The organism is Undibacterium sp. (genome assembly GCF_030683615.1).
GTDB lineage: Bacteria > Pseudomonadota > Gammaproteobacteria > Burkholderiales > Burkholderiaceae_D > Undibacterium > Undibacterium umbellatum.
The window spans coordinates 230686-284359 of record NZ_JAUXQE010000035.1; the positions used below are offsets into that span (position 1 = coordinate 230686).

Here is a 53674-nt window from a genome sequence, read left to right on the forward strand (position 1 = left end):
TTCCGATCTGGCAATGGTACGCACCCGTGCCGTGCCGCAGGGCGATGGCACGTATAAAGTATTCGGCACCAAGATTTTCATCACCTATGGTGAACACGATATGGCGGAAAATATCGTCCACCTGGTGCTGGCACGCACGCCGGATGCACCAGAGGGCGTCAAAGGTATTTCCCTGTTCATCGTCCCTAAATTCCTGGTGAATGCTGATGGCAGCCTGGGTGCACGTAATGATGCGCATTGCGTATCGATAGAACACAAGCTCGGCATCAAGGCCAGTCCGACTGCGGTATTGCAATTCGGCGACAATGGTGGCGCGATAGGCACACTGGTTGGTGAAGAAAACCGTGGCCTCGAATACATGTTCATCATGATGAATGCAGCCCGCTTTGGCGTAGGCCTGCAAGGCATAGGCGTGGCAGAACGCGCTTACCAAAAGGCAGTGCAATACGCCAAAGACCGTGTGCAATCGCGTGACCTGGCAGGCTCCGCTGGCCCGGTTGCCATCATCAACCACCCTGATGTGCGCCGTATGCTGATGTCTATGCGTGCACAGACTGAAGGTGCCCGAGCACTGGCCTATGTGGCCGCTGGTATTAGCGACTTTGCACATCATCATGCAGATGCCGCAGTGCGCAAGGCCAGCCAGGCCAAATATGAATACCTGGTGCCTATCGTCAAAGGCTGGTCGACAGAAATGTCGCTGGATGTCACCTCTACTGGCGTGCAAGTGCATGGCGGCATGGGCTTCATCGAGGAAACCGGTGCTGCGCAACACTACCGCGATGCCAAGATTCTGACGATCTACGAAGGCACGACAGCTATCCAGGCGAATGACCTGGTCGGCCGCAAAACCTCACGCGATGGTGGTGCCACCGCCAATGCCTTCATCGCTGACATGCGCGCGACAGAAGCACAATTGTTAGCGATCGGTTCTGTCGACATGCTGGCGATACAGCGCCAACTGGCCGCAGGCACTGCCGCGCTGGAAGACGTGGTTGATTATGTTGTCACCAACTTCAAACAAGACATCAAAGGCGTGTTTGCAGGTAGCGTTTTGTATTTGAAACTGGCAGGTATCGTTTTCGGTGGCTGGCAAATGGCACGTGCTGCCATCATTGCTCAGCAAAAACTGGATGCAGGCGAGGGTGATGCCGCCTTCCTGAAAGCCAAGATAGCGACTGCACGTTACTTTGCTGACCATATCCTTTCAGCTGCGCAAGGCTTGCGTTCTGCCATCGTTGAAGGCAGTGCTGGTGTCATGGCCTTGCCTGAAGACCAGTTCTGATCTGCCAAAAGAATCTGCAACTCAGGAACTAGCTTGTATATGGAATGAAAAATACCTCCTGTTTATTCAGGAGGTATTTTTTTATCTCTATGAAAGTGGGCGGCGCAAGCACAGTTGTCCCCACAAGTTTTTCGGCACCGATGCTGGGTTGGCGATGCCCAGTTCTGTCTCGCGTATATCCTCTTGCGGCAAATGGCGGGTGCCAAACAAAATATCCCAGAAAATCATGGTAGCTGCATAGTTGGCGTTGGCCTGACGCATATCACGGGCATGATGCCAGCGATGTAATTCTGCCATGCTGAATACCCAATTCAAAGGCCCCAGCCGGAAATCGAAATTGGTGTGGGATAACATGGAGTGGGTTTTGCCTATTATCGCTACCATGAATATCACAGGCCCAGGCACGCCAAGTGCGACCAGCGGTAGCAACATCAAAAAACTGCTGACAAAGCTGTTGATGGGATGAAAACGAACAAAATTGAGCGAGTACATTCTGGTAGGCGCATGATGGATGGCGTGTATGTGCCATAGCCACCCACTGCTTTGATGGCTTAGGCGGTGATACCAGTATGGAAAAAAATCATGCACCAGCAAGGCCAGTATCACTTGTAATGCGATGTGAGCGCTTGTAGGCCAGAGAGTATGCGCGAACGACGAACTCAAATGCGTAGCAAGGCTCACACCCAACGACAGCGCCAGCGCCTCGGCAATAGCCAATACAGGTTGTGCAATCAAAAAGAAAATGCCGTCCTGGCGGTTTGCCCGCCAATTGCCATTCCAGGCTGGCATGAAAGGGTAGGCGCGTTCCAATGCAAATGCGATGCCGAAGACAGCGAAGAAAATCAGAGGTGTGAGTAATTGTTCCTTGCCAGGTGCATAACTGAAGTATGAGGTAGCCAGGACGAAGATGACAATTGCTGGGAAGGCCAGATAGCGCAGTATGCCACCACTTGATCGCATCTCTATTGAATTGACTCTCGGGTGATTTTCCAGTTCCATGTAAGTTCCTTTGATAATTAATTAATGCATATGTGCACATTAATGCACATAATTGGCTAAAAAAAATTACTCCAATAATTCAGGCGTGGCTACCTAACAGGCGCAACAATTGACGACACGTCTGACTTGCTGGCTCAGGTTGTCCAGCATCGTCAATATGCTTTTTCCATTCACTTCGTAATAGCGATGCCTGCCTTCCCGCGTGCTACTTACTATGCCACTCTCTTCCAGTAAGGAGAGGTGGCGGGAAATTACCGAGCGGTCCTGGCTGAAATGTTCTGCCAGTGTACTGATATCGGCGGGCCCCAGTTCAATGAGTTTGGACAGGATTTGTATGCGTACAGGTTCGCACAAGGCATTGAAAAAAGCCGTGTCTATCAGTTCAGCGAATTGTTGCGCTGCCTGCTGGCGTATCGAGAATGTTGAGGACATGAATGAATTATATGTGCATGTTGATGCACGTGTAAAGGATTTTGAGCATAGTTATGATTGTCGAATACGTTTAAAGGGCGACCGAATCAGACCTTGGCGTCAACATTGTCTGTAGCGCTTGTATTTTTGCCAGCTTGCCCCAGGCCTTTTGCTTGGCGATATGCCAAGTCAGCTTCTGCATCATGCTGGCGGTGATTTGTTTGGTCATGTAAATCCAGTTCTACCGGCTCTACTGCTGCAACAGCTTCTGGCGCTGTTACAGCATCAGCCTGTGCTTGCCGTGGTTTTTCCGCGGGTGTTTGTGGCAGGCCATCACGTAGGCGATAGGCAGCCACGGCGGCAGATATCAGGGGATTGACATTTGCCTGCGCATTTGTCGCCAGGACAGGTGCATTGTTGACCCTGACTTCGTTTTCCAGGACAACAGGCCTGGGTTGCGCCACCGGATTATTTGTCGTTGCCCTTTGAGTCGCCTCCGGTGAGCCTGTAGTCGCAAGAGGATTGTTGATGAGAATACCGTTGGTGTTGATGGCAATTGCAGAAGGCGCAGGTTGATTTTGTGTATTTGTTGCTTCTGTGGGCTTATTGCTGTTATTGAGTGCGGCCTGGGCTTTGGTCAATGCTGCCTCTGAAGCAGTGCTGCGATTTGTGTTGGCGGTGCTGCTCTGATTTAGTGTAGCTGCTGTACTCAGTTGTGCATTCGACGGCGTCAATTGATTAGCTGAATTTGCGATCTGCGCTTGCGTAGTTGTATCTGACTCATTGGCAGGTAAGGAGCTGCCCGCTACAACATTGGCATTCAAAGTCGGATTAGTCTGGTTTTGCGCGAACACATTTTCCTGCACACTGCTTGCGGTATTGGGTTCACCTGCGATTGTAGCCTGGGTATTGAGCAGGGATGCTGGTGTGCTAATATTATTGAGCAAATTGTCGGCCAGCGTTGTATCAGCATTGAGGAGGCTCTCTGATGTATTGACCTGCGTATTTGTCGCTGTGACCGTAGCTGCAGGCTCATCATTTGCTGTAGCGCTATTGGTAGCTCCAGCCTGAGTGCTTGTGGCCGTTTCTGTTTGGACTGCAGGACTTGCCTTAGCCGCCTGGATAGCGTTATTGGTGATATTAGCAGTGCTGCTGATCGCTGATTGCAAAGCTTCATTTGTCAGCATTTGCTGGAGCTGTACATCAGCATCGGCAGGCACTTGGTCATCTACTTCTACTGGCAGTACAGAATTATTGTTGACACTTGCGGGGTTTTCAGAAGTTGTAGTCTCCGAGGTGCGTGTAACATTCGAGTTGACTGAAGCAGGTGCGATAGTATCCGTTGCCTGATCCGCGCTTAAACTGGCTGCAATATTGCCTGAAGCCAAGTCTTGATTTTGTGCAAGAACATCGTTTTCAGCATTACCCAAAGCCTGTAACGCTTGCGTCAGCAAAGTCAGGGTTTCGCCAGGATTTTGTGCAAGTGCGCTTTGAAATTCAATGACGTCCAGCGTCAATGAACTGTCACTTCCCGGTGTGGGCGCTCTCTGTAAATTAATCCCTATTTTTGATAATTGCGCGAACAGGCTAGCTTCCGCTGCATTTGGTCTGGCGGCATTGAGCGCCTGTAGCAGGCTGTCATTGCTGGTGGGGATGAGCGGGTTCTCGGTGAGATTGGAATTGCTTGCCTGTAGCTGGTTAAAAGTATCAACAAATAGCGTGGCAATGGCGGTGATTTGCTCAATGTCAGCAGTGGTTTGGCTGACATCTGCTTTAGCTGTGATGTTTGTAGCGTTTGTTGTCTGAGCTGCAGATGCAGTCTGGGCGGCTTGTCTGCTTTGTAGTCGCGCCGTGCTATCCAGTAACTGGCCTAGTGTAGAAACATCGACAAGCACGCTGGTGCCACGAATCTCTTCCAGTTCACTTAGTTTGTTGCTGCTGATGGGTAAGACTGCATCATTGCTGACGTGATTAACTGCCAGCGTACTTTGCACTGATGTTGTTGTAACGGGTGTTGCAACAGCGCTGATAGGAGCGATAATCATGTGGACCTGCTTTCTGTACGCCAGACTGTCCGGCCAGTATGTGCTGATATTTGCCTGCACTCTGTGCGCTGGATCACGGATTGCATCATTATGCTCTATGGCAAAAAAATCCCCATAGTGTTTGGCTATGGGGATTTTCTGGAACCTGAAAACAAATTATTTCAATGGTGGAATTACTTGCGGCACCATGGGTTTAACTGGTTGCTCTTTGAGCTTTTTCTCCAGCAATTGTATGGCTGCTTCCAGTTGCTGGTCTTTGCCATTGAAGGTGGCGTGCGGCAGATTGTCGACTTCAACATCGGGTGATACACCCACGCCTTCGACCAGCCAGCGACCATCCATGCCAAACTGGGCATTTTCTGCGGCTCTGACCATACCATTGTCGGACAAAGAGTTACCGTCAGACAGCCAGACACCGGCACCCGCAGTACGCTTGCCGACCAGCGGCCCCAGCTTCAGCGCCTTGACACCTGCAGCAAAAGTTTCGCCGTCGGAATAAGTCAATTCATCGACCAGTACCACCAGGTGGCCGCGGAAGGTCTGCTGCATATTGGTGTACGGTGCAGAAGTCGGTGTCGCCCAGAAAGCCCAGGCTTTGCGCAAGAGTTTTTCTATGATCCAGCTATCGATGTTGCCGCCACGATTGCGGCGTACATCAATGATCAGGCCATCACGTTCTATATTGCTGTAGAACTCCCGTGCAAAACTATTGATGTCCTGCGCACCCATGGCACGCAAGTGCAGATAACCGATGCGGCCTTGCGAAACCTTGTTGACTTGTTCGCTGCGGCTTTGCTCCCAGTCGCCATAGCGCAGATTGGCATGCTTCATCATGCTGACAGGGGTGACGATGACGGCGCGGGCAGGCTGCTCACCACGTTTGACATGCATCAATACCTGCTTGTCGGCCTGATTGGTCAACAGATCGGATATGTCGCGCGCCTCCAGTACAGGGTGGCCATTGATGGCTGTGATGATATCGCCTTCTTTGATGTTCAGATCAGGTTGCGACAATGGCGTGCGTTCCGAAGGCAGTTCTGCTTCTGTCCGATAAATATGGTCAATACGATAGCCAGCCGTTGTGCGGCTCAATACCGCTCCCAGTGAAGCAGCCTGGCCTTCTGGCGGAGCACGGCGGATGTCTCCAGGGCGGGTTTGCGAATGCAGGGTGCTGACCTCACTGGCCATCAAGCCCAGTACGTCATTCAATTCTGTCCTGTCAGTAATGCGCTCAACCAGCGGGGCATATTTATTACGTACCTTGTTCCAGTCTACGCCGCGCATTTTGTCATCAAACAAATAATCCCTGTGCATGCGCCAGGCATCGGCATACATTTGCTGCCATTCCTGTTTGGGGCTGAGGAAAAAACTCCAGTCACTGATATTCACCTTGGCCTTGCTGATGTCGCCTGGTTGTTTGGCCCCGGCATCGACGATGTAGAAGTCGCCTGGCCCAGTCAGATTATGTGTTTGGTAAAACACATGTTTCATATCTGCAGACAAGTCGAACTGGCGTATATTGCTGGCAAAGGTTTCCGGCTGCGGTGATGTCTTGCTGATCGCCAGCGTCTTCAAGGTGGATTTACCATCTGTACCCTCTTGTTCAGTGAAGTAGATGCGTTTTTCATCTATCGCCAGGCTACGGTAATTGCCGTAGGCCAGTGGCACCTGGTAGAGCCTGTCAGCCAGACCGGCATACTGTATGACAGGCAGCGCTGGCTTGGACGATTTTTTGCTTTCTTCGGCCTTGTCTGCTGTATTGTCTGTCGCTTTGTCAGCCGACTTATCTGCCAACTTATCTGCAGATTTTTCTACTGTCTTGTCACTTGCCGCTGCTTTGCTCAACTCGTCGTCGGCCTTGAAGGGGAAGCGGTTACCGCTCTGCAATGCCAGTGCATACAAGCCCGTGCGTTTCTCGAAATGCGGTCCCATATTGCGGTCACCCCAGGGCGCGCGGTTGCTGACCTGGAAATTGCGTTCAGAGTAGAAATACAACCAGCGTCCGTCAGACGAGAATACTGGTGTATGTGAGTTGTATTTGTCGCTGGTGACAAACTGCAATTGTTTGCTGTCGAGTGAGTACAGGCCTATTTGCGGTCTTTGCAGTTTATTGTTTGCCCTGATGATGGCGATGGCCTTGCTGTCGGGTGACCAGATAACTTCTTCCTGTCTTTCAGCGCCCAGTTTGCCTGCATCATCAATGACCTGGTTGGATTTGGTCGCCAGATCCAGCAGCCACAGCCTGCCGCGTTTGTCGGTATGTGCCAGCCACTTGCCATCAGGGGAGGGGATGACCCGGTAGCGGTGTACATCACCATTACTACTCAAGACCTCTGGTTTAGCCAGACCATCTGCCGGAAATCTCCAGATTTCATTTTCGCCTGTGGTATCAACTATTGCATACACGGATTTACCATCGGGTGAAAACACCGCTTCACGGGCGCGAGCGTTTTCAGGTACCGGCAAGTCTATGCGTCTTTGCGGACCAGTGCCTGCAATCGTCAAGCGGCCGCGTGCAGTGAATAACAAGCGTTCTTCCTTACCGGCGATTGCTACATTGCTCAGATAATCCAGCGGGGATTTGATGAGGCGTTTGCGCTGCTGATCAAAATCGGATACCAGGTCTATATTCAGAGTCTGGTCTTTGGCACTGCTGATATCAAGCACATGCAAGTCTGCGCCGAGCTGATAGGCGATCTTGCCATCGCCAAGGCTGGGGTTGCGCACTTCCCACTCCTTGTGCTGAGTGAGGGCGCGGGTATCTGTGCCGTCTGGATTGGCACTCCAGATATTGTAGGCACCATTGCGGTCACTGATGAAATAGAGTTTGCCCTTCCACAGCATGGGGCGACGGTGATTGCTTTTGTCGTCGGCAAATAACTGCACAGCTTCAGTTTTGCCTTGCACATCATAGCGCCAGACTTGTGCGGTAGCACCACCGCGATATTGCTTGGCATTGTCATTCGTCATGTGCAGGCCAAAGCGGGTGAAGTACAGGTATTTGCCACTGTCATCCAGCACGGCTTCATTCGCATCGGCCACCGGGAACACCCTGCGTATCAGGGTTTGCGGATTGATCGCTGCCACGATGCGATGGGAGGCCGGGCCAGTGCTATTCAATGTGCTGACCAGCACTTCGCCACTGGCGGTCCAGCCCAGCACGCTTACCTGGTCATTCTCGAAACTGATGCGCTTGGGTACACCCCCTGTCATGGGCATGACATAGGCCTCTGCAGCACCTTCGTAGGTGGCAGAAAACGCTAGCCATTTACCGTCTTGCGAGATGGCGGGCAGCACTTCCGATGCCGGATGGCTGGTCAGTCTTTGCGCCTGGCCGCCATTGCTGGCTACTTTCCATAAATCACCCTCTGCGGTAAACACCACTGCATCGCCACGTATGCTGGGAAAGCGATAATAAGCAGGTGCGGCAAATGCTGAAGTCATCAGGCTGGTCAGGCTGAGTGCGAGGGTGAGTTTGGACAGTCTCATTTGTGGTCTCGAAATAGGAGGTGGATGTTTTTATGGTGAAGCTGGTTAAAAAATAAACAAATTCTGCATTGCCATTCTGCTCATCAATATGATAATAATGTCAGTCTGGTATTGCCTGAAAACAAAGCTTTATACATGGATTTGCAACAATCTGTAAGTGGCTTTTTTATGATGTGAGGGGAATACGTTTATATGCGGCTTTAAGCTTACATTTGGTAATAGCATGTATCTTGAATTGTTAAAAAATATGACGTAACCTGAGTGCTGTATTTCCGCATGGAAATTAATGACTTTCGAGCAGACCAGGAGTGCATCATGAGACAAGTCAGCTTGTGCAAAGTTCTTTTAATTTTGGGTATTTCTGCGGAAATTTCGACATCCTCAGCGCAGAATGTCACGTTTTCCATCGATACCCAGGCTGAGCGCAAAACCATCAGTCCGCTGATTTATGGCTATAACGCCTACGCCGATGGTACTAACCGTGCCGGCTGGGAAAATCAGGGTGGGCAAGCCAGTTTGCAAAGTCTGAACTTGCGCTCACGTCGCCTGGGTGGCAACAACATGACCAGTTATAACTGGGAAAATGGTGTCAGTAATTCAGGTAATGACTGGTGTCATTCCTCCAATGCGGGTGTCAGTGCCACTGCCGGGGCGGGTAATCCCAATTCTAACAATGGCCTGGCGTATTACGCACCCGGTGCCGCATTGCAGAGTTTCCAGGATCAGTCGCTGGTGTTGGGTACGTATTCTCTGTTGCAATTGCCAGCGGCTGGCAAATTACCCAAAGATATCGTCAATCTTTATCCTCCCTCAGGCTGTATGGGTTATCAGCTGTGGCAGAGTACGGCTGGGCCATCCAATGTTGATGCCGCGCGCTGGGTGAATATCGTTAATGACAAACCCGCGTCGGCTGGTGGTTTGAGCCTGGCTCCTGGCCTGAATGATGGTGTGGTCTATATAGACGAAGAGATCAATTTCATGGTGCAAAAGTATGGAGTGGCTTCTTCTGCGCAAGGCGTGAAAGGCTATGAAATCGATAATGAGCCTGATCTCTGGCATCATTGGACGACGCCCAGCGGTGAAAGTGGCACACATGCCAATCTGTATCCTGTTGTGACGACCGTGACTGATGTATTGCAAAAGAATATCAGTTTGGCGAAGACCATCAAGCGCATGGATGCCAGTGCTGAGACTTTTGGCCCGGCCATGAGCGGTTATCTGGGGTTGTTCAGCCTGTGGGCAGTGTGGGATGGATCCGCCTCGCATCAACCGACAGACTGGGCGCAATACAATGTCGAGCCTTATTACAGCAATAATACTGGTGACCGTTATCGCTATAACGGCATGGGCATGGCAAATGCCTATCTGGCGAAAATGAATCAGGCGTCGCAAAGTTCTGGTCGCCGTTTGCTGGATGTGTTTTCTTTTCATTACTATCCGCAAGCTGCCTACAATGCGACTGACCGGGTACAGGCTGCCCGTAGTCTGTGGGATGCCAGTTATGTAGAGCCAAGCTGGATCACCCAGACCGGCAACGGTTTTACAGATGGCCGTGCCTTGCAAATGCTGCCCAAGTTGCAACGCTCCATCAATGATTTTTATCCCGGCACCAAGTTGGCGGTGACTGAATATGATTTTGGCGGCAAGGGCGATATCACTGGTGCAATCGCCCAGGCTGATGCCTTGGGTGCATTTGGTAAACAGGGTGTTTATCTGGCGACTTATTTTGGTGATGCAGAGCAGTTCATCGCTGCCGGATTTAAAATCTATAGAAACTACGACGGCAATAAATCTGTATTTCCTGCCACTTCAGTCAAGGCTGTTTCCAGCAATAACACAAGCGCTGCTGTGTATGCAGCGGTCGATGTCAATGACCCCAATGTCATCCATGTTATTGCCATTAATCGACAGGCCAGCAATGTGTCCAGCAGCTTTCAGCTTAGCCATCCAGTGAACATGAAGTATGCCCAAGTCTGGGGTGTCAGTGGTAGCAGCAATGCCATTACCGTCAGAAGTGGTCTTAGTAATATTTCAAAAAATAAATTCAGCTATACCTTGCCAGCACGTTCTGTCCTGCATTTCGTATTGAAGCCCTGAGTCGTAAAGTAGCCACCAGCAGCCTGGTGGCTAGATCTAGTGCAGCTTATGCCTGTGTGACTTTCAGGATCAGCTTGCCATTGTTTTCGCCAGTAAACAGTTTCTGGAAAGTCGCAGGGAAATTTTCCAATCCATCAACGATATCTTCACGGCTTTTCAGTTTGCCAGACATGATCCAGCCACCCATGACCATAGCGGCTTCCATGGCGCGTGGATAAAAGTCAGACACCATGATGCCCTTCATCGTTGCACGTTTCACCATCAGGTTCAGGTAATTGGAAGGTCCCTTGATCGCCGTTGTATTGTTGTACTGGGATATCGCACCGCAGATGACGACGCGGGCACCAAAGGCCAGTTGCGCCAGGGCCGCATCCAGAATGTCGCCACCGACATTATCGAAATACACATCAATACCTTTAGGGCAATGCTGCTTCAGGGCAGCGCTGACATCTTCACTCTTGTAGTCGATGGCGGCATCAAAACCCAGTTCTTCTACCAGGTAACGGACTTTATCTGCACCGCCGGCGATACCGACGACACGCGCACCCTTGATCTTGGCGATCTGGCCGACGATGGTGCCAACCGCACCTGCTGCACCGGATATCACAACAGTATCACCTTCCTTGGGTTGGCCGACTTCCAGCAAGCCAAAGTAGGCGGTCATGCCTGGCATGCCCAGGGTACTCAGATACAGTGGCAGCGGCGCAAGTTTAGGATCAACCTTATGGATGCCATTACCGTCGGAATAGGCGTATTCCTGCATGCCCAATATGCCGCTGACATGCTCACCGACAGCGAATTTAGGATTGTTTGATTCAACTACCTGGCCAACAGCCAGGGCGCGCATGACTTCACCAATAGCAACTGGTGGCATATAAGAATTTTTACTTTCATTCATCCAGCCGCGCATGGCCGGGTCTAGCGAGATATACAGGTTTTTGATCAGTACTTCACCCGCTTGCAGAACACGCAATGGTTCCGTCACATGGTTGAAGTCGCTAGCTTTAACGCTGCCTTGTGGACGAGCTGCAAGTTTGAATTGAGAATTGATGGCGTTCATGTTTTTCCTTGTCGAGTGGTAAGACAGCAAAGCGCTGACCATGGAGAGCAGTATAGGACGCTTATTGTTGCCTGATAAGGCTGAGATATTGCATAATATTGTTGTCGAAAACAGGACAATAAAAGAGTTACTCTATGCTGAATCCACAACACCTAGCCGCATTTGCCACCATCATCCGCGCTGGCAGCATCAGCAAGGCTGCAGCCCAGCTTGGTTGCGGCAAGTCCTTGCTGTCACGACAACTGGCGAAACTGGAGCAGGATCTGGGTGCGCGCCTGATACAGCGCTCCACCCGCAAGCTGACGCTGACTGAGATCGGTGAACAAGTCTTGCATGAAGCCCAGCGCATCGATACCGCGCTGGCCAACATAGAACAAATGGCAGGCCAGCATCAGCAAGAAGTCAAAGGGCGCTTGCGTGTTACCTGCCCCATGCCTGCAGTCGCAAGACTGGTGCCGGTCATGACTGAATTTTGCAGGCGTTATCCGCAAATTGATTTTGCCCTGCAAGTAGAAGACAAGCTGGTGGATCTGATCGCCGGGCAAATCGACGTCGCCATCCGGGTGGCTCATCTGGATGACTCCAACCTGATTGCACGTAAGCTGGTGGACAGTCAGCGTATACTCTGCGCTGCGCCTGCCTATCTAGAAAATGCAGGTCATCCTGTTATGGCAGAAGATCTGGAGCGGCATGCCTGCCTGTTGTATATCAACGCAGCTGGCAGGGCCAATGATGAATGGACTTTGTTGCAAGATGGAGAAATGAAAAAAGTCAGAGTGAGCAGCCACTTTCAATCAAATAATGGACTGGCTCTGGTGGTAGCCGCCTGTTCGGGCGCAGGAATCTTGTTGATCGACAGGCTGATCGTCAGCAAGCAGCTGAAGAGTGGGGAATTGGTGTCTGTGCTGGACAATTATCAATTGCCCAGCGGTTCACCTGTGTATGCAGTTTACCCAGCGCGTGACTGGCTGGCATTGAAGACGGCCACTTTCGTGGCCTTCTTGCAGGAGAGGTTATTTACTGGCGTCTGATTTCTTTACTTCTGCGATCACGATACGCAGCATGCTGATCAACTGATCAATCTCGTCCTTTGTCACGTTCAATGCAGGCATGAAGCGTAGCAAGTCAGGGCGAGGTGAGTTGATGAGCAAACCAACTGGTTCCATATCGCGTGCAACTTCCACCAGTTTGCCACCAATGTTCTCGCCCAGCTTCAGTGCGCGCAGCAAACCAAAACCACGTTCGCCTTGCATGCCGAATTCTTCAGACAGTTTTTCCAGTTGCTGACTCAGGTATTCCGCTTTTTCCTGAACTGATGCCAGGAAGCCTGGCTTGGTCAGTTCCTTGAATACGGCAATGCCGACAGCCGCCATCAAAGGAGCACCGTTGTAAGTGCCGCCCTGGTCGCCAGGGACAAAGCAGGCCACTTCTTCACGGCACAGCAGGGCACCCAGAGGTACGCCACCGCCTATGCCTTTGGCCAGCGTCATGATGTCGGGTTCTATGTTTGACAATTGATAGCCAAACAATTCACCGGTACGCCCCATGCCAGTCTGGACTTCATCGACGATGAGCAACAGTCCATGCTTCTTCGTCAACTCACGCAGGGCTTGCATGAACTCAGGGCTGGCAGGAATCACGCCGCCTTCGCCTTGCACAGGCTCCAGCATGACGCCGACGGTTTTGTCGGTGATCAGTTTTTCTACTGACGCGATATCGTTCAAGTCTGCCTTGGGGAAGCCACTGACTTGCGGGGCAAAAATCGTGTCCCAGCCGGGTTTGCCGGATGCTGACATCATCGCCAGGGTGCGGCCATGAAAGCCATGGTCAAAGGTAATGATTTCAAAGGCACCGTTCTTGTTCAACTGGCCCCATTTGCGCGCCAATTTGACTGCGCCTTCATTGGCTTCAGCACCACTGTTGGTGAAAAATACGCGGTCAAAGCAAGAGTTTTTGGTCAGCAGATCAGCAAACTCCACCATGGGGGCGTTGTAGAAAGCCGGGGATGGGTTCAGCAATTTTTTAGATTGCGTGACGAGTGCATCATGAATCACGTCAGGGCAATGGCCCAGGCAATTGACAGCCCAGCCTTGCAGATAATCCAGATATCGCTTGCCCTTGTGATCAGTCAAGTACATGCCCTTGCCTTCAACGAACACGAGTTCGGGGCGTGGGGTGATGTACATCAGGGAATTTACGTTGTACTGACTGAATTCCATTTCAAGACTCCTAAGGTCGTTACAGTGGGTGGGGAAGATAAAAATTCAAGGTAAAAAAAAGCCACAGGGATAAACCTGTGGCTGGATATTCGTGGTGCAGCTTTTTACGCGCACGCTCACTCCTACATCGGCCCAGGCTCGCTAAGCGAGTCGCGACGTCGTGCAATATTTGGTGAGGACATGTCAGTAAAAATTTTCATAAAACGGATAGTAGGACTTTTTGCGCACTGCGTCAAAATAATTTTGCGGTTTATCCATTAAGCGACTTGTTTCAATTGGTTCGTCAATGTCAATACTGGCTGAGGCTCAGATTAGTCATAAGAGAATCGTCATATCCAAGCGATCCCAGCCATTCGCCTAAAAAGAGAGTAAAAAATAGATCTATTCAAATTTGAATAATAGACATGTAGGTATGTTCATTGTAAATGTATTTCAAGTGATTGAAGATAGCGTTCATCAATTATTTGATCCTTCTTTTAACTATTCTAATCACTTTGATATTTGGAAAGACAATGAGGCAGAACAGTATTTTGTTTTCATCGGCAAGTGAACTAGCCGAAAATATAAGATCAGGAAAACTGAGTTCTTATGAGGTAGTCAATGCTTTTTTTGAGCATATTGAGAAGTACGATCACACCTACAATGCTGTGGTGACGCGCAATAAAACGGAAGCATTAAAAAGAGCCAAAGAAGCTGATATTGCAATATCAAAAGGTGAAATCTGGGGGCAACTTCATGGCGTTCCGATCACAATCAAAGACAATTATCAGACAAAAGGACTGCGGACAACTGCCGGACATCGACTGCTCCAGGATAACGTACCTGATCATGACGCGGAAATTGTCAAATTGCTGAAAGCATCAGGTGCAATCATTATCGGTAAGACGAACCTGTCGGTTCTGGCAATGGATATGCAATCTGATAATCCTATTTTCGGAAAAACAAATAACCCATGGGATACCACCAAAACCAGCGGAGGAAGTAGCGGAGGCTGTGCAACTGCGTTAGCTACTGGGATGACACCTTTGAGTTTTGGTAACGATTTGGCAGGTTCAATTCGACTTCCAGCATCGTACTGCGGCGTATACGGGTTCAAGCCATCTTTTGGAACGGTTTCTCTCAAGGGAATACAAATGGATCCTGAAGAAAAAGTAGATGGATTAAAATCCCTTGCAGTTGCTGGCCCACTTGCAAGAAATATTGATGACCTTGAGTTGGCAATGAACATTATTGCTCAGACGACATCTGAGGATAGAAGGCTCACCCCATTAAGCAAGAGCACAGTTAACACTGATATAGAAAATTTAAGAATTGCCTGGACTGATGAATTTGGTGGCGTGGGTGTTGATCATGAGATCAAACTGAAAATACAGGAATATGTTTCTAAACTGCAGAAGGCTGGAGCCACCGTTGTAAAAGCATGCCCTGAAATAGATTTCTATTTGGCATGGAAAACATGGGGCAGTTTTGTCGGCATGCAAGGTGGATATAACAAGTCAAATTTTATCAAGTGGCTGGGTTTGCCATTCACAAAAGGTGTACTCAAGAATGTTCCCATGCACCAAAATATTGTTCAGCCAACTTCAGTTGAAAAATACATGGTGGCCATTAGTATCCAGGATAAGCTGATCAACATGATGGAAAATTTCTTGAGTACCTATGATGTTTTCATTTGTCCGGTGAGTGCAGGGACCGCCTTTGATCATCATGCTCCAAGCAAATCCTATGGAAATTTCAGCATCTATAACAAGCCTATAAAAGTAAATGGACTAGATATTCACTATTACATGGCAACACAGGCTTATACGACACCTTTTACACTAACGGAAAACCCCGTTTTGGCGATGCCGTTAGGATTAAGTGGCCAACAGTTGCCCATCGGCATTCAGCTGGTTGGAAAAAAGTACGAGGACTTTAAATTGCTACAAATTGGGAAAAGTCTAGACAAGTACCTAGATAGACTTGAATACCCATTAGACAAGAATTGTAGCAGGGAGAAAAACAACCCTGGGCCTTAAAGTATGCAGAGATTGGGCCGGACTACCTCGATCTTGTCAGCTGACACGTTATACAGGATGAGCAAAGGGTAAAATGAGGTGGAATGAACACATCATGATATTAATGCGGAGTAAGAATTCATGAAGGGATTTTTAATAGTTATTGCGAGCATGTTCGGCTGGTTTGGTTTAGCCGTTTTATTGGTTATTGGCATCAAAAATTTGGTTACCTTGCAGATGAAGTCTTACTTCTTTGGTGTGCCGATGCTTGCCATTTGTGTGCTGGCTTTTTGGTCGTTTTATAGTGCATACAAGAAAAGTCGCGAAGCTGGCGCGTCATCTATATCCCAGTTGTATGACGTTCTCGCTTTTCGCTTTTGCATGACACCTTTGATGGTTTATGCTTGCCTCATGGTTCCCATGTTTTTCATCTAGGCCACCTCTGATCAAGTCTAAAATCGTAAAATTAATTCTTGAAAAATCAATGACTTACGAATGGCGAACCGGACTTAATCAGAGGTTTCCTAGATATTGATCGGAGGATATGATTGCCTGAAGTCTGCGCTTATCCACACGCTGACGCATCACCCAACGAGTCCCTCGTTCACAGCGACACTCTCCACTTCGTCATTCCCGCGACTTTCAATCGAAATTCGCTGATCAACCTCATGCTTTGTACTTTGTGAATGTGGCCTATCAAGCTCTGCATGGATACCCACTTGCGTGGGTATGACGACTTTAAGGGTACAGAGGCTTGATGGGCACGGCGGTTACTAGGCAGATGAGGTTTTACCGTGAAAGAGAAGATTGCAAATACTTCCTTGGTTTTAAGTGATAGCAAGGTCCGCTGCCGAGGTAAACGAATCTGCATAAAATTCGTCTGCTGGTAACAGACACTGTCCCGTAAAATCACGCTTGGCCGAATCTACAACGATAGGGGCGCCGCAGGCATAGACTTGATAGCCAGACAAATCTGAATGATCAGCTATCACTGCTTGATGCACAAAACCGCTACGGCCATTCCATTCATCTTCAGGCAATGCATCAGACACCACAGGAATATAGTTAAAGCCCGGTATCTGCTTCTCCCATTCCTTGCACAAAGCATGCATATACAAGTCAGCAGGGCGGCGGCCACCCCAGTACAGGCTGACGGGGCGCTTGGATTCTAAATGGATCAAATGCTCAACCAGCGCCTTGATAGGGGCAAAGCCAGTGCCGGAAGCCAACAGGATGATGGGCTTCTCACTATCTTCACGTAGGAAGAAAGTGCCTTGCGGACCTTCAAAGCGCAGGATGTCACGTTCCTTCAAAGTGGAAAACACCTGGTCGGTGAACAGGCCACCCGCCATATGGCGAACATGTAAAGTAATGTGTTCATCCAGATGGGGGGCATTTGCCATGCTATAGCTGCGGCGCTTGCCGTCCCTGAGAAGGAATTCTATATATTGGCCAGCGCGGTATTGCAGGCGTTCATTGGCAGGCAATTGCAGGGCGATGAGCATAACATCGTGCGACAGTTTTTCCAGTTTTGCAATGCGGCTAGGCATTTTCTTGACCGGGTAATCGCCATCTGCGACGATTTCGCGGGCTTCTATGGTCAGGTCTGATTGTGGTTTGGCACAGCAAAACAGGGACATGCCCTGAGTTTCTTCCAACTCAGTCAGGGCGCGTTGCTGGTGCGGACCATGTTGCACAGTTCCACTTGCTATCTTGCCTTTGCAAGAACCACATGCACCATTTTTGCAACCATATGGCAAGATGACGCCTGCGCGCAGAGCTGCCGACAATACGGTTTCATCTTCTTCACAGCTAAATTGACGGCCACTGGGAGTGACGCTTACTTGAAAAGTCATACTATCCTGAATATGAAAAAACAGTTTAAACAAATTGGCAAGCCACGCTTGCTTATCATAGGTTGTGGCGATGTAGGCATGCGCCTGCTACCCTTGTTGCGCCAGCATTTTCGCATCTTTGCACTGACCAGCCAGGCTGGGCGATGCGCAGAGTTACGTGCTGCCGGTGCCATTCCACTATTGGGAAACCTGGACCAGCCACATACCCTGGCCCGCCTCAAAGGTTTGGTCGACAGTGTTGTTCATCTGGCACCGCCGCCATCGGAAGGCAAAACCGACAAGCGCACACTAAATTTGACGGCCATTTTACCTGACAAGAGCCGTCTTGTTTATATCAGTACGACAGGCGTTTATGGCGATTGTGCTGGCGCATCGTTTGACGAGACCAGAACAGTAAAGCCACTAAATGCCCGCGCCCAGCGCCGCGTGGCCGCGGAAAACTGTCTGCGTTCCTGGGCCAGGCGAAGTCATTCATGCCTGTCCATCCTGCGTGTGCCAGGTATTTATGCCGCTGATCGTTTGCCGATCGAACGTCTCCAAAAGGGTACGCCTGCGCTCATAGAGGCTGATGATGTGTACACCAATCACATCCATGCAGATGACCTTGCTCAATTGATCAAGCTTGCTCTGTTCAGGGCCTTGCCCAATCGGGTTTATCATGCCGTTGATGATAGCAACATGAAAATGGCTGCATATTTTGATCTGGTGGCCGATACCTTTGCCTTGCCTCGACCACCGCGTTTGCCGCGCGCCGACCTGGCGCAGCAGGTCAGTCCGGTATTGCTGTCTTTCATGTCGGAATCAAGACGCATGCAAAACCAGCGTATCAAGCTGGAGCTGGGAATGCGGCTGCGTTACGCCTCGGTCAGCGATGGGGTAAGGTCTGCTACGATGGGCAGAGTGATATAGAAACATGAGCCCAGATTCTCGGTGCTGATAAAACCGATTTGTCCGCCCATTTTTTCAATCATGGTTTTACTTAGGCTGAGTCCAAGGCCAGTACCAGCATATTTGCGAGCGGCCTTGGCATCTTCTTGAGTGAATTTCTGGAAGATGCTGCTCTTGAATTCTTCCGAGATACCGATGCCATAGTCTTGCACTTCCACTCTGACTTGGTCGTCAATGACACTGACACGCACATCGACCTGTCCATGTGGACGTGAGAACTTGATGGCATTTGACAGCAAGTTGGACAGGACTTGTACAAAGCGCTGCGCATCGACTCTGACGTGGATGACCTGATCGGTTTGTGATTCATGACAAAGTGCTATGTCAAAACTTTGCGCATATCCCTGGTTTGATTGCAGGGTGCTGTCGATCAACTCGTACAGTGGCAGGGTATCAAAATGGAATTGCATACTGCCGTATTCGAGTTTTTCAAAATCCAGCAAATCATTGATCAGTGTCGTCAGGCGTTTGGCATTGTCATTTGCCATGACCAGCATGGAATGCGCTTTTTCCGGCACTTCGCCAGCCACGCCACCGACCAGTAAGCCCAGCACGCCACGTATCGAAGTCAAAGGCGTACGTAATTCATGCGAGACCGCAGAGACAAATTCGGTCTTGAGTTTTTCTACCCGTTTTTTCTCTGACAAATCATGCAGGATGATGACATACAAAACTTGCGTACCCATGCGCACGCGGGTGATGGCCAGTTCTATTGGCACTTCATACTCATCTTTTTGTTTTACCAATAACTCCTGACGCTCACTTTTACTCGCTACTTCATATTGCGTTTCGCGATGGTTATTGCGTAAATGGCGTGATAAAAATTGCCCGGAGGCTGGATCAGGAAAAAGGCTAAGCATATCTTTGCCACACAGGCTGCCATGCTCATACTTCAGCAATACTTCAGCAGAGCGATTGGCCGATTCTATAATGCCATTTTCATTGGTGGTGAGTATGCCTTCAGCAGCATTGTCGAGTACCGTGCGCAAGCGTTCTTCACTATCATGCAATTGGGCGGTGCGCTGTGCCACCAGGCTTTCTATGCCAAAGGTATGGGCTGTCGCCACCAGCAGATAGGCACCCAGCAAGCCTGTGAATAACAGACCGCCTATCATGGTGATCCAGGTGATCCAGGCGATGTTGGTGCGCCAGTATTCTGAAGATGGCTGGGCCTGCAGGGCATACTGGCGGCCACCAAAATTGATGGTGGTCTGAAACAGATAGGCTTGATCCAGGCCGCTGATTTCATCAATAAATATTTCTTTTTTACCTGGATAGGAGAGGTCGTAGAACTTGATGCGCACGCTTCGCATGTCTTCATTGGAGAGAATTTCCCTGGCCACGTCGGCCATCCTGAGCATGCTGACAGCAACGCCAGAAAATGCAGCCTTTCTCTGCTCCATGTTTTCTCGCGGCTTGCCGTTTTCATAGACAGGCGCGAACAGCAGGACATGCAATTGCTCCCTGCCATCTGTGTCGTTGGTAATCAGCGGGTCAGTCACAGTCAGGTGACCGCTGTCACGCGCATCTTCTATGGCAATCCGGCGTATGGTCGTTGAGCCTATGTCATAGCCAAACATTTGATGATTATCAAAGAATGGCTCGATAAACCGTATGGGAAAATAGTCATCCCTGGCACGCACCTCTGCCAGATTGTGCAGTTCGTCGACTTCAAGTATCTGGAAATTGGCAAATCCCTCTCGCAGGACTGAAACTTCGAAGCTTGCACGCTGCTGATGTTCTACCCTGGGGGCCCAGGACAGGAAGGTAATGGCTTTCTGATGTTGCAGCGTGTGGCTGACGAAGGTGGCAAAATCGCTGCGGCTGACTTGCATGGAACTGGCATACAGGCGCTCAATATTGTGCAAAATCTCAGCATGGCTATCGAGCTTGTTTTGCAGGTTCTGGCCCACCCGCTCTGCCTTCAGGCGAAATTCGAGTTGTTGCTTTTGCTCTTCGCGGTAGCGGGTAAAGGTGAATGCTGTGATCACCAGCATCAGGCAAATCAACAAAGGTACCAGGACACTCCATCGTCTGGCATGCCAGATTTCGCGTGGCTTGCCATAAATTACCATGACGATAGGGGTGATAGTCAGTACCCCGAAGGTGTCACCTATCCACCATCCTATCCAGTTATTGAAGAAGTCCTGCTTGGGAATGATGCCAAGCGCGACCAGGCCAGCCACGCTGATAGTGGCATTGATCAGGCAGGCAATTGCGCCTCCGTAGATAAAAAACTGGAAAATCGCCTTGTCAGAGCCCAGTGCCAGGTTGTCCTGCAATTTTCTCAGTATTAGCTGGGCACCTGCAAAAGCCTGTAGCGCCGCACCAGCAGCAACAATGGTCGATGCGATCAGGGCGTTGGCATTGATGCTGCCAAAAATGCTCAGGTTGATGAGGAGATTGGCGCTAAAAGCACCAGCGACGACACCAGGCAAGAGGCGGTAACCGCCAGTCAGCACCATGCCCAACGCTATTCCCGCAGGGGGATAAATCGCGATAGAGTACCCTGGAGGGATGGCCAGTAGCAGAGAAAGGCGTCCTAACACTGCATACATGACAGCAAGCAGCAGTATCTGCCCTATGATTTGTCGCGTATCACTTGCCTGTGTTGGACGCATCCCTGACTATCCTGAAGACTGTGCTAGATCAGTGATGAAGTCACTTTCAAAACCTCATCTGCCGTAGTAACACCTTCGATGATCTTATAAGCACCAGCAATGCGCAAGGGTTTCATGTCATCCTTGATGCTTTGCTGCCTCAAGGCGTGGATATCAGCATTTTCTGTAATCAGTTTGCTGAAAGGAAGGGTAACCGTTAGCAACTCATATAAACCGGTACGTCCCATGAAGCCAGTCTGGCGACATTCCGGGCAGCCGACTGGTTTATAGATTTTCTCGGGTTTGCTGATGCCCCAGCCTTCAGTCAGGGTTTCCCAGACCGCATCCACCAATTCGCCTTCTGGTGATTTGCAATGTATGCACAGGGTTCTGACCAGACGCTGGGCCAGGATACCAATGATGGTTGCTTCCAGTAAATAATAGGGAACGCCCAGCTCCAGCAGACGCATGATGGCTGACGGCGCATCATTGGTATGCAGGGTCGATAAGACTAAGTGACCCGTCAGCGCGGCTTGTATGGCCATTTCTGCGGTCGGCAAATCGCGTATCTCACCCACCATGATGATGTCAGGATCCTGACGCATGAGGGCGCGTATTCCATCGGCAAAACTCAGATCGATGGAGGACTGCACCTGCATCTGGTTGAACGAACCTTCTACCATTTCAATAGGGTCTTCGACGGTACAGACATTAACGTCTGGTGTCGCGAGGGCTTTCAGGGTGGTGTACAAGGTCGTGGTTTTACCTGATCCGGTAGGTCCTGTCACCAGGATAATACCGTGCGGTTTGCTGGTTAGATGATCCCATCGTTTGGCATCATTCAGTGGAAAGCCCAGCTCAGGCAAAGTCTTGACCACGACTTCGGGGTCAAAAATACGCATAACCATTTTTTCACCGAAGACTGTGGGCAAAGTGGAAAGACGTAATTCCACTTCCTGGCCTTCGCTGGTACGGGTCTTGATACGGCCATCCTGTGGTCGGCGTTTTTCGATCACGTCCATGCGACCCAGCAACTTGATACGGGCCGTCATGGCAATCATGATAGTGGCAGGTACCTGATATACCTGGTGCAAGACGCCGTCAATCCGGAAGCGGATGACAGAAACGTCGCGTTTGGGTTCCAGATGGATATCCGAGGCACGTTGGTCGAAGGCAAATTGCCACAGCCAGTCTACGATATTGACAATGTGCTGGTCATTCGCATCAACTTGTTTATTGGTCTTGCCAATTTCTATCAGTTGTTCAAAGTTCTGGCGCAAATTGGTGTCGTTTTTATTTGACTTGCGCGCATCCTTGATGGATTTTGCCAAAGAGAAAAACTGGACGATATACTGCGAGATTTCCAGGGGATTCGCCAGCACCAGGCGAATTTCCTTGCGGCTGAATTTCAGGATCTCATCCTGCCATTCAGTATTGAATGGTTCGGTGGTGGCGACCACGACAGTGGTGTTGGTCGATTCAACTGGCAAAATGTTGAAGCGTGTGGCATAGGATGAAGACATAACGTCCGACACACTGGTGAAATCAATCTTCAGGGGGTCGATGCGATAGAAAGGTATATTGACTTTGCCAGCGGCCCATTCTGTCAGCCAGTCCAGTGTCAGCAAGATATGCGGCGAGATGGCAGAGTGTAATTTGGCTTGCGCTACTGCAGTCAGCGGGTGCATGCTGGCCGGGCCGTTCTTGAGCAAACCCTGGGTAGCATGAAACTGGGTCTTGGCATCTTCTTTGAGGATAATGCCGTCGGCCATCAGCCATGTAAAAATTTGTTGCAGGTTCAGACTGCGATGTGTGGTTTTATTCATGCTGTATGGCCGTTTTAAATTATTTATTTCGGATCGCAGGCGTACTTGAGCCTGCTTTTAGTCCATTCACCCAGGATTTTGCGGGCAGTTTGGTATTTGCCTTGATCTGGTCAGCCTTTTCATACAGGGCTGGAAAATCCAGTTCAGGTTTTCGCTTGAAAGCCAGGGCGACGACATTACCGTCATGGACTTCGGGCAGGCATAGCACGGTATCAAAGGCAAAGCGCATGGCTTTCAGGTTGCGTGCGTAGCTGGGGTGGTCGCCAAACAGATTGACGGTGAGAATGCCATCATCCTTGAGGCAGTTTGCACAGGCTTGATAAAATTCGGCGCTGTCGAGTACAGGTCCTCGAGCAGTTGCATCATACAAGTCTACCTGCATGGCATCGACATGGCCGTGATTATTATCATCAAGGACAAAGTCCATGGCATCCATTTCCAGCACATGCAGTCGTTCGTCATTGGCAGGCAGCTTGAACATGCTTTCGCAAATGGCGATGACCGAAGGATTCAGTTCCACCGCAGTCACTTGTGCATCGGCAAACTGACGATAGCAAAACTTGCTGAGCGCACCGGTACCCAGGCCCAGTTGCACAATGTGTTGTGGCGCATCGATGAACAACATCCAGGACATCATTTGCTGTGCATATTCGAGTTCTATTGCATCGGGTTTGCGCAGGCGCATCGCACCCTGTACCCATTCAGTACCGAAATGCAAAAAGCGCACACCATCCAGTTCGGACAGGGTTACGGGAGCAAATTTGGGTTTGCGGTTAGGCTTTTTAAGTGCCGCGGCTTTGGGGCCAGAGCGGTAGTTCGCTTCGGCTTCTATGGATTTACGTTTAATTAGCATATGCTTATTTTAACCTTCATGGCGTACATGGAAAGCAAATTTACATTTTTCATGCAAGTTGTAATAAATTTTGCCTGAAAATCTTGCAAGAAAGTGACGATGAATGTTCGTCTTGCTACCTGTATTGCGCTGTCCAGGCACAGCATTTTCCTTCCAAATAAGAATGGGGCGGGTGAATGAGAGTAGAATGCCGCGCTGCTGACATTCCACTTATCCAAACTCGCAATGAAATTTAAAAAAAACGCCATTTTTTTGGCCTTGTTCCTGACTTTGCTTGGCCTTACTGCCTATGTCTTGTTTGGCCGTGCGCCGGTAGACCCCGCCAAACCTGATGTATTCAATGCCAACACGGCCATGCTGGCCATTTTTGGGACATATAACGACAAACAGCAGGGCGTCCTGCTGCCAGAGAAAAACACGGCGCAATGGAATATGAAAGAGGCCGACACTCTTGCGACAGCCTTGCTGGTGGCAACTTATACAGAAGCAGGAAAGCACAAGGGGGTGTTGGCCATCCAGCGCCAGCAAATCCTCGATGGCGTAGTGGAGCGGAGTCATGCTACCAGTGCGATGATTTCCGTCTACGTATTTGCCTACAACGGCAAGCAATGGATATTTGAAAAAGGTAAAAAGGAAGTGGTGGAATCCGGCGCGTACGGCGAAGCACCAGGGGGTAGTCTGATGCGGCTGGGAAAGGATAAATATGGCTTATTGTTCAAGGGTGGCGATGTGCATCAGGGTTATACTAATGATTATGCCTTCCTTATCTCATTAAGCGAGGTCAAGCCCATCAAGATGCTGGATCTTGATATGGGTGAAAGCAATAGTGGTACTTGCAGCGACGATGAAGAAGAGCAGGAAGGGATGATGCAGGCATGTTGGGAAAGTACCGGAAAACTCAGCTTTTTACAGAATGCCACAGATGACTACTATGTTCTGAAATTAAGTACCACCAGCAATAAACAGCAAGCTGAGGGCAACAAATCGATCGTAAAAACGCAGGAAGAATTTTTTGTGCATGCTGCAACTGGCTATAAGGCAAGCAAGGCGCAGGGCTTGAAAGCGGCCACAGTGGTGCCGGATGATCTGGTTTTTAATGTCGGCGAAACACAAAAACTGAGCAGTTCCCTGGCTACAGTACCAAGAAGTGAGCTGAAGTAAAACGCCTGCCTGATTTGTCTAAACAATGTTTCAGAGGGAAATGGCCGGGCGCAATTCGCTCCGCCAGACTTGCAGTTTTTCTTCAAAACTGCGCACGGCATAGGCGGGCGAGGACGAGGGCAGTATCGCCGTGACATAGCCACGCTCGCTGAAATAAGCCGCCAATTTTCCTGCCGTCTGGCCATTGAAGTACAGCTTGCGCAACGTGGGATGGCTGGCTTGCAGCATGCTGAAATCATTCAGTTTGCCATTTCTTATTGCCGAATCCAGGCTACCTGTGCGTGCACAGGAATGAAAAACGTCCCATAGACCAATACCATGCGCCAGCAAAACTTGCAGACGCTGTTCATAGTCCAGTTCGACCAGATCTGAACCCAGAGACGCGGATACCAGGCGCCAGAACTGGTTTTGCTTATGGGCATAATATTGGGTCGCGTCAAGTGACGCGACACCAGGAAAACTGCCTAGTATCAGCGTATGTGTATCTGCATTTACTACAGGTGGAAAACCTTGTAGTAAAGTAGAGTTGGACTTGGTGGATGAAGGCTGGGCTATCATGCGGTATATATTTGGCTGGATAGTGGGATTGCAAGCGTGGGTAATGCTGCATAACATCAATCTGGCCTGATAAACTTTGTGACAAAATTCACCACGGCTTGCGAGCTGCATGTCTGGCTGTTTTTACTTACATGGACTATTCTGGAATCAGGCGCATATTTGCTATAGTAGAATGAATCTGGAGGTGAAAAAATGAATTTGATGATGAGCACGATGCTTCTGGCTGCCTTGATGGCTGGTCAGGCACAGGCCGGAGAAGTGAAGGTTACTTGGCAAGAGCCAGAGAAATTCACCGATATTCGCTCCGGCAATGAATTCAGGTCTGATTTTCAGGGACGTTTGATCAAGGAATTTGACAATATCTTTGCAGATCTGGCGAAAAAACTTCCAGATGGCTATCAATGGGACGTGACGGTTACGGATGTCGATCTGGCAGGTGATGTCAGACCTTTTTTTCGGACTACCGTGAATGAGATTCGCGTCATCAAGGACTTGTACTGGCCGCGCATGACGTTCAGTTTTGATTTGAAAGACGGAGACGGGAAAAGTGTTGTGTCCGGGACTGAAAATCTCAGGGACATGAATTTTCTCATGCACTCGAATCTTGCTGGCAGCAACCATAGTTTCCGCTATGAAGAACAAATGTTGCGTGACTGGTTCAAGAGGCAGCAGCGTGATAAAGTTTTTCCAGTACGCCAATAGCTTCAAGCATAAAAAAACGGACTCACTGCTGAGTCCGTTTTTCATTTGGCAAAATTTACTTGCTTAATAACATCTCATTGAGACGTTTAACAAAGGCGCTAGGATCAGTCAGGTTGCCGCCCTCGGCCAGCAAAGCTTGGTCAAACAGGATGTGTGACCAGTCATCGAACTTGGTTTCTTCATACTTGAGTTTCTGTACCAAAGGATGGTCAGGGTTGACTTCCAGTATCGGTTTGGATTCAGGCGCGCTCTGACCGGCTGCCTTCAGCATGCGCGCCAAGTTGCCAGACAAGTCATGTTCATCCGCCACCAGGCAGGCTGGTGAATCAGTCAGACGGAAGGTCACGCGGACGTCCTTGGCTTTGTCGGCCAGGGCGGTTTTCATTTTCTCGACCAGGTCCTTGAACTCGGTCTGGGTTTCTTCATGTTGTTTCTTTTCTGCTTCATCTTCCAGTTGACCCAGGTCCAGGCCACCTTTGGCGACGGAGGCCAGTTCTTTACCTTCAAAATCATTCAGGAAAGAAAGCATCCATTCATCGACGCGGTCGGTCAGGAGCAGGACTTCCACACCTTTTTTGCGGAAAATTTCCAGATGCGGGCTGTTTTTTGCTGTCGCATAGCTTTCGGCTGTCACATAGTAAATCTTGTCCTGGCCTTCTTTGGCACGGCTCAGATAATCTGCCAGTGAAACAGTTTGTGCATCGCTGTCATTGTGGGTAGAGGCAAAGCGCAATAGCTTGGCGATACGCTCTTTGTTGGCACTGTCTTCACCGACACCTTCTTTCAAGACCTGGCCAAATTCTTTCCAGAAAGTGGTGTACTTGTCTTGCTTCTCTTTTGCGTCGTCACCGTCAGCATTTGCCAAATCTTCCAGCATGCCCAGCACGCGTTTGGTAGAGCCTTCGCGGATGGCCTTGATGTCGCGGCTTTCCTGCAAAATTTCACGTGAGACATTCAACGGCAGGTCGTTTGAATCAATGACACCTTTGACGAAGCGCAGGTAGACTGGCATCAATTGTTCTGCATCATCCATGATGAAGACACGTTTGACGTAGAGCTTGATGCCACCACGCTTGTTGCGGTCCCACATGTCAAATGGTGCGCGTGCCGGGATATACAGTAATTGTGTATATTCGCTGCGACCTTCAACGCGGTTGTGCGTGTGGGTCAGCGGCGCGCTGTAGTCGTGCGAGACGTGTTTGTAGAACTCATCATATTGCTCAGGCGTGATTTCAGACTTGCTGCGCGCCCACAAGGCACTGGCCTGGTTGATGGTTTCGAGCTCGTCTTTCAAGACTTGTTCTTTTTTCTCTTCATCCCACTCTTCTTTCTGCATCTTGATAGGCAGGGAGATGTGGTCGGAATAAGTACGAATGACGGATTTGAGCTTCCATGCAGACAGGAACTCATCTTCACCTTCACGCAGGTGCAAGGTAATGCTGGTGCCACGGCCTTCCTTGACGATGTCTTCGACGCTAAAGTCGCCAGCGCCTTCAGATTCCCAACGTACAGCCTGGTCTGCAGGCAGACCGGCGCGACGGGTTTCTACGGTGATGCGGTCGGCAACGATAAAGCCGGAATAAAAACCGACGCCAAACTGGCCTATCATCGCCGCATCTTTTTGCTGGTCGCCAGACAATTTGCCAAAAAATTCCTTGGTGCCGGATTTGGCGATTGTGCCCAGGTGTTCTATCGTATCAGCCTTGCTCATGCCTATGCCGTTATCGGCGATAGTGATGGTGCGGGCTTCCTTGTTGAAGCTGACCTGTATTTGCAGATCAGGATCGTTTTCAAACAGGCTGGCATCGTTGATGGCTTCAAAGCGCAGTTTGTCTGATGCATCAGAAGCATTCGAGATCAGTTCGCGCAGAAAGATTTCCTTGTTTGAATACAAGGAGTGGATCATCAGTTGCAGGAGTTGTTTGACTTCGGCCTGAAAGCCCAGGGTTTGCTTTTCTGACATGGTTTTCCTCAAAGATTTTTTAGTAGTAGTGGTAATTGCTTACCTGCTGCTTTTTTATGCAACATTGCTAGAGCAGAGGAAAGGTGAGGCCGCTTTCATGGATTTCAAGATGATTGCTTAAACAGCATGAAAATTTAAGTTTTTAATTATTGCGATACACAAATACTTGTGTTTTTATAAAATTTTACTAAAATTGCCTATAATGTAATGCTTGTTGCCATAGTTTCTTGAGGCTCACGGAGTGATTTTATGTTGCTGAAAGTAGTGAGTTTGCTCATTTTTTGCCTGTTGTGCGGGTTTGCACCTTTACTCAGTGCGGCTAACCTTTATTTGACAGAAGTGGCACCTTTTGCTTTTGTCAAAGAGAGTAAGGAAGGCAAGGGCGACTATGATGGCATCAATGTGCGCATAGCAAATGAATTGCGCAAGCGTTCTGGCGTGCCTTTGCAGCTATTGATCGTCCCCAGTGCTCGTCATGTCGTGATGTTTCCGGCAGATAAAGAAGCTTATAGCATTTCCCAGGCAGAAAATTTTAGTGAGCAGGAAGGCCTGATTCTGTCCGAAGTCACGCAATTCCCCATCCTGGTTGTGGCGCAGCGTGGTGCCGTCTTGAAGAATTATGATGACTTGATTATCCTTTCTGCTGCCAGAGGCATAGGCATGATGCGCCGGTTGAGTTACGGTACTTTTGGCCAGGATGAGCGCGTCAGAAAGGTGGAAATCAATACGCTGGAAAATGGTATGCGCATGCTGGAAGCCGGGCGCATTTCAGGCATAGTGGGTAGTCAACCCGCCATACTGGCGGCGGCAGAAAGAAATTCATCCAGCCACTTATTGGGCCCTAGCCTGGTGATTTCGTATGGTTCTCATGTCATGCGTGTCAGGCCAGAGTTTGCTGCCAGTGCGCATTCCAAAATCTTGAGTTCGACTTTGCTGGCCATGAAAAATGACGGCAGCATAGCGCGCATACTTGATGATTTTTTGAAAGACCCCAGGACAGGATTGCTGCCTGCAAAATAATCTGCCAGCGGCAATGAGTTCGCTGTCACCTCATTTCGGGCTTTTATCACATGGCTATTTAGCTATAGTCGTGCCCACTTCATAATTGATCCCCTTGTCTGTATCTGTTTGCCATATCTTCCTCGCATATGGCGCTTAATCATTTTCTTCTCCTCACTAATTTATTTTCATGCCCACACTGGTTTCAAGTAATAAATCTCGTCTCTCGTATTTGTCCGTCCAAACATTTCTGAAACTGGGAGTGAGTGGTTTGGGGAGTTCGGTTTTGCTCTGGACTACTCACCTTCATGCGGCGGATCTGCCTGCGAAAGAAACTTCCACGGTACAAACCGTGGAAGTTTCCGGGCCGGGCGCGAAAGCGCAGCGGAAAAATGACACAGCCGCAAAAATCATCGTCAATGCAGCTGAACTTATGCAGTATGGAGACACACAATTATCTGCTGTATTGAAGCGCCAGCCTGGTGTGTCTGTCGTGGGCAATGAATTGCGCATGCGTGGTTTGGGATCTGGTTATACCCAGATTTTATTGAATGGCGATGCGGTAGCGACTGGGTTTTCCATAGACAGTATCGCACTTCAGTTGATAGAGCGAGTGGAAATCCTGCGGACCACGACGGCAGAATTCAGTGCACAGGCGGTGGCTGGTACCATCAATATCATCCTCAAAAAAGGTGTGAACAGTGCCAGGAAAGATTTTAAGATTGGCATTGCGCATGGTGAAAATAACTGGAACCCTTCGCTTGCTTTGGAAGTCGCTGACAAGAATGGAGGTTTTTCCTATTCTGTTACCAGCACCCTGTCGAAAACTGGCTATGAAAGCCTGCCGCAGGTGATAGAGAGTATTTATGACACAAGCGGCGAACTTAAAACTCTGCGTTTGATGCAACAAAAAAATATTGCAGATGTTTGGCGCTTCGGACTCAGTCCCAGACTGAACTGGAATCTAGAGAATGGCGACACGCTTAGCTGGCAGAGTTTTTTTGATTATTACGGCAATTTGAATGGGGGTAGTGACTATGAAGCGACTGTGAAGGGGGATGCGACACAATACCCGGATAATAATTATCTGGCCTCCATGCACACAGCAATCTTGCGCACAGACCTGAACTGGGCACACAGGCTGGATGCTGACAGCAAGCTCAATGCAAAGCTGGGCCTGAATTACAATCACCGCGAAGTAGACTACAATTTCTTTGGTTATCCTTCTCCGCGAGACCAGGCTTTCAACCGTCATGTCATATCGAACGCAGCGGAAAGCAGCGTCAGTAGCAGCGGAAAATACCTGAGCCGCTTTCGTGACGATCACAGCCTTGCACTGGGATGGGATGCTGCACTGACGCGACGCACAGAAGCGCGCTTGCAATTTGATAGGGCTGCCAATTCCAATGCCGTGGGTGAGCCGCTAGTGGAAGACTACCGAGCTAATGTGCGGCGCATTGCCATGTTCGCCCAGGACGAGTGGGATGTGACGAGCCGCCTGCAAGCATACCTGGGCATGCGCTGGGAAGGGCTGAATACAGAAACTACAGGCCGGTTAATGGCACCCGTGCAGACCCGGTCCAGCGTCTGGAGCCCGGTCATGCAATTATTGTGGAAACTGCCTGAGCAAGAAAAAGACCAACTGCGCTTTGCTTTGTCCCGTACCTATAAGGCGCCCACACCGCGCAGCCTGGTGCCAAGGCGCTACACGGCAAATAATGACAATGGTCCGACTAACCCGGATTATCAGGGCAACCCACAACTCTTGCCTGAACTAGCCTGGGGTGCTGATCTGGCTTATGAATCTTATTTCGCCAAAAACAGCATGTTCAGCGTTTCAGCCTATGTGAAGCGAGTGCAGGATGTAACTGTGCAAAACCTGTACGAGAAAAAAATGGTTGAAAAAAATCTGGATGAGCAAAAAAGTGTGTGGATTACCTCGCCATATAACCATGGCACCGCCAAAGTGATGGGGATAGAGATGGATGCAAAGTTCGCTTTGCAGAATTTTCTTCCTGCTGCACCACCATTGGAAGTACGGCTGAATGCAGCACGTAATTGGTCGAAACTGGATGCCATACCAGGGGCAGATAATCGTCTGGCCGACCAAGTGCCGTTTACTGCCAATCTGGGCATGGATTACAAGCGCAGTGAACGGCAATCATTTGGTGTTAACTTTAATTTGCAGACAGGCGGCAATGTGCAAGCCACTTCAGACTTGCGCACCTACACGGGTGTCAGTCGTAATCTTGATGTGTATGGTCTATGGAAGCTGGAAAATAAAACGCAGTTGCGCCTGTCGATAAACAATCTCCTGCATCAGGACGTATTGCAGGCTACAGAATATAACGGTCCGGACAAACACACTATGCGCGCCACAAGGACACCGGCAAGTGCAACGATACGCTTGCAGTTTGAGAAGAGTTTGTAGGTAATGGGGGGCTCCCCCCATTACCTATTTGGCACCCACGCCTTTGAATTTTTCTGGATCAAAATCGGCGATGTCGATTTTGCCGAAATGTTTAGGAGGCGTGTAAATTTTTTCTTTAACTTTGTCCGGGTCACTGGCGTGAAAGGATAGTTCCGTAACCTTGACCAACTGCCAGGTATCATCCTTGCGTGAATAATTGAATTGATAGTTGTTTGCCCAGCGCCAGCCACTGCCACCAAAATGAGACACAGTGAAGCCTTTTTTGTCCGTCGTCAGATCAGCAAATGGATCACCCCACACTCCGCCACAAGCAGAGCAGAAGACGATTCTTTCATTCGTCTTGACCAGTTTTAACTTGCCGTCTGCCTGACGTATCGCGATCTTCAGTGGGCGTTGTCCCTCGTCGATGGAGCTCTCATCGGGCTGTTTTTTTTGCTTTTCCAGGATGAAAACATAGTCGGGTTTGCCGTCCGCATTTAAGTCGGCCATTTCATAGGTCAGCAATTTTGTGTTTGGTAAGACGAAAGGACGTAACTCTGCGGGTATGTCTTTCCTTTCCACATAATCTGTGGCCAGGCTGAGTGCTGGTATTAGGGCCAGGCCTAAGAGCGTTGTGAATTTTCCAGGCAGTAAATTCATTTTTTTAAACATATTATTTTCCTTGGTCTTCGCCCAAAAAAACAGGGGAAACACTAGTTTCCCCTGATTGGATTTCATGGCTAATTATTATAATGCCTTGATTTGCATGCCATCGGCCTTGTCCTCGACTTCATAACCCAGTGCATGCAACTCGCCACGCAAACGGTCTGCCTCAGCCCAGTTCTTGGCCTTGCGTGCAGCCTGACGCTGTTCGGCCAGACTTTGCACTTCTGCCGGAATTGCCAGCACGGCCGGTTGCCATTGTGCGAGACCCAGACCAAACACCTTGTCGAACTCTGTCAGTGTGGCTTTTTTGTCGGCATCGGACAAATCGGCTTTCAACATTTCCCAGACCAGTGCCAGGCCACGCGGTACGTTCAGGTCCTCATTGATGAAGGAGGTGAATTTCTCGCGGTATTCTGCATTGATATTGCCACCTGTTGGCCAGGCATGATAAGTCTCGCGCAGGCGTTGCAAGGCAGTTTGGGCTGACAGCAGCGCTTCAAAGCTAAACTGCATCTGGCTGCGGTAATGTGCCGTCAGGCACAGGTAGCGATAAGCCAGCGGATCGATATTCTGATCAAGCAAAGTTTGCAAGCGCAAGAATTCACCTGTCGATTTGGACATCTTGCCAGAATCGATTTGCAGGAAATAACCATGCATCCAGAAGTTGGCAAGGCGGGTGCCATGGCAAGCCTGGTTTTGCGCTATCTCATTGCTATGGTGAATGGCGATATGGTCTTCACCACCGCAATGGATATCAAACCAGGGCGTCAGGTATTTGGCCGACATGGCAGAGCATTCTATATGCCAGCCAGGGAAGCCTCGGCCCCAAGGGCTGTCCCATTCCATTTGGCGATGTTCATCTGGCGGACTGAACTTCCACAGCGCGAAGTCAGTTGCGTGCAGTTTCTCACCAAGTTCAACGCGGCTGCCCGCTTTGATGGCATCACGCTTGATGCGTGCCAGGAAACCATAGTCGTCCTGCTTGCTGGTGTCAAAATAAATACCATCGCTGGTGCGATAGGTGTAGCCATTTTTCTCTATGGCAGCGATGAAATCGATTTGCTCAACAATATGGTCAGTGGCCTTGCACCAGATAGCAGGTTCAAGAATGTGCAATTTTTGCAGATCATCCTTGAAGGCAGTCGTGAAACGGTCAGCAATTTGCCAGGCCGATTCACCGGCTTTGCGGCTGCCTTTTTCCATTTTGTCTTCACCGTCATCACCATCAGACACCAGATGGCCGACGTCGGTAATGTTGATGACATGGCGTACGGTATAACCATTCCATTCCAGGGCGCGGCGTAGCAAATCTTCAAACAGATAGGTGCGCAGGTTGCCGATATGGGCATAGTCATATACGGTAGGTCCGCAGCAGTACAGGCCCACCCAGTCTTTGTTCAGGGGGCTGAAAGGGCGCAAGCGGCGTTCCCAGTTATCGTAGAGAAGTATGTCCATTTGTTGTGAAAATAGCGAAATGTAAATTGGGTCGATGAAGGTGTCAGGGTGTTACTTGAGACTGGCAGGCAGGGACTGTCCCGCTGCATACGGATCTACAAACTCAACAACAACGGGTCGAGTTGAAATCTAGTACTTGCGCACACGCATACATGCCATACACAGGCGTGTCGCCTATGCAATCTTTAACATGTTGCTTGTCGAAGTGAGGCATATAATTAAATCTGAGCAGTTCTGTTGTCTTTGATGGCTGAAACAATGCAGCCTAGAGTGAGAATGTAGCATAGATATGCACTCTTGATCAAAATTGTACAGACTGACAAGAGTCGAGCTGGAGACGCCACAGGCTGAAAAAAATAAAACGGTGCAAAAATGCAAACGAATTATAAAGATGTCAGCGAAGAGAATTATCGTTCTCACTACACCAAACAAGACAGGGCGCAAGTACGCCGGGTAGTGCGTATCATGTTGTGGGCATTCTTGCCGCTGACACTGGTGGATGTGCTATTCCATGAGCCAGCCACACCTCTGGCAGTCTTGCTGCTGATGCGCTTGTCTGTCTTTGTCTATTCTGTGTGGCTGGTCAGACGCTACGAAACGGAAGAAAATGTCCCGAAACTGGACCGCTATGCGATGTACTGGATAGTTGCAGTCTTGCTGACGCAGTTCATCAGCAATGCCTGTTTGCCACGAGATTATCTGGGGCATTATATGGTCGATGCATGGCTGGTGTTGATGGCTTTTATTTCTTTGCCCCTGGCTTTGAATATCTTGCGCAAGCCCCTGTTCTTGTTTGTCGCGGCATCTTGTTTGCTGCTTTTGTATAAACAATCAGGCACGTTTTCCCAAGCGGCCAGCGTCTTGCTGATTTTGCCTGCAGTTGCCATCACCGGTCATGCCATCGCTGTCTATGTACACAGGTATAGACGCAAGCTTTTGAGTGCAGAGCAGGAACTGGAAAGACAGGAAAATATAGACCCGGTTACTGGTGTCGCCAACTGGAAGGAATTCATGCGAATCTCTGACGCTGAGCTGCAGCGCCATCTGCGTCTGGGTAAACAATTATCCATGCTGGTGCTGGACCTGGATGATTTTAAGCTTATCAACGACACGCATGGTCCACAGGTTGGTGATGTGATCCTGGTCGAGGTCAGCCGCCGCGTGAAACGTGCCATGCGCTCCTACGATTGCATCGCCCGTTTTAGCGGCGAAGAGTTTTGTGTGCTCTTGCCAGAAGCATCAGCCGAAGACGCCTGTAAAATTGCCGATCGTACCCGCGCCACGGTGATTGCCATGCCTATATCTGTGTCAGGTAAGGAAATGAAAGTCAGCGCCACGGTGCGCACTGCTACTTTGCGTGAAGGAGATACCGCATTGAGCCTGTTGCGCAGGGCAGGTGAGGGCTCTGCCAGGCGTCAGCAAGAAATGCAGCAAGATGTTAATCTCATGCCTATGCCCGTTTGATGTGCAAAACAAGCAGCAATGGATGGCGGGCTCCGGCAGGGATCAATCAGTCAGATGTGAGGGTAGGGAAATGAGTTTTTATGGTGTAACCGATTTGTGGACTTATGTACTGGGTGCCTTGGGCATCATCTTGTTGCCAGGACCGAATTCCCTGTATGTATTGGCCGTTGCTACCGCACGCGGTGTACGTGAAGGCTACAAAGGTGCAGCCGGAATATTTGTCGGGGATAGTATTTTGCTCATGTTGACCGCTCTTGGTGCTGCGGGTATCTTGCGTACTTACCCGGCTTTATTCATGGTTGTTAAGTATGCTGGTGCAGCTTACCTGGCCTGGGTAGGTGTCAATCTGATCTGGGCTGCCATACAAAAATGGCGCAACAAGACAGCGACTGTGGCAGAAACGCAGGCGACCGCGATTAACATGCAAAACCCTTTCAAGCGCGCACTGGTCATCAGCCTCTTGAATCCGAAAGCGATCCTGTTCTTGCTGTCTTTCTTTGTGCAATTCATCGACCCTTCCTATCCTACGCCGGCAGTACCTTTTTTGATACTGAGTGCGGTGGTGATGGTATTCAGCACGACTTATCTTTCTGTACTGATTTTCCTGGGTTCCCGTCTGGCACGCAGCTTTAGTCAGCGCCGTCGCCTGTCAGCCAGTTTGTCCAGTGGCGTGGGCAGTATGTTTGTCTGGTTCGGTGTCAAGCTGGCCAATGCCAGCTTGCATTGAAAACTTAATAAGCATGTAACCAACTAATTTATTTCACGTTTCAAAAATTCCCAGACACCAGGGTCAGACATTGCGGCAATATTGATGCGCATCTTGGTGGACGGGAGCTGGTTGGGCGAGAACAAGCTGCCAGGTGCCAGCAGATAGCCTTGCTCCATGGCTTTCTCAGTCAGCTTATTGGTATCGCAGCCAGTCTCTGTCCACAAAAACATTCCTGCCGGTGTTCGGTAATCAACCTTCATCCCCTGTTGTTCCAGCCGCTTGGTAATGTCATCGCGCACCCCATCAAGCTTCACACGTATGCGGTCTACATGTTTGCGGTAGTGTCCTTCCGACAGGATTTTGTATACCACGCGTTCACCGATTTCTGTGGTCGTCAGGGTAGACAACATCTTTCTGTCCGCCAGGCGTATTGCCAGTTCTGGTGAGGTAGCGATAAACCCCACACGCAGATTTGCCGCCAGTGTCTTGGAAAATCCACCCAGATAAATCACCCGGTTCAACTGATCCAGCGCAGCAATGCGAGTGGCGGCCTGTACCGCTGGCCCAGGGTGCATATCGCAATACACATCATCTTCAACGATCATGAAATCATGTTCCTCCGCCGCTTTTAAGACCTGGAACGCCTTGGCGGCGGACAGCGAAGTCGAAGTTGGATTATGCAAGACTGAATTGATGATATACAGCTTGGGTTTATGCAGGGCAGCCAGTTCCGCCAACTTGGCGACATCCGGGCCATCATGCAGGCGTGGTATGCCTATCACCTTGGTGCCGAGGATGGCGAAAGAACCAAACATCAAAAACCAGGCCGGGTCGTCAACAAATATTGTGTCGCCAGGCTGCGTAAATTCACGCGCCACCAGATCAAGTGCTTGTGTGACGCCACTGGTCATGACGATTTGTTCAGGCGATGCGGCGATTTCCAACTCTGCCATTTTCAATTGTAATTGCTGTCGCAAGGGCAAAAAGCCCTGCTGGGTACCATAATGCAGCAATAGGTTCTGGTTCAGCCTGCTGATGGAGCGCAAGCCATTCGCTACCAGTTCCCCGTCCAGCCAGTCATGCGGCAATACGCCAGAGCCTGGCATTTTTTGCGGTGGCAATTGCCGGAACATATTGCGCACCAGCCACACCACATCGAGTTGTTGGGCGACTGGGGCAATTTGTGCAGTGTTTGGTACGTTATTCAACATGGAAGCCCGTTCCCGCACAAAAAAACCGGCACCCCTGCGCGACTCCAGATAGCCTTTGGCAACGAGCCTGTCATAGGCTTCCACGACGGTAAAGCGCGACACTGCCTGTTCATCGGCAAACTGGCGTATAGAAGGCATGCGCGCACCGGTGCGCAGCAATTTATCGTCGATGCGGTTGGCCACGGCATTAACGATTTGCTCAACCAGTGAGCCACCGGAATCGCGTGAGATAAAAAAAGTCGGTGTCAGCATTGCATGTCTCCAGGCGGGTCTTCTGTAATGGATAGTTGACCATTACAGTATGAATATTATCGCTTATAGTGTATTGGTACTGTATCGGTTTTTGCGTTTAGGATAGCACAACACTAAAGCAAAAACGGGAGAAACAGCATGGACGGACGACAGAATTCTGATCATTGTCAGCGAGGGGTTGAGTATGGCAATTGATACACTCATGGCCTTTGCTCTGTTTGCGCTGGTGTCCTCCATTACACCAGGCCCGAATAACCTCATGCTGCTTGCATCAGGCGTGAATTTTGGTTTTCGCGCTACCTTGCCCCACATGCTGGGTATCAGTATAGGTTTCATGTTGCTGGTACTGGCTGTTGGCGTCGGTCTGGCTGGCCTTTTCATAAGCTTCCCTTGGCTATATGTTGTGCTGAAATGGGCTGGTGCTGCGTATCTGCTTTACCTGGCCTGGAACATCGCCAATGCTGGGCCTTTGGAAGAAAATGCGCCAGAAAACGCGCAAAGATCTGGCCCCATGAGTTTCATGAGTGCGGCAGCTTTTCAATGGATTAATCCCAAGGCCTGGGTCATGGCACTGGGTGCTTTCAGTAGCTATATACCCGCAACTGGCGGATTCTGGATCGTTGCCCTGGCCGCAGGTGTGTTTGCGGTCATCAATTTACCTAGTGTAAGCCTGTGGGCCTTGTTCGGTGCCAGGGTCAGACATTTGTTGAGGGTGGAGCGCAATTTGCGTATCTTCAACTACGGCATGGCCTTGCTGCTGGTATTGTCGCTCTATCCCATGCTGGCGAGTTAACAATGAGATCGACAAAACTATCATGCTGATACAAGAAAACAAGGGCATGGCCCTGGGCCTGGTTGGCGTCATGATTTTTAGCCTGACCTTGCCATTTACCCGCATGGCTGTGGCAGAACTCAATCCCGTCTTTGTGGCGCTGGGGCGGGCCGTGGTAGCCGCCTGCTGTTCTGGCCTGCTGTTGTGGATACAGCGGGCGAAATTGCCACAACGTGCGGAATTTAAACCATTGCTGATCACGTCCCTGGGCGTGGTGGTTGGTTTCCCCTTGTTCAGTTCTGTCGCGATGGCTTATGTGCCAGCTTCACATGGTGCCATCGTTCTAGGTATCTTACCTTTGGCAACCGCCTTGTTTGCCGCATTGCGCTTTAATGAAAAACCATCGACTGGCTTTTGGGTGATGGCGGTACTGGGCAGTGGTCTGGTGATAGTCTTTGCTCTGATGCAGGGTGGTGGCTCGTTCCAGTTTGCTGACCTGGCCTTGTTCATTGCGGTGATCGCTGCTGCCATGGGCTATGCCGAAGGTGGGCGGCTGTCGCAAAGCATGGGCGGGCAGCAGGTAATTTCCTGGGCTTTGCTGCTTGCTTTACCGGTTTTATTGCCGGTGACAATCTGGCTAGGTTGGCATTATGGCGTACAGGCTTCTGGTCGTGCCTGGGCTGGTTTCGCCTATGTTTCATTATTCTCCATGTTCATAGGATTTTTCTTTTGGTACAAGGCCCTGGCGATCGGTGGTATTGCCCGCGTTGGTCAGGTGCAATTGCTGCAACCATTTTTGAGTTTGCTGGGTGCTGCCTTGATACTGGGTGAAGTCCTGACTGGTCGTGAAATCTTTTTTGCGCTGGCAGTCATCATTGTCGTTGCAATGGGGCGACGCATGAATATTCAACGGTGATTTTCTTGCAAAGCACATTCCGACCAAATTTAATCTGCCATTCGCCATGTACTAGGGGGTGTTAATCACAACGGTGCGGGCTTACAATAGAGGACTGGTATTTGCGCTCTAATTTGGACCTTATCTAGACAGCATGTACCGGAAGAAAGGTTTTGAATTCTGCAAACTCTTAAAGTTTGCAGAAAATAATAATAAAAATTTAATTATCTCTAGTGCATCAGTGAGGGCTGCTGCGCATTTTTCTGGAAAATAGACATGTCATTTTACGAAAAACTTCAAGCACTAAATATTGAGTTGCCTGCTGTTGCGACACCTGCTGCTGCCTACGTCATGTATGCACAAACTGGTAACACAGTATTCCTGTCCGGGCATATCGCCAAAAAAGATGGCGCGCCATGGGTGGGGCAACTCGGTAAAAATATCTCTACAGAAGAAGGCAAGCTGGCAGCACGCTCAGTCGCGATTGATCTGATCGCCACCTTGCAGGCAGCCTGTGGCGGTGATTTGAACCGTGTCAAGCGCATCGTCAAGCTCATGAGCCTGGTTAATTCCACACCTGATTTTACCGAGCAGCATCTTGTGACGAACGGCGCCTCTGAACTCATCGGCGAAATCTTTGGTGAGCAAGGCAAGCATGCACGTTCAGCCTTTGGCGTGGCTCAGATCCCACTGGGTGCTTGCGTAGAAATTGAAATGATCGTCGAGATCGCCTGAATTTTATAAAACAATAAGCTTGCCCGAGATGGCAATCCTAACAGTGAGATAGTGAGACCAGCATGAAACTTGAGAATCCTAGCCCCATAGAGTGGAAATTTTCTGATCGCGCAGAGCAGTTGCAAAGCTCAGCCATCAGGGAAATTTTAAAAGTAACCATGCGTCCTGAAGTGATTTCTTTCGCTGGTGGATTGCCATCTCCAGAAACTTTCCCGGTAGAGCGCATGCGCGCTGCCTTTGACAAGGTGCTGACGCAACAAGGCAAGTCAGCATTGCAATACGGCCCTACCGATGGTTATGCCCCCTTGCGCGAATTTTTGGCTGACTCTTTGTCTACCAATGATTCAAAAATCCTGCCTGATCAAATCATGATGGTGTCTGGCTCGCAGCAAGGCCTGGATTTGCTCGGCAAAGTGCTGGTGGATGAAGGCAGCAAGGTACTGGTAGAAACACCGAGCTATCTGGGTGCCTTGCAGGCTTTTTCCCTGTATCGCCCTCAATTTGAATCGGTTGATACCGATGATCATGGTTTGATACCAGCCTCGGTCGCTGCCAAAGGTGCGGGTGCACGTCTGATGTATGCCTTGCCTAACTTCCAGAACCCAACCGGACGCACGCTGTCAGTTGAGCGCCGCTATGAATTGGTGGAAACCTGCGCCCGCATGGGTATCCCGCTGGTCGAAGATAACCCCTATGGTGATCTGTGCTATAGCGGAGAACCTTTGCCCAAGATGTTGAATATGAATCCAGGTGGCGTGATTTACATGGGTTCTTTCTCCAAGGTGCTGACACCTGGAATACGCCTGGGTTATGTGGTTGGCCCTACACAGCTGATACGCAAACTCGAACAAGCCAAGCAGGCAGCCGACTTGCACACTGCACAGTTGACACAAATGGTAGTGTATGAAGTTATCAAGGATGGTTTCCTGAGTGAGCATATCCCTACTATCCGTACCCTGTATGCCAAGCAATGCAATGCCATGCTAGAGGCCATGAGCAAGCATTTCCCTGAAAGCGTGCGCTGGACCAAGCCTGAAGGCGGCATGTTCATCTGGGTAACCCTGCCAGAACACATGGACAGCAAGCAATTGCTGGATGAAGCCATACAACAGAATGTTGCCTTTGTTCCTGGCGGCCCTTTCTATGCAAACAACCCTGAAAAAAATACCCTGCGCCTGTCCTTTGTGACGGTGTCGCCAGAGCGTATCAACGAAGGTATAGAAAAACTGGGCAAGCTCATCAAGGCAAAAATCTGATCAGCGCTTGAGCACTTACATGGAAAACCCGTCATATGACGGGTTTTTTTATGCTCTGCAGACATGTTATGCATCCCGGCCTAATGTGTAACTGTCAACCATTGTGATTTCAGTCATCATTTTTTGATCTCGACCGTTAATTGCTTTAAGTTTCGCATGGCGATACTATATTTTGATTAATTGAGGAGCTTTATATGAATAAGAAATTGCTGGTGGCCAGCTTGATGTTGACAGCGGTGACAGGTGCTTTTGCGCAAAATATGACTGCCAAACAGCAGTATGCAGCGGATACCAAACGCGCTACTCAACGCTACAATGACGATAAAAAGCTGTGTGCTGAAGCAGGTGGATCAGCGGCCAGAATGCAATGTCTGCGCGATGCCAAGGCTGACTACAATAATTCCCTGGCTGTGGCCAAGCAAAATATGAGCAGGCCAGTGGCAGCACCAGCACAAGCCAGAGGGGAGCCAGCTTGCCCTGACTGTGGCAAAGTCGTCGCAATTGAAGTCAAAGACAAAGAGGGTGAAGGTGGTGCCCTTGGGGTGATCGCTGGTGGCGTCGCTGGTGCTCTGCTAGGCAATCAGGTGGGTGGTGGCACAGGGCGTGATCTGGCTACTATCGCAGGGGCAGCAGGTGGTGCTCTGGCTGGACATAAGATAGAGCAAAAAGTCAAGACCACCAAGGTTTGGAATGTGACTGTGGCCTTTGAAAATGGTAACAGACAAACTTATGTCTTCGACCACGATCCAGGCTTGATGTCTGGAGACGCAGTGCGGGGCAATGGTAGTTCTATTGTTAGACGTTAAGATAATTAGCATATGCTGAAAAAGGGTTGCAAGTGTAATTCTTTTGGGGCATGTGTCAACGTGGTAAACATCTTGCACTTTTAGTCAAAATTTGGAGGAATTATTTTCTTTTTGGAAAGCGTTCCTCCTTCACAACTACTTCCTTGCCAAGCCTAATCCCAGCAGTTAGACTTAAGTGTCAATCCTCCCGTTTAATGCTGAGAAGGTCGTGCTATGAAGCTTGAATCTTGCAAAGCTATTCATTCAAACAAAACCTTGCTACAGTTGCTTTGCTGGGTAAGCTTGTTGCTTGCAATGGCATTTAGTTCAAACGTACATGCCAATGAAACTTGCAAGACATTGTTGGCGACGGGTAATCCTGAATATCCTCCTTATCTATGGCGTGATCCTGACGATGAAAATCGCTTGATCGGTGCGAATGCCGAGTGGATGCAATTATTGTCGAAAGAAATTGGTATCCCCATTGATATCAAATATATCGGCCCTTGGGGACGAGTGCAGGAAGAGGCAAAATTGGGGCGCGTGGATTTGTTGGCGGGTGCTTTTTTCACTCAGCCCAGACTGGAATACATGGATTATTTCTATCCGGCTTTTCGTGAAACAAGGACAGTGATCTGGACCCGCAGTAATTTCACTCTGCCTTATAAAAAATGGTCAGACCTTGTTGGCAAGCAGGGGGTGACTGTCATCAATAACAGTTTTGGTGAAGAATTTGATCGTTATGCCAAGGAGTCATTGAAAATATCCATGGTTCCCAGCCTTGAGCAGGCTTTGAAGATGCTGAGTCTGTCGCGTGCAGATTATTTGATTTATGAAGAAGACCCCGGCCTAGCCTATGTCGCCAAGATGAATATTTCAGGCTTGAAAACCGTCGCGCCACCGATTACCAATGAAAATTTATATTTGACTTTATCTCATAAGTCAGCATGCAATACACCGGAAATGCGCGGGCGCATTGCCAAGGCTGTTTATAAATTGGATAAACAAAACGTGATGAGTAAATTGATCACAGCAAATATACAATTGTGGCGCAAGCAACAGTCGAAATAGTCGCCGCAAACAACAGGTAAACCATTGCGTACACTCTCTCTCCGACAGATTCTTATTTTCGGCGTTGTGGTTGGCATCGTATTGCCTGCGATAGTTCTGGGACGTTTCCTGGTACAGGACAGATACGAGCGTGAATTGCAATTGCGGGTACGCAATCCCATGTCGCAGTACGCCGATATGCTGGCGCGTGGCATGGCGGTGCCCGTCTGGACGCTGGACAAGGCTGTCGCCAATCAATTCATACAGGCCGTCATGCGCAATCCTGAAGTGGTTAGCGTTGAAGTGCTGGATGAATCCAAATCCATTTTTGCTCACAGCAGCAAGTTCAAAACAGCCGATGCCAAAGTCTTGCGCGAAGAGCGCCCGATTTTGCTGGAAACGAAGGTCATCGGCAGCGTCAAGTTGGAACTGACTACTGAGCATATAGAAAAAGAGCTATGGACTGACTTTCTCAAGTTGGGCATGGCTTTGCTGGTGCAGGTAGTGTTTTCATTTATTCTGATCTGGTTATTGTTCGAGCGCCGCATCGTCAGACCCATCATGGAATTGCAACTGGCAACGGGCCGACTTGCGCGCGGCAAGCTGGATCAGCCGCTGGAATGGGGGCGGCAAGATGAAATCGGCAATCTGGCGCAGGGACTGGACAAAATGCGCCTCAATCTCGGTAGGCTGATCACCGAGCGGGAAGCGCAAAACATAACCTTGCAGCAAGAACTCAATGAACGTCTTCGTGCAGAGCAAGCCTTGAAGGTGACAGAAGAAAAATTCATTGGCATCTTTCAGGCATCTCCTGTCGCCATGACGGTACTGCGTAAAGCCCAGCATTACAGCATGATCGACGTAAATGACGCCTGGGTCAGGCAATTCTATTGGTCACATGATGAAATTCTCGGTGATAGAGAAACCCAGAAGGCACTCTGGCGTAATGAAGACGATTTTCACGAAATCCTGCGTATCGTTGAACGCGATGGTGAAATTCATGACTATGAAGCCTGGTTGACTTGTGGTCAGCAAGAAAAAATCATTCTCTGCCAGGTGTCGGGACGTATGATACGTCTTGGCAACGAGCCTTTGATTATCCTTGTTCAGGAAGATATTACTGAAAAACGCCAGAACGAGCAGGAAATTCGCAATATGAATACCACGCTGGAGAGAAGGGTGTCCGAACGTACCCAGGCACTGGAAGCTGCCAATAGCGAATTGACCATTGTCCTGGAAAACCTCCAGCGCGCCCAGCGGGAATTGCTCAGGACAGAAAAAATGGCAGCGTTGGGCTCTCTGGTCGCCGGGGTTGCTCATGAGCTTAATACGCCTATCGGAACCAGCGTCACTGTTGCCAGCACCCTGGCCCAGCATACGAATGATGTGATGGTCGAGTTTGAAAAAGGCATGCGCCGTTCTGTACTCGAAGAATACCTGAGAAACGCCAAGACGGGAGCTGATTTGCTCTTACGTAACCTGAGCAAGGCGTCAGAGCTGGTGATCAGCTTCAAACAAGTTGCAGTGGACCGTACCAGTGCCAATCGCCGTGTCTTTGCACTTGATGAGATGTTGTCTGAGCTCATCGTCACGATGGGACCGACCATACGCAAAACACGTCATGACATTACCCATTACGTACCGCCCAAGCTGATGATGGACAGTTATCCCGGCCCACTCGGTCAGGTCATGACCAATTTGATCAATAATGCATTTATCCACGGTTTTGAAGGCGATTTTCGCGGCACAGTTACCATTTCTGCACGTGCTCTGGATGACGATTTTGTGGAAATCACCGTACGTGATAATGGTAGCGGCATACCAAACGTCAACCTGGGCCGCATTTTTGATCCTTTCTTCACGACCAGACTGGGGCAAGGCGGAAGTGGCCTGGGTTTGAATATTGTGTATAACCTGGTAACCGGTGTGCTGGGTGGCAATATTGTGGTCGAAAGTGAACTCGGCAAGGGGACTTGTTTCAAAATGAATTTGCCGCTGCAACCCAAAATGACGGACGATGAAACGGCTGTGCTTGAATGAAAGCAGGTGGTGTGACTAGTTGACTGTAGCAGTGAAAAGCGAATTGTCTGCCATGCGCGCGCCGACCATGACGGCGTTGCAAACGCTCGCAATAGTCCCGGTATCGCTGTGTATAGTTTGAAGTTCGGCCTTGCCCTGACTCGCCGGGCTCATGTCCTTCACGTCCGCTTTCACTGTTACAGCCCACTAGCCGCAGCAGGCATACATCTGATAAAGTCGCGCCATGACAAAACTAAGCTTAGATAAAATCCTGCAGTCGCAAGGATTTGGAACCCGAAAATATTGCCGCGATCTGGTGGAAGATGGCGAAGTCTCCATCAATGGCGAAGTGATACGCAGCGTCAAGACCAGTTATGAGACCCAGGGTTTGCAGTTTCATATTTTTGAAGAAGACTGGGAATTTCGTGAACGTGTCTACATCGTCCTCAATAAACCTGCCAATTTTGAGTGCTCTCGCAAGCCTAGTCATCACCCTGGCGTACTGACACTGTTACCCGAGCAATTCAGCTGGCGCGATGTGCAACCGGTAGGGCGACTGGATCATGATACAACTGGTATGTTGCTGATGTCTGATGACGGCCCATTTATCCACGCGCAATCATCACCCAAGCGCCATGTCCCCAAGGTCTACCAGGCGACGACTGCTGAGCCAGTGACGGAAGAATTGGTGAATCTATTATTGCAAGGCGTCAAACTGCATGATGAGCCAGCAGCTTTGGCCGCAGTGCATTGCCAAAAGCTGGGTGATAATCTGCTGGAAATCGTGCTGGAGCAGGGTAAGTACCACCAGGTCAAGCGCATGCTGGCGGCAGCGGGCAATCATTGTGCTGCCTTGCAGCGCACCGCCATCGGAAAATTGACCTTGGAGTCGCTGGGACTGGAAGAAGGAGAGTGGTGTTATCTGACACCTGAACAGTTGGCTTTATTGGTCCCTGCTTGAGCTTGCTTTGCTGTTTTTTCGTTTTTATAGAGGAAATCTTGCTATCTTCTGCTTAGTATGGATAATCTGAGCAGTTGCTATGGTTCTTAAACTGTAAAAAGGAGTGGACATGCCTGTCATCGCAATCGTCAATCCCAAGGGTGGGGTAGGAAAAAGCACAGTGGCCACCAACCTGGCTGGGTATTTTGCCTCCAGCGGGCATAAGGTCATGCTGGGTGACACCGATGTACAACAATCTTCACGCACCTGGTTGTCCTTGCGGCCCGAGAACCTGCCACAGATCCAGCCTTGGGATATTGCTGACCGCAATGTTTTGAAGCCCCCAAAAGGTACTACCCATGTGGTATTGGATACCCCGGCTGGCCTGACAGGCAGCAAGCTTGACGCTGTGCTCAAGTCAGCAGATAAGATCATCGTCCCTTTGCAAGCTTCTATTTTTGATATTTTGGCAACGGAAGAATTCCTCAAAAATCTGTCCCAGCACAAGAAGAATGGCTATCAGGTTGGGATATTGGGCATGCGTGTGAACACCCGCAGCAAGGCGGCCGAGCAGCTTGAGCATTATGTTGACCAGCTAGGTTTGCCAGTCCTCGGTTTCTTGCGGGATACCCAAAACTATATACAACTGGCTGCCCATGGGGCCACCTTATGGGATGTCGCTCCCTCCAGGGTGGAAAAAGATTTGCCACAATGGCAAGGCATACTGAGCTGGGTAAAGACTTGATCGCCCTTGCTTGGGTATTGTTTGATATTGCTTTTATATTGCTTTGATAAGTGCTTTCGTTAATTTATCTTAAAAAAGCTGATATCTAGTTCCCATAGTTGCTACTGCTCACTATAATGCCGCTTGCTTGAAGAGAAGGCAGAATTCTCTTTTCTTATCAAAGACTTACGGCATGCATCTTACCATTTTTGAAACTCCCATCATTAATACCATCATGCGCTGGCTATCTGTGTTGTGCCTGAAGCTGGCTGGCTGGAAGGTGGAGGGCATCGTTCCTGCCGAGCAAAAATATGTCTTGATTGCAGCGCCCCACACCAGTAACTGGGATTTTCCCATTACGCTGATGGTTTGTTTTGCCCTGCGCTTGCGGGTGTACTGGATGGGCAAATCCAGCCTGTTTCCGCCCGTTGTGGGCCACGTCATGCGCTGGCTCGGTGGTATTCCGGTAGACAGGGCCAAGTCCGGTAATCTGGTGCAAGGCACGGTCGATGCTTTTCATGCCAATCAAAGACTGACTGTTATCGTGCCGCCAGAGGGAACCCGCGGCAAAGTCACACACTGGAAGACAGGTTTTTATTATATTGCTCAGGGGGCAGGTGTCCCAATCGCACTTGGCTATCTGGACTTCAAACGCAAGGCCGGCGGCATCGGCAAGATGTTTACCTTAAGCGGTGACATTACTGCTGATATGGAAAAGATACGCGAGTTTTATTGTGGAATTTCAGGCAAGCACCCGCAGCAATTTGATGAAGGTAAAATACAAGCCAGAATTGATAAGTAGGACACCGATCAGGAAGTTTTTCTACAATATTTCTTAGAACCTGTTTAGGATCTGTAGCGATCGTCAGCGGGGTCAGGGCAACATTCAGGGCAACTTAAGCGCAGCGAAAGAAGCGGAAAGCACCCTAGTACATGAGCATTTTGAGCCGCACTGAACCCCGATAACGCACGCACAGTAAGATCGCAAACAGGCTTCTTAATGTTCCTGATGCACAGTCTTGTCCTGTGCTTCTGGTGCCACGTCAGCAATGGTCGCAGGCTGAGGTATCAATAACCAGTTCAAGGGGTTCAGGATAAAGCGTTTGGTCAGCATTTCGGCTTTCTCATGGGCGCATACCCAGGTGATCAGCATCGAGAGCAAGACCGATATTGCCAGTGCAATCGTATTTTCATATTTGAAAATGGCACGCAATACACCTGTCTCTTGCAGAATAATCAACGCCATGCCATGCCACACCAGCACATAGATAGAGCGCTTGCCTATGTTCGCCAGCCTTAGTTCTTTTTGCGCCAGCAAATACAGGACAGATAATCCTATCACCGTGGACGTTGCATATTGCAATAACTGATACATGCTGCCAGTCAGATTCGCCATTTCCAGCCTGTGCAGGGAATAACTGCCATAGAACCAGCGATAGTCGAAATCGCTCTTCAGGAGGAATGCACCGACGAAGGCAGTGATCACAACGGCGGCACTGAGCCACAGTTTTTCATTATTCTTGGCATTGAACACGTCTTGTCCAAGTTTCCATCCCAGTAAGAAGTAAGGGAAGAAAATCAGGGTGCGTGATATACTCAGGAAATAACCCGCATGCTCAGAGTAGCTGGCAGCCAGCGAGAGTGCCAATGCCAGCATGACACCAAATTGCATACGCGAAAACAAGGGCAGCAACAGGCGCCAGCATAACAAGCTCAACAAATACCACAACATCCAGTAAGGCGCGACCAGGCCGGCATAGACGCTGGCATTGCCTCTCAATAGAAATTCGGTCGTTTCATAAATAATCTCAAAACCGATCAGGGGCACCAGGACGGTAGATATGAGTTGCGTGGTATTTTTATCATCCCACTGCGCCTTGGAAAACATGCCAGACATCAAGGCGAACATGGGCATGTGGAAGGAATACACAAAAATCCAGACGGAACGCAATATATGATCTTCACCCACGTAGATTTCTATCAGATGACCAAAGACAACCAGAAAAATCAAGACGGCCTTGATATTGTCTATGCTCAGGTTTCTGACTTTGGGGATGGCGGGTGTGGTCATGCGTGTAATGACTTGCGGGGAATGCCGACATGATAGCGAAATCAGCAGTTGTTTTACACCCCTAGTTTGTAACGAAGCGTTCAATAGATTTTAGGAAATGCATAAAATAATGACAAAGTAGAAAACATTTCAGGGAATAGGTCTACATCAGCGGGAAATGAAGATGTATTCATTGACGCTTTATGAAATTGAGTAAAATAGCGTTATGCTAGGCCAGCTTTAAAAATTTCCCGTTAGCAATATAATCACTAGGTCGGCGCTGTGGCCTTTGGCCATATGCCAGCTCTATGAGGTAGTCATGTCTAAAGATAGGTCCAGGGCCAGTTTGCTCATTGAACAACTTGATTTCGAGGCTATAGATGGCAGCGAACCCAAGAAACCTGATCCTGCATTGGACTTTGATTTCGATGGAGATGCGGCTGAGGTGGTTGCTACGCCGCCGGTTAAGCCCAATGCACCTGCAGGTCCCGCACGCAGTACTCCACCTGCTCCGAATCGAAAGACTGCAGCGCTGGAAAAAAAATCTGGAAAAAAAAGCGCCACATCGGATCGGTTTGGGGTTTATGCTGCATTGATTGTTATGCTTGGCTTTGCCATTTTGCTGGCGATATTCTTTTACATGCGCAGTGTGACTGCGAATGCTGCCGGGCTAAGTTATTTTGAATTGCCGCAGCAAGTGGCAAATCTGAATGGCCAGGTAGTACGCATGCAGGTAACCATACAAGTCCGCACTGAGGACAAGGAATGGTTGTTTGAAAACAAAAAAGTATTATCCAATGTATTTCAAATCGAATTCGCCAAAATTGACCCTGACGATTTACATAGCGAAGAAGGCTTCGACACTGTCAGGGCACAGCTAAAATCAGGTCTCAATCAAGCCTTGAAATCTGACAAGATAGAATCGGTACTGATTAATGAGTTATTGATGCAAAACCGGGAATAACAAAGCTGCCGCATTGTAAATTCAAGACGTGCAATGGGCATACTGCATGTCTATCGGCGACTCAAAGTTCCCTGATGTATCTCAAAAGCTTGGTCAGAGCATGAGCAACGGTTTGCTCCCGCACAGCTTTTCTATCTCCTGCAAATACCAGCCTTTCGGTATGTGTGACGCCACCAACGACCCAGCCAAAGCAAATTGTGCCTACGGGTTTGCCGGGCACTGCCCCAGTCGGACCAGCAATCCCAGTGGTTGATAGTGATAGATGGGCTTCTGAATTGGCCAGGGCCCCCTGTGCCATTGCTGCTGCTATTTCTTCGCTGACAGCACCATGCTGTGCGATCAGTGCGGCTGGTATATCCAATAATTCAGTCTTGGAGGAGTTGGAATAGGTGACAAAGCCACAATCAAACCATTCCGAAGATCCGGCAATTTCTGTGATGGCGTGGGAAACACCACCGCCAGTGCATGATTCTGCGATGCTGAGAATAAGTTTCTTGGATTTGAGTTCTTCACCAACTTGTGTTGCGAGTTCTAAGGCATTTTGCATGATGTGTCTCCTGTCTGCTTGCACTGGCTTAAACTTATTCATGAGGCTAAAACTACTTTACCACCATGTCCACCAGAAAGTGAAGTAAAGAAACAAGACAAAAAGCCTGCTGACAGGAAACTAACAATTCCTGTTTGTTCCAGCAAAAGCAGCGCAGGTAAACGTAAGGGGAAACGCAATCGTGATATTGCCCACGACGTGCAAAGCAACGCAAGCAGCAAAAAAGCATTTCTGAAAAACCAATATCAGAGTATGATTTTTGATAGCAATGTGCATTCTTCCCCACGCCAAGGGAAGTTTGTTGAAGGTGTATCAATTTCCGGAAATAATGAGAGGCTAAGACCTCTTGTATCTACATCCCCAAAGGAGATGCCCTATGAAAATCGAGACTCTGTTTCAGCAGCAAAATGCTTTGCCTTCGATCCCCAAAGTCGTCCAGGAAGTCATAGACAGTTTTAATAATGATGATGTCTCCATAGACGAAATTGCCCGCAAGCTGTCTGCAGATCAGGTCCTGAGTGCAAAATTGCTGCGGCTGGCAAACTCCTCTTATTATCATGCCTCCAGAACGGTAGGCTCGGTTGACGATGCAGTGTTGATGCTGGGCTTCATGACCGTGCGTACACTGGTGGTCAGTAGTGGCCTGACTAGCGGTTTCAAGTCCATGCCTGGGGTGGATCTGAAGCAATTCTGGCGCTATAGCTTGCATACTGCCGTCGTCTCAAAATGGCTGGCAAAAAAAGTCCATTGCAATTCAGATTTTGCTTTCACCGTAGGTTTAATGCATGCCATAGGCCAATTGGTCATGCATGCGGGCATGCCTGAGCAAATGCTGCAAGTCGATAAAACTGCCGGGCCGCTGGATGCACGCAGACCAGATGTAGAGCACACCTCTTTTGGCTTTAATTTTTTTGATGTCGGTGCTGAGTTGGCTAAACGCTGGCGCTTTCCTGACAGTTTTGCAACGGCCATCAAAGCCTGCGCAGAACCATTGCAACAATCAGAGTTTGATCAGATAGGTGCTGTCGTACATCTGGCTTCCTGGTGCGCACGTGGAGAAGAAAGTCATTACTCAAAAGAAGAGCGCGAAGCGACCTTCCCAACGGATGTGGCAAAAAAACTAGGAATAAAACCAGAACTCATACTGGAGGAAATGCCGCCGCTCAATGAGTTGGCTGCAGGGCTGGAAGATTTACTAGGGTAAGACGCAGATGAAAAATGGCAAAAACCTGACAGGTTTTTGCCATTTTCATGCTCGCTACCTGATATTGTCGTTTATGATTGCGCCTGTATATCCAGGGCAACCGCCTCGGCGACCCTGATACCATCGACTGCGGCAGACAATATGCCGCCTGCATAGCCAGCACCTTCGCCTGCAGGAAACAGACCGCGGGTATTCAAACTTTGTAGATCATCGTCATTGCGCTTAATACGTATGGGCGAAGATGTGCGTGTTTCCACGCCAGTCAGAATCGCATCCTTCATGGCAAATCCTTTGATTTTTTTGTCAAACTCAGGCAGGGCTTCGCGTATTGCCGTAATGGCAAATTCAGGCAAAATTGTGGCAAGATCGCACAAGGTAATGCCGGGCTTGTAAGATGGCTCCACTGTCCCTAGTGCTGTAGACGGGCGGGCAGCCAAAAAGTCACCCACCAATTGGCCGGGGGCATTGTAATTTTGTCCGCCTGCTTCATACGCCTTCTCTTCTAGCGCCCTCTGTAAATCTATACCCGCCAACGGGTCGCCAGGATAATCAGCCGGGGTAATGCCCACCACGATGGCCGAGTTTGCATTGCGTTCATTGCGCGAATACTGGCTCATGCCATTTGTCACAACACGGCCAGGTTCAGACGTTGCTGCCACCACCGTACCACCAGGACACATGCAAAAGCTATATACCGAACGACCATTTTTGGCATGGTGCACCAACTTATAATCTGCCGCACCCAGTATCTTGTTGCCTGCATTGGGACCAAAGCGCGCCTTGTCGATAACAGACTGCGGGTGTTCTACCCTGAAGCCTATCGAAAATGGTTTGGCTTCCACATATATGCCACGATCAGCGATCATCTTGAAGGTGTCGCGAGCACTATGGCCGATCGCCAGCACAACATGTGCCGTTTCTATGTATTCATCGTCATTTAACTGCACCCCCTGAACCTTGCCATCGACGATATCGATATCCGTCACTCTTTGCTCAAACCGGATTTCACCACCAAGAGCTTCTATATTATGGCGCATCTCTTCTATCATCTTCACCAGACGAAAGGTGCCTATATGCGGCTTACTGACATACATGATTTCTTCAGGCGCACCAGCCTTGACGAACTCCGTCAGCACCTTGCGGCCATAATGCTTGGGGTCTTTGATCTGGCTATATAATTTTCCGTCAGAAAAAGTACCTGCTCCACCTTCGCCAAACTGCACATTCGATTCTGGCTTCAACTCACGTTTGCGCCACAGGCCCCAGGTATCCTTGGTGCGTTCGCGCACAGTCTTGCCGCGCTCAAGCACGATAGGGCGAAATCCCATTTCAGCCAGCAGCAGTGCTACAAACAGGCCACAAGGCCCAAAGCCGATGACAACAGGGCGCTTAAAAGGTTTATTGTTTGCGCGAGTCACAAATTTATAAGTGGTATCCGGCGTCTCCGACAATTTTGTGCGGTTCCTGTGGCTTGCTAGCAGAGCATCTTCATTTGTTGTTTCCACATCTATCGTGTAGATCAGTATGATCGCCGTCTTCTTGCGTGCATCGTAGCTGCGACGAAATACAGTAAAGTTAATCAGCTCGTTTTCAGTAATACCCAATTCCCGCAGCACGGCTGCTTTCAGCTCGTCTTCGGCATGGTCTAGTGGAAGTTGTAAATCGGTAATGCGCAACATAAATTCGGTCCGGATAGCACTAATGATAAAAATGACTCTCTTATATCTATATATATAAGAGAGCCCTTGCTTAGTGGTTTGATGAATCCGGTATTTTAACCGCATGTGCTTTCATATAAAGATTTCCTTGCATGGAAATTGATGCCGACTTAGCCGGTAGCGCTGTGCGTACCATCACTACAGAGAGTCGGGAGAAGCAAGTAAATAATTACCGCAAAGTGCTTGCACTGCAATCAGTAAGTTTGCTATAGTTCGCCTCCCGCTGAAGAGCGGGGCTGAAGAAAGTGAAGTAATTCTTGGTTTGAGCGAAAGAAATGACGCGAAAAGCTTGGTGTGTAAATAGCCTGAAGTAGTTGGGATTAAATCTAAAAGATTTAAACTGAACGAAATAAAAACAGGGTGTTGACAGATAAAAAGAAGTGCTTCATAATCTCGTTTCTCTGCTGCTAACGCACACAACGCTGCGATGCAAAACTGGATGAATAAGTAGTCCGGTGAAGTAGAAAAGATTTCAGTTCTTTAACAATTAACAGTCAATAAATGTGGGCACTTGGTGAAGCGCACCAAACAACTTAGGTTGATTGGAATGCTTAAATAATATAGCAAGTGTTCACAAGAAGTATAAAGCAAGACGGTGATTTAGAAATAAGTCACTGAACTGTCAGTATTTTGAGTGAGCGATGTGTCATGCGAATGACACAGACAGAAATGTCACAAAACAGAGATTAAACTGAAGAGTTTGATCCTGGCTCAGATTGAACGCTGGCGGCATGCCTTACACATGCAAGTCGAACGGCAGCGCGGGGCAACCTGGCGGCG

42 protein-coding genes, 1 rRNA gene and 2 pseudogenes (1 of these 45 cut by a window edge) are annotated in these 53674 nt (G+C 49.3%); 25 read left to right on the forward strand and 20 right to left on the reverse strand.

Annotated features, from left to right (window positions below; translation table 11 throughout):
- Window positions 1-1285 carry the 3' portion of an acyl-CoA dehydrogenase gene (locus Q8K39_RS18220; protein WP_305262438.1) on the forward strand. Its footprint begins 506 nt before the window's first position, so 1285 of the gene's 1791 nt are visible here — the last part of the coding sequence; the start codon falls outside the window, past its left edge; the stop codon is at window positions 1283-1285.
- An 87-nt stretch (window positions 1286-1372) separates the two neighbouring features.
- On the opposite strand, the gene Q8K39_RS18225 is transcribed toward Q8K39_RS18220, so the two are convergent.
- The 4 genes from Q8K39_RS18225 to Q8K39_RS18240 form a co-directional block, all read right to left on the reverse strand.
- Complete coding sequence (locus Q8K39_RS18225; protein ID WP_305262440.1) at window positions 1373-2284, reverse strand: sterol desaturase family protein; 912 nt, start codon at window positions 2282-2284, stop codon at window positions 1373-1375.
- 93 nt (window positions 2285-2377) lie between these two features.
- Entirely contained in the window at window positions 2378-2716 is a 339-nt protein-coding gene (locus tag Q8K39_RS18230) for a helix-turn-helix transcriptional regulator (RefSeq protein WP_305262442.1), read from the reverse strand.
- 86 nt (window positions 2717-2802) lie between these two features.
- Entirely contained in the window at window positions 2803-4740 is a 1938-nt protein-coding gene (locus tag Q8K39_RS18235; RefSeq protein ID WP_305262443.1) for a hypothetical protein, read from the reverse strand.
- A gap of 156 nt (window positions 4741-4896) precedes the next feature.
- On the reverse strand, window positions 4897-8229 hold the full coding sequence (locus Q8K39_RS18240; RefSeq protein WP_305262445.1) for a S41 family peptidase: 3333 nt from the start codon (window positions 8227-8229) through the stop codon (window positions 4897-4899).
- Window positions 8230-8544: 315 nt separating this feature from the next.
- Here Q8K39_RS18240 and Q8K39_RS18245 point away from each other — a divergent pair, with 315 nt between their 5' ends.
- Entirely contained in the window at window positions 8545-10326 is a 1782-nt protein-coding gene (locus tag Q8K39_RS18245; protein WP_305262447.1) for a glycoside hydrolase family 44 protein, read from the forward strand.
- Between the two features lie 46 nt (window positions 10327-10372).
- Here the strand turns inward: Q8K39_RS18245 and Q8K39_RS18250 are convergent, their stop codons facing one another.
- Complete coding sequence (locus Q8K39_RS18250; RefSeq protein WP_305262448.1) at window positions 10373-11386, reverse strand: NADP-dependent oxidoreductase; 1014 nt, start codon at window positions 11384-11386, stop codon at window positions 10373-10375.
- Window positions 11387-11520: 134 nt separating this feature from the next.
- Between Q8K39_RS18250 and Q8K39_RS18255 the strand changes: the two genes are divergently transcribed.
- Window positions 11521-12417 (forward strand): LysR family transcriptional regulator, encoded by an 897-nt coding sequence (locus Q8K39_RS18255; RefSeq protein ID WP_305262449.1) that lies wholly within the window; start codon window positions 11521-11523, stop codon window positions 12415-12417.
- Here the strand turns inward: Q8K39_RS18255 and Q8K39_RS18260 are convergent.
- Complete coding sequence (locus Q8K39_RS18260; RefSeq protein ID WP_305262451.1) at window positions 12400-13605, reverse strand: acetylornithine transaminase; 1206 nt, start codon at window positions 13603-13605, stop codon at window positions 12400-12402. The two genes, Q8K39_RS18255 and Q8K39_RS18260, sit on opposite strands and share 18 nt — an antisense overlap.
- Before the next feature lie 512 nt (window positions 13606-14117).
- On the opposite strand from Q8K39_RS18260, the gene Q8K39_RS18265 reads away from it, so the two are divergent.
- Complete coding sequence (locus tag Q8K39_RS18265) at window positions 14118-15623, forward strand: amidase (protein WP_305262453.1); 1506 nt, start codon at window positions 14118-14120, stop codon at window positions 15621-15623.
- 120 nt (window positions 15624-15743) lie between these two features.
- Window positions 15744-16037 carry a hypothetical protein gene (locus tag Q8K39_RS18270; protein WP_305262455.1) on the forward strand — a complete coding sequence of 98 codons (294 nt, stop codon included), beginning with the start codon at window positions 15744-15746 and terminating at the stop codon, window positions 16035-16037.
- A 392-nt stretch (window positions 16038-16429) separates the two neighbouring features.
- On the opposite strand, the gene Q8K39_RS18275 is transcribed toward Q8K39_RS18270, so the two are convergent.
- Complete coding sequence (locus tag Q8K39_RS18275) at window positions 16430-17458, reverse strand: CDP-6-deoxy-delta-3,4-glucoseen reductase (protein ID WP_305262457.1); 1029 nt, start codon at window positions 17456-17458, stop codon at window positions 16430-16432.
- A 12-nt stretch (window positions 17459-17470) separates the two neighbouring features.
- Here Q8K39_RS18275 and Q8K39_RS18280 point away from each other — a divergent pair, with 12 nt between their 5' ends.
- Window positions 17471-18367: an SDR family oxidoreductase gene (locus Q8K39_RS18280; protein WP_305262459.1), complete on the forward strand. Its 897-nt coding sequence runs from the start codon at window positions 17471-17473 to the stop codon at window positions 18365-18367.
- Here Q8K39_RS18280 and Q8K39_RS24995 read toward each other — a convergent pair.
- The 5 genes and pseudogenes from Q8K39_RS24995 to Q8K39_RS18295 all read right to left on the reverse strand — a co-directional run bounded on the left by Q8K39_RS24995 (window position 18313) and on the right by Q8K39_RS18295 (window position 23685).
- The gene (locus tag Q8K39_RS24995) at window positions 18313-18816 is read right to left on the reverse strand and encodes a sensor histidine kinase (RefSeq protein ID WP_370868638.1); all 504 of its coding nucleotides are present in this window, start codon (window positions 18814-18816) and stop codon (window positions 18313-18315) included. The genes Q8K39_RS18280 and Q8K39_RS24995 overlap by 55 nt on opposite strands.
- 15 nt (window positions 18817-18831) lie before the next feature.
- Window positions 18832-19521: pseudogene (locus Q8K39_RS25000) on the reverse strand (histidine kinase dimerization/phospho-acceptor domain-containing protein); the annotation flags it as partial.
- A 153-nt stretch (window positions 19522-19674) separates the two neighbouring features.
- A pseudogene (locus Q8K39_RS25005) lies at window positions 19675-21027 on the reverse strand (CHASE domain-containing protein); the annotation flags it as partial.
- Between the two features lie 23 nt (window positions 21028-21050).
- Entirely contained in the window at window positions 21051-22832 is a 1782-nt protein-coding gene (locus tag Q8K39_RS18290; RefSeq protein WP_186953036.1) for a GspE/PulE family protein, read from the reverse strand.
- Window positions 22833-22851: 19 nt separating this feature from the next.
- Window positions 22852-23685 (reverse strand): methyltransferase domain-containing protein, encoded by an 834-nt coding sequence (locus tag Q8K39_RS18295; RefSeq protein ID WP_186953037.1) that lies wholly within the window; start codon window positions 23683-23685, stop codon window positions 22852-22854.
- 225 nt (window positions 23686-23910) lie between these two features.
- Between Q8K39_RS18295 and Q8K39_RS18300 the strand changes: the two genes are divergently transcribed.
- Window positions 23911-24846, forward strand: coding sequence for a hypothetical protein (locus Q8K39_RS18300; RefSeq protein WP_305262464.1), 936 nt, complete (start codon window positions 23911-23913; stop codon window positions 24844-24846).
- A gap of 30 nt (window positions 24847-24876) precedes the next feature.
- Here Q8K39_RS18300 and Q8K39_RS18305 read toward each other — a convergent pair whose 3' ends face one another.
- Complete coding sequence (locus tag Q8K39_RS18305; RefSeq protein ID WP_305262511.1) at window positions 24877-25404, reverse strand: DNA-deoxyinosine glycosylase; 528 nt, start codon at window positions 25402-25404, stop codon at window positions 24877-24879.
- A 192-nt stretch (window positions 25405-25596) separates the two neighbouring features.
- Between Q8K39_RS18305 and Q8K39_RS18310 the strand changes: the two genes are divergently transcribed.
- Window positions 25597-26106: a DUF3016 domain-containing protein gene (locus Q8K39_RS18310; RefSeq protein ID WP_305262465.1), complete on the forward strand. Its 510-nt coding sequence runs from the start codon at window positions 25597-25599 to the stop codon at window positions 26104-26106.
- Between the two features lie 55 nt (window positions 26107-26161).
- Here Q8K39_RS18310 and htpG read toward each other — a convergent pair whose 3' ends face one another.
- Window positions 26162-28069 carry a molecular chaperone HtpG gene (gene htpG / locus Q8K39_RS18315; protein WP_305262467.1) on the reverse strand — a complete coding sequence of 636 codons (1908 nt, stop codon included), beginning with the start codon at window positions 28067-28069 and terminating at the stop codon, window positions 26162-26164.
- Window positions 28070-28318: 249 nt separating this feature from the next.
- Between htpG and Q8K39_RS18320 the strand changes: the two genes are divergently transcribed.
- Window positions 28319-29089: a transporter substrate-binding domain-containing protein gene (locus tag Q8K39_RS18320; protein ID WP_305262470.1), complete on the forward strand. Its 771-nt coding sequence runs from the start codon at window positions 28319-28321 to the stop codon at window positions 29087-29089.
- A 265-nt stretch (window positions 29090-29354) separates the two neighbouring features.
- Complete coding sequence (locus Q8K39_RS18325) at window positions 29355-31499, forward strand: TonB-dependent siderophore receptor (RefSeq protein ID WP_305262472.1); 2145 nt, start codon at window positions 29355-29357, stop codon at window positions 31497-31499.
- A gap of 24 nt (window positions 31500-31523) precedes the next feature.
- Here the strand turns inward: Q8K39_RS18325 and Q8K39_RS18330 are convergent, their stop codons facing one another.
- Window positions 31524-32150, reverse strand: a complete 627-nt coding sequence (locus Q8K39_RS18330) for a hypothetical protein (protein WP_305262474.1) — start codon at window positions 32148-32150, stop codon at window positions 31524-31526.
- A 75-nt stretch (window positions 32151-32225) separates the two neighbouring features.
- Entirely contained in the window at window positions 32226-33599 is a 1374-nt protein-coding gene (gene cysS, locus Q8K39_RS18335) for a cysteine--tRNA ligase (protein ID WP_186953043.1), read from the reverse strand.
- A 372-nt stretch (window positions 33600-33971) separates the two neighbouring features.
- Between cysS and Q8K39_RS18340 the strand changes: the two genes are divergently transcribed.
- Entirely contained in the window at window positions 33972-35063 is a 1092-nt protein-coding gene (locus Q8K39_RS18340; RefSeq protein WP_186953044.1) for a sensor domain-containing diguanylate cyclase, read from the forward strand.
- A gap of 70 nt (window positions 35064-35133) precedes the next feature.
- A complete protein-coding gene (gene leuE / locus Q8K39_RS18345) occupies window positions 35134-35790 on the forward strand; it encodes a leucine efflux protein LeuE (RefSeq protein WP_186953045.1) in 657 nt (218 codons plus the stop codon).
- 23 nt (window positions 35791-35813) lie between these two features.
- On the opposite strand, the gene Q8K39_RS18350 is transcribed toward leuE, so the two are convergent.
- On the reverse strand, window positions 35814-37235 hold the full coding sequence (locus Q8K39_RS18350) for a PLP-dependent aminotransferase family protein (protein ID WP_305262479.1): 1422 nt from the start codon (window positions 37233-37235) through the stop codon (window positions 35814-35816).
- A 184-nt stretch (window positions 37236-37419) separates the two neighbouring features.
- On the opposite strand from Q8K39_RS18350, the gene Q8K39_RS18355 reads away from it, so the two are divergent.
- The 10 genes from Q8K39_RS18355 (at window position 37420) to Q8K39_RS18400 (ending at window position 47213) form a co-directional block, all read left to right on the forward strand.
- Entirely contained in the window at window positions 37420-38028 is a 609-nt protein-coding gene (locus Q8K39_RS18355) for a LysE family translocator (RefSeq protein WP_305262480.1), read from the forward strand.
- Window positions 38029-38050: 22 nt separating this feature from the next.
- Window positions 38051-38923, forward strand: a complete 873-nt coding sequence (locus Q8K39_RS18360; protein ID WP_305262482.1) for a DMT family transporter — start codon at window positions 38051-38053, stop codon at window positions 38921-38923.
- 255 nt (window positions 38924-39178) lie between these two features.
- Window positions 39179-39637, forward strand: coding sequence for a RidA family protein (locus Q8K39_RS18365; protein ID WP_305262484.1), 459 nt, complete (start codon window positions 39179-39181; stop codon window positions 39635-39637).
- Between the two features lie 62 nt (window positions 39638-39699).
- A complete protein-coding gene (locus Q8K39_RS18370) occupies window positions 39700-40893 on the forward strand; it encodes a PLP-dependent aminotransferase family protein (protein WP_305262486.1) in 1194 nt (397 codons plus the stop codon).
- 194 nt (window positions 40894-41087) lie between these two features.
- On the forward strand, window positions 41088-41699 hold the full coding sequence (locus Q8K39_RS18375; RefSeq protein WP_186953049.1) for a glycine zipper 2TM domain-containing protein: 612 nt from the start codon (window positions 41088-41090) through the stop codon (window positions 41697-41699).
- Window positions 41700-41993: 294 nt separating this feature from the next.
- Complete coding sequence (locus Q8K39_RS18380; RefSeq protein WP_186953050.1) at window positions 41994-42749, forward strand: ABC transporter substrate-binding protein; 756 nt, start codon at window positions 41994-41996, stop codon at window positions 42747-42749.
- A gap of 24 nt (window positions 42750-42773) precedes the next feature.
- Window positions 42774-44768, forward strand: a complete 1995-nt coding sequence (locus Q8K39_RS18385) for an ATP-binding protein (RefSeq protein ID WP_186953051.1) — start codon at window positions 42774-42776, stop codon at window positions 44766-44768.
- Window positions 44769-44991: 223 nt separating this feature from the next.
- Entirely contained in the window at window positions 44992-45708 is a 717-nt protein-coding gene (locus Q8K39_RS18390) for a pseudouridine synthase (RefSeq protein WP_305262490.1), read from the forward strand.
- A gap of 109 nt (window positions 45709-45817) precedes the next feature.
- Window positions 45818-46432 (forward strand): ParA family protein, encoded by a 615-nt coding sequence (locus tag Q8K39_RS18395; protein WP_186953053.1) that lies wholly within the window; start codon window positions 45818-45820, stop codon window positions 46430-46432.
- 172 nt (window positions 46433-46604) lie between these two features.
- A complete protein-coding gene (locus tag Q8K39_RS18400) occupies window positions 46605-47213 on the forward strand; it encodes a lysophospholipid acyltransferase family protein (RefSeq protein WP_305262493.1) in 609 nt (202 codons plus the stop codon).
- Window positions 47214-47408: 195 nt separating this feature from the next.
- On the opposite strand, the gene Q8K39_RS18405 is transcribed toward Q8K39_RS18400, so the two are convergent.
- Window positions 47409-48482, reverse strand: coding sequence for an acyltransferase family protein (locus tag Q8K39_RS18405; RefSeq protein WP_305262495.1), 1074 nt, complete (start codon window positions 48480-48482; stop codon window positions 47409-47411).
- Between the two features lie 298 nt (window positions 48483-48780).
- On the opposite strand from Q8K39_RS18405, the gene fliL reads away from it, so the two are divergent.
- Complete coding sequence (fliL, locus tag Q8K39_RS18410) at window positions 48781-49425, forward strand: flagellar basal body-associated protein FliL (RefSeq protein WP_305262497.1); 645 nt, start codon at window positions 48781-48783, stop codon at window positions 49423-49425.
- 61 nt (window positions 49426-49486) lie between these two features.
- On the opposite strand, the gene Q8K39_RS18415 is transcribed toward fliL, so the two are convergent.
- Entirely contained in the window at window positions 49487-49972 is a 486-nt protein-coding gene (locus Q8K39_RS18415) for a CinA family protein (protein WP_186953057.1), read from the reverse strand.
- Between the two features lie 376 nt (window positions 49973-50348).
- On the opposite strand from Q8K39_RS18415, the gene Q8K39_RS18420 reads away from it, so the two are divergent.
- A complete protein-coding gene (locus tag Q8K39_RS18420) occupies window positions 50349-51176 on the forward strand; it encodes an HDOD domain-containing protein (protein ID WP_305262501.1) in 828 nt (275 codons plus the stop codon).
- Window positions 51177-51247: 71 nt separating this feature from the next.
- Here the strand turns inward: Q8K39_RS18420 and Q8K39_RS18425 are convergent, their stop codons facing one another.
- The gene (locus Q8K39_RS18425) at window positions 51248-52855 is read right to left on the reverse strand and encodes an NAD(P)/FAD-dependent oxidoreductase (RefSeq protein WP_305262502.1); all 1608 of its coding nucleotides are present in this window, start codon (window positions 52853-52855) and stop codon (window positions 51248-51250) included.
- Window positions 52856-53582: 727 nt separating this feature from the next.
- Here Q8K39_RS18425 and Q8K39_RS18430 point away from each other — a divergent pair.
- A 16S ribosomal RNA gene (locus Q8K39_RS18430) occupies window positions 53583-53674 on the forward strand; the annotation flags it as partial.

Coding starts and splice junctions, on each gene's coding strand:
- Q8K39_RS18395 (WP_186953053.1), top strand. CDS start 45,818: ATGCCTGTCATCGCAATCGTCAATCCCAAGGGTGGGGTAGGAAAAAGC.
- cysS (WP_186953043.1), bottom strand. CDS start 33,599: ATGGACATACTTCTCTACGATAACTGGGAACGCCGCTTGCGCCCTTTC.
- Q8K39_RS18225 (WP_305262440.1), bottom strand. CDS start 2,284: ATGGAACTGGAAAATCACCCGAGAGTCAATTCAATAGAGATGCGATCA.
- Q8K39_RS18370 (WP_305262486.1), top strand. CDS start 39,700: ATGAAACTTGAGAATCCTAGCCCCATAGAGTGGAAATTTTCTGATCGC.
- Q8K39_RS18415 (WP_186953057.1), bottom strand. CDS start 49,972: ATGCAAAATGCCTTAGAACTCGCAACACAAGTTGGTGAAGAACTCAAA.
- leuE (WP_186953045.1), top strand. CDS start 35,134: ATGAGTTTTTATGGTGTAACCGATTTGTGGACTTATGTACTGGGTGCC.
- Q8K39_RS18355 (WP_305262480.1), top strand. CDS start 37,420: ATGGCAATTGATACACTCATGGCCTTTGCTCTGTTTGCGCTGGTGTCC.
- Q8K39_RS18240 (WP_305262445.1), bottom strand. CDS start 8,229: ATGAGACTGTCCAAACTCACCCTCGCACTCAGCCTGACCAGCCTGATG.
- Q8K39_RS18270 (WP_305262455.1), top strand. CDS start 15,744: ATGAAGGGATTTTTAATAGTTATTGCGAGCATGTTCGGCTGGTTTGGT.
- htpG (WP_305262467.1), bottom strand. CDS start 28,069: ATGTCAGAAAAGCAAACCCTGGGCTTTCAGGCCGAAGTCAAACAACTC.
- Q8K39_RS18420 (WP_305262501.1), top strand. CDS start 50,349: ATGAAAATCGAGACTCTGTTTCAGCAGCAAAATGCTTTGCCTTCGATC.
- Q8K39_RS18260 (WP_305262451.1), bottom strand. CDS start 13,605: ATGGAATTCAGTCAGTACAACGTAAATTCCCTGATGTACATCACCCCA.
- Q8K39_RS18390 (WP_305262490.1), top strand. CDS start 44,992: ATGACAAAACTAAGCTTAGATAAAATCCTGCAGTCGCAAGGATTTGGA.
- Q8K39_RS18330 (WP_305262474.1), bottom strand. CDS start 32,150: ATGTTTAAAAAAATGAATTTACTGCCTGGAAAATTCACAACGCTCTTA.
- Q8K39_RS18280 (WP_305262459.1), top strand. CDS start 17,471: ATGAAAAAACAGTTTAAACAAATTGGCAAGCCACGCTTGCTTATCATA.
- Q8K39_RS18230 (WP_305262442.1), bottom strand. CDS start 2,716: ATGTCCTCAACATTCTCGATACGCCAGCAGGCAGCGCAACAATTCGCT.
- Q8K39_RS18405 (WP_305262495.1), bottom strand. CDS start 48,482: ATGACCACACCCGCCATCCCCAAAGTCAGAAACCTGAGCATAGACAAT.
- Q8K39_RS18340 (WP_186953044.1), top strand. CDS start 33,972: ATGCAAACGAATTATAAAGATGTCAGCGAAGAGAATTATCGTTCTCAC.
- Q8K39_RS18350 (WP_305262479.1), bottom strand. CDS start 37,235: ATGCTGACACCGACTTTTTTTATCTCACGCGATTCCGGTGGCTCACTG.
- Q8K39_RS18365 (WP_305262484.1), top strand. CDS start 39,179: ATGTCATTTTACGAAAAACTTCAAGCACTAAATATTGAGTTGCCTGCT.
- Q8K39_RS18290 (WP_186953036.1), bottom strand. CDS start 22,832: ATGAATAAAACCACACATCGCAGTCTGAACCTGCAACAAATTTTTACA.
- Q8K39_RS18305 (WP_305262511.1), bottom strand. CDS start 25,404: ATGATAGCCCAGCCTTCATCCACCAAGTCCAACTCTACTTTACTACAA.
- Q8K39_RS18235 (WP_305262443.1), bottom strand. CDS start 4,740: ATGATTATCGCTCCTATCAGCGCTGTTGCAACACCCGTTACAACAACA.
- Q8K39_RS18380 (WP_186953050.1), top strand. CDS start 41,994: ATGGCATTTAGTTCAAACGTACATGCCAATGAAACTTGCAAGACATTG.
- Q8K39_RS18295 (WP_186953037.1), bottom strand. CDS start 23,685: ATGCTAATTAAACGTAAATCCATAGAAGCCGAAGCGAACTACCGCTCT.
- Q8K39_RS18400 (WP_305262493.1), top strand. CDS start 46,605: ATGCATCTTACCATTTTTGAAACTCCCATCATTAATACCATCATGCGC.
- Q8K39_RS18245 (WP_305262447.1), top strand. CDS start 8,545: ATGAGACAAGTCAGCTTGTGCAAAGTTCTTTTAATTTTGGGTATTTCT.
- Q8K39_RS18320 (WP_305262470.1), top strand. CDS start 28,319: ATGTTGCTGAAAGTAGTGAGTTTGCTCATTTTTTGCCTGTTGTGCGGG.
- fliL (WP_305262497.1), top strand. CDS start 48,781: ATGTCTAAAGATAGGTCCAGGGCCAGTTTGCTCATTGAACAACTTGAT.
- Q8K39_RS18375 (WP_186953049.1), top strand. CDS start 41,088: ATGAATAAGAAATTGCTGGTGGCCAGCTTGATGTTGACAGCGGTGACA.
- Q8K39_RS18255 (WP_305262449.1), top strand. CDS start 11,521: ATGCTGAATCCACAACACCTAGCCGCATTTGCCACCATCATCCGCGCT.
- Q8K39_RS18425 (WP_305262502.1), bottom strand. CDS start 52,855: ATGTTGCGCATTACCGATTTACAACTTCCACTAGACCATGCCGAAGAC.
- Q8K39_RS18275 (WP_305262457.1), bottom strand. CDS start 17,458: ATGACTTTTCAAGTAAGCGTCACTCCCAGTGGCCGTCAATTTAGCTGT.
- Q8K39_RS24995 (WP_370868638.1), bottom strand. CDS start 18,816: ATGCAATTCCATTTTGATACCCTGCCACTGTACGAGTTGATCGACAGC.
- Q8K39_RS18360 (WP_305262482.1), top strand. CDS start 38,051: ATGCTGATACAAGAAAACAAGGGCATGGCCCTGGGCCTGGTTGGCGTC.
- Q8K39_RS18265 (WP_305262453.1), top strand. CDS start 14,118: ATGAGGCAGAACAGTATTTTGTTTTCATCGGCAAGTGAACTAGCCGAA.
- Q8K39_RS18310 (WP_305262465.1), top strand. CDS start 25,597: ATGAATTTGATGATGAGCACGATGCTTCTGGCTGCCTTGATGGCTGGT.
- Q8K39_RS18300 (WP_305262464.1), top strand. CDS start 23,911: ATGAAATTTAAAAAAAACGCCATTTTTTTGGCCTTGTTCCTGACTTTG.
- Q8K39_RS18250 (WP_305262448.1), bottom strand. CDS start 11,386: ATGAACGCCATCAATTCTCAATTCAAACTTGCAGCTCGTCCACAAGGC.